Source organism: Idiomarina piscisalsi (assembly GCF_003987095.1).
GTDB lineage: Bacteria > Pseudomonadota > Gammaproteobacteria > Enterobacterales > Alteromonadaceae > Idiomarina > Idiomarina piscisalsi.
Window position 1 is genome coordinate 1 of the sequence record NZ_PIQA01000003.1, and the last position, 55,117, is coordinate 55,117.

The window sequence follows — 55,117 nt, forward strand, 5'->3', positions numbered from 1 at the left end:
CACAGTTTGCTTGGCTTGATAATATTGTTAAAGAGCGTCGCTTCTTCCGAAGCAGGGAGGCGTATTCTACACTTCCCGATGATTTCGTCAACCTCTTTTTCTGGACTTTTTGTCCGACTGACAAAACCGCCGTCGCCCGACTCAACTCAGTGAGTATCTCGTGACAACGGCGGCGAATTATAGAGATCTTTTTCCGCCTTTCAAGATCTTTTTTTGAGAACGGAGAAAAAAGATAAAAAAGGTGGTTTTTTAACCTTCCATGTTAAGTTAGTGTATCTTTACTTGAACTATCATTACACTTATTACTCAAACGTTAAGTGTGTAAGTGAATTAAAAGGGAATAACTAACTATGCGCCGTAACTACTATAATTATATTTTAGCGCTAAGTATATTGGGTATATCCCTAACAGGCTTGCCGTCAGTATCATTTGCGGAGCCCAATTCAAAGCAAATATCATCAACGAAAGAAGCAAAGCTTTTAAAGACTTATACCTCGATAATTGAAAATCACTTAAACAAAAACTTATCAATAATGCGAACCGTGCGAATACTTGTTAATAACTACCCAGAACACGCTAGTTATATTGTATCCGCTGCTTTCGATTTAACGCCGAATAAGAAGAAAGCCATTATAATGGCAGCTATCCAAGCTGAACCTGCTGTAACTTATACTGTCGTCGAAACTGCTTTAACCTACTTCCCTGGCAGGGCGGAAATGATAGTTCAAACAGCTATCGAAACTGAGCCAGCTTATATTGATGATATTTTATCTCTCGCTATCGCCCACTCACCGGGAAAGGCGGATAGCTTAATAACTGTTACCCTGCAAAACCATCCTTCATATTCTGAGTCAATAATGAGGACAGCCCATGAAAGTTCTTCCAGTAACTTATTATCGTCGGTAATAGGTACGTTGAAACTTATCCCTGAGTCGGCTGATTATGTCTTAAATGGTATAAAGGACTTTTTCACAAGTTTGGGGGGAACAGAATCTGAAGCTTACATTTCTAAAGAACAGTGGAAACTGCTAGCCGTTGAAGCTAAAAACTCTGGACTAGACAAAGATAGACTACAGTGGCTTGTTGATAAGGGGCATTTGGAACAAAAAGAGTTAGCCGCTGTTTATAACAAGTAATTGAAAAATGCATAATAAAAAGGCCAGCTTAAAGCTGGCCTTTTTAATTCGTTTACTCAGCAGTTTCTTCAACTACTTCTTCAACTTCTTCTACTTCTGGTCTATCAACTAATTCAATGTAAGCCATAGGTGCGTTATCACCTGCACGGAAGCCACACTTCATAATACGAGTGTAACCGCCTGCGCGCTCTTCATAACGCGGGCCTAATTCATTAAACAGTTTACCAACGACTTCTTTGTCACGCGTACGTGCGAAAGCTAATCGACGATTAGCAACGCTGTCTTGTTTAGCCAATGTAATCAATGGCTCCACCACGCGACGCAGCTCTTTAGCTTTTGGCAACGTCGTTTTGATAATCTCATGGCGAACTAGCGAACTTGCCATGTTACGGAACATCGCCTGACGATGGCTACTGTTTCGATTTAGTTGACGACCACTCTTACGATGGCGCATACCTATACCCTTCTCAGTAAATCTTTTACTAAGGTGACCTTAGTCGTTTTCAATTAAGCTAGCAGGTGGCCAGTTTTCCAGGCGCATACCCAGAGACAAACCACGTGATGCCAACACATCTTTAATTTCAGTCAACGACTTCTTACCTAAGTTAGGCGTTTTTAACAGCTCAACTTCGGTACGTTGTACTAAGTCACCAATGTACTGAATCGCTTCTGCCTTCAAGCAGTTCGCAGACCGAACAGTCAATTCCAAGTCGTCAACCGGACGAAGAAGAATCGGATCGAATTCCGGTTTCTCTTCTTTTTCTTCCGGCTCGCTGATATCACGAAGTTCAACGAAAGCATCTAGCTGTTCTGCCAAAATAGTAGCAGAACGTCTAATAGCTTCTTCTGGATCCAACGTACCATTGGTTTCCATTTCGATAACCAGCTTGTCTAAGTCAGTACGCTGTTCAACACGAGCCGCATCTACAGAATATGCGATGCGTTCTACTGGGCTGAACGAAGCGTCAACTAACAGACGACCGATTGGACGCTCATCATCGTCAGCTGACTGACGTGATGCTGCAGGAACGTATCCACGACCACGCTCGACCTTAACACGCATGTTAAGCTCGTAATCACCGGTAAGGTGACAAATAACGTGCTGTGGATTAACAATTTCTACATCACCATCGTGAGTGAAATCGCCTGCGGTTACAGGACCTGCTCCGGATTTATTCAAGGTCAACGTAGCTTCGTCTTTACCTTCGATGCTGACTGCCAGCCCTTTCAGGTTCAACAAAATTTCGATGACATCTTCTTGAACACCCTCTTTACTGCTGTATTCATGCAGCACGCCGTCGATTTCAACTTCAGTCACTGCGCAACCTGGCATTGACGATAGTAAAATGCGACGTAACGCATTACCCAGTGTATAACCAAAGCCGCGTTCTAGAGGCTCCAGTGTAACCTTGGCATGAGTCGGGCTAATTTGCTCGATGTCGACTAACCTCGGCTTTAGGAATTCGGTAACAGAACCCTGCATTGTGTCCTCTCTCTATGCTTAAGCCTTACTTAGAGTAAAGCTCTACGATCAACTGTTCGTTTATTTCAGCAGACAAGTCACTACGTTCTGGAAGACGCTTAAACTGACCTTCCATTTTGTTGTTGTCTACTTCTATCCAGACTGGTTTCTCACGTTGTTCCGCAAGTTCCAGTGCTGCTCCGATACGTGCCTGTTTTTTCGCTTTTTCGCGAACAGAAACGACATCTTCAGGACGAACCTTGAACGATGGAATATTCACTACTTGGCCATTCACAACAACTGCTTTGTGACTAACCAATTGACGAGCTTCAGCGCGTGTTGACGCAAAACCCATACGATACACTACGTTATCCAAGCGCTGTTCCAACAACTGCAACAGGTTCTCACCAGTATTGCCTTTCAGTCGAGCTGCTTCTTTGTAGTAGTTACGAAATTGCTTTTCCAGAACGCCGTACATACGACGAACTTTCTGTTTCTCGCGCAACTGAACACCGTAGTCTGACAAACGACCGCGACGCGCGCCGTGTTGTCCTGGTGCAGTTTCGATCTTACATTTAGAATCGATTGCGCGAACGCCGCTCTTAAGGAACAAATCCGTTCCTTCGCGACGGCTCAGCTTGAGCTTAGGACCCAAATATCTTGCCATGATCTTTCTCCAACTATCGATTCACGCCTTAAACGCGACGTTTCTTAGGCGGACGACAACCGTTGTGAGGAATCGGTGTCACATCGGTAATATTTGTGATTTTGTAACCAACGGCGTTCAGGGCACGAATCGATGATTCACGACCTGGGCCTGGACCATTCACAAATACTTCCAGGTTTTTCAGTCCGTATTCCTTCGCCATTTCACCTGCACGTTCTGCTGCAACCTGTGCTGCAAACGGCGTTGATTTCCGTGAACCACGGAAGCCTGATCCACCTGCGGTAGCCCACGCTAATGCGTTACCCTGGCGATCAGTAATGGTGATGATGGTGTTGTTGAAAGATGCATGCACGTGAGCCATGCCATCGGCGACTTGCTTTTTAACGCGCTTGCGAGAACGAGTCGGTGCTTTAGCCATTACTCAATCCCCCCTTACTTCTTAATTGGTTTGCGCGGTCCTTTACGGGTGCGCGCATTTGTTTTAGTGCGCTGTCCACGTAGAGGAAGGCTGCGACGATGACGAAGTCCACGGAAACACCCGAGGTCCATCAAACGTTTAATGTTCATAGATACTTCACGACGCAAGTCACCTTCGACTGCGAATTTTGACACTGCGTCACGAAGCGCGTCCAGTTTGTCTTCTGACAATGAACCAATCGTAGTATCTTCAGCAATACCCGTTGCAGCTAAAATTTGCTGCGAGCGAGTACGCCCAATACCATAGATAGCAGTTAAGGCAATAACTGCATGTTTATTGTCAGGAACGTTAATGCCAGCGATACGGGCCACTAACACGTCTCCTTTAGTTTGTAGGCATCAGTTGAAAAGCCCGTTAGGATACTCAACCGATTGCCGAATTGCAAATACTTCAAGGCGGCGACATAAAGCCGCCGACCTTTCCTTCGAATCAACCTTGTCGTTGTTTGTGTTTTGCATCAGAGCAAATAACGCGTACTACGCCATTACGCTTGATGATTTTACAGTTACGACAGATTTTCTTCACGGAAGCACGAACTTTCATTGCTACTCTCCGTTCTACCCAACCTTATCGACCGTAGCCTTTAAGGTTAGCTTTTTTAAGCACAGAGTCATATTGATTAGACATCATATGAGTCTGTACCTGTGCCATAAAGTCCATGATGACAACCACGATAATCAATAACGATGTACCGCCGAAGTAGAACTGAACGTTCCAAGCAATCATCATAAACTCAGGAACCAAACAGACAAAGGTAATGTACAGAGCACCTGCTAAAGTCAAGCGAGTCATTACTTTGTCAATATAACGCGACGTTTGTTCACCTGGCCGAATGCCCGGAATGAAAGCGCCGGATTTCTTCAAGTTATCAGCTGTCTCGCGCGGGTTAAATACCAACGCAGTGTAGAAGAAACAGAAGAAAATAATTGCAGCCGCATACAGTAACACATAAAGCGGCTGACCGGGAGACAATGTCATTGAGACTTGTTGTAAAAAGTCAGCAACAACTCCTTCGCCTGAACCAAACCAGGTAGCGATGGTTCCCGGAAACAAAATAATACTCGATGCAAAGATTGGAGGTATAACGCCAGCCATGTTTACTTTCAATGGCAAATGCGTACTTTGAGCTGCAAATACCTTACGCCCCTGTTGACGTTTTGCGTAGTTGACAACGATACGACGTTGACCACGCTCGACGAAAACAACAAAGTAAGTCACTGCAACAACAACAACACCAATCAATAACAGTAGTAACAAGTGTAAATCGCCTTGGCGTGCTTGTTCAAACGTTTGACCAATCGCCGATGGCAACCCTGCTACAATACCCACAAATATCAGGATAGAGATACCGTTACCAATACCTCGTTCAGTAATTTGCTCGCCTAGCCACATAAGGAACATTGTTCCAGTAACCAAGCTTACTACAGCTGTAAAGTAAAAGCCGAAACCAGGATCGATAACTAACCCTGGCATTAAGTTAGGTAAGCCAGTAGCTATACCTATCGACTGGAACGTAGCCAGTATTAAAGTACCCCAACGCGTATACTGGTTTATCTTGCGACGACCAGACTCACCTTCTTTCTTAATTTCAGCTAAGCGAGGATGAACCACACTTGCAAGCTGCATAATAATTGAAGCCGAGATATACGGCATGATACCTAATGCAAATACTGACGCGCGTTCTAAGGCACCACCGCTGAACATGTTAAACATGGCAACGATGGTATCTTTTTGCTGTTCGAATAACTGAGCGAGTACAGCGGCATCAATACCAGGAATAGGCACAAAGGAGCCCGCTCGGAAAACGATAATCGCTCCTAACACAAACAACAGGCGACGCTTAAGTTCCGACAAGCCACCTTGCGCTCGATTTGATTCCAATCCTGGTTTAGCCATTTGCTCTATCCTTCGATTTTTCCGCCAGCAGCTTCAATAGCTTCGCGAGCGCCTTTGGTGACTTTAAGACCTTTAACAGTCACTTTACGACTAATTTCGCCTGACTTAATGACTTTAGCAGCCAAAATGTTCTTACGAATTAGTCCCGCAGCTTTTAACGTTGCTAAATCTACAACATCACCTTCGACTTTCGCGATTTCTGCCAAGTTCAATTCCGCAGTGGTCATAGCCTTGCGAGAAGTGAAACCAAATTTAGGCAGACGACGCTGGATTGGCATTTGACCGCCTTCGAAACCTGGTTTCACGCTGCCACCAGAGCGAGACTTCTGCCCTTTGTGACCACGCCCACCGGTTTTACCCAGACCTGATCCAATACCGCGTCCAACGCGTTTTTTGCTGCTTTTTGCACCAGGTGCGGGAGAAAGATTATTTAATTCCATCGTTTATCCCTCCACCTTAATCATGTAATTTACTTGGTTCACCATACCGCGGACTGCAGCAGTGTCTTCCAACTCTACTGTGTGACCAATGCGGCGGAGACCCAAGCCACGTAGTGTAGCTTTATGCTTCGGTAAACGACCGATAGAGCTACGCGTCTGTGTTACTTTGATTGTCTTTTTCGCCATTGTTCACTACCCCAGTATCTCTTCAACGCGCAATCCACGCTTAGCCGCTACTTGTTCAGGCGACTTCATGTCGTTCAGAGCCTTAATAGTGGCACGAACAACGTTGATTGGGTTGGTTGAACCATATGCTTTTGACAGCACGTTATGAACACCTGCAACTTCAAGAACCGCACGCATAGCACCACCAGCGATGATACCCGTACCTTCTAATGCAGGCTGCATGTATACCTGTGAACCTGAGTGACGTCCTTTTACAGGATGCTGCAAAGTGTCGCCTTTCAGTTGAATGGTAACCATATTGCGGCGTGCTTTTTCCATTGCTTTTTGAATAGCAGCAGGAACTTCACGTGCTTTACCATAACCAAAACCGACTTTTCCTTTACCGTCGCCAACTACAGTCAGTGCAGTGAAGCTAAAGATACGACCACCTTTAACAACTTTCGCTACACGGTTAACTGTAATCAACTTTTCAATCAGTTCACCATTTTGAGCTTCTACATTTGCCATGTTCGTCTCCTAGAACTGAAGTCCGGCTTCACGAGCTGCGTCAGCCAAAGCTGCTACGCGACCGTGGTATTTGAAACCACTACGATCAAAAGAAACGCTTTTAACGCCTTTTTCAATCGCTCGTTCAGCGATAGTTTTGCCCACTACTTTGGCTGCGTCTACGTTACCCGTAGATTTAAGCCCTTCGCGAACACTTTTCTCTGCAGTCGATGCGGCTGCCAGCACTTCAGAACCGTTAGGTGCGATCAACTGTGCGTAAATGTGCCGTGGTGTACGGTGAACGACCAGGCGATTTGCACCCAACTCTTCAATTTGTTTACGTGCGCGAGTAGCACGACGTAAGCGAGCTGCTTTCTTGTCCATCGTATTACCCTACTTTTTCTTGGCTTCTTTACGGCGCACTTGCTCGTCAGCATAACGTACACCTTTACCTTTGTAAGGCTCTGGCTTACGGTATGCGCGAATGTTAGCGGCAACTTGACCGACTAACTGCTTATCTGCACCTTTAACGACGACTTCAGTCTGAGTCGGAGTTTCGATAGTAATTCCTTCAGGAATTTCGAACTCCACAGGATGCGAGAAGCCTAGCGTCAGGTTCAGTTTTTTACCTTGTGCTTGCGCACGGTAACCAACACCCATCAACTGTAACTTACGTTCGAATCCTTTAGTGACTCCGACCACCATGTTTTGCAACAATGCGCGAGCTGTACCTGCTTGAGCCGTTGAATTAGCAACACCCTCACGAGGGTTTGTACGTAATTCACTCTCTTCTTTAACCAGTTCAACTGCATCGTTAACAACACGACTCAATGAGCCTTGAGCACCTTTAATCGTGACTTCCTGGCCATTTAGCGTAACTTCAACGCCAGCAGGAATTTCAATAGGTGCTTTAGCAACACGTGACATTTCCTACCTCCTAATTACGCTACGTAACCAATGATTTCGCCACCAAGACCAGCTTGGCGAGCGGCACGATCGGTCATCAGGCCTTTAGACGTCGAAACAACTGCGATGCCAAGGCCACCCATTACGTTAGGCAGCTCGTTGCGCTTCTTATAGATGCGCAAACCAGGGCGACTAACGCGCTCGATTGATTCAATTACTGGCTTGCCTTCGAAATACTTCAGTTCGATTTCAAGCTCAGGTTTAGCAGTGCTCTCAGCGCTGTAACCTGTAATAAAACCTTCTTCTTTCAGAACTTGAGCAATCGCCACTTTCTGCTTAGAAGACGGCATTTTTACCGTTACTTTATTAGCACCTTGAGCGTTGCGAATGCGTGTGAACATATCCGCAATTGGATCTTGCATGCTCATATTTGCTTTCTCCCGTGATTCGTGGCTTACCAGCTAGCTTTTTTCAAGCCAGGAATTTCACCGCGCATCGCCATCTCACGGACCTTAATACGGCTCATGCCGAATTTACGAAGGAAACCATGAGGACGACCAGTTATACGACAACGGTTACGTTGACGTGACGGACTGGCATCACGTGGGAGCTTCTGCAATTTCAGAACTGCTTCCCAACGCTCTTCGTCTGATGCATTTACGTCATTAATGACCGCTTTCAGTGCGTTGCGTTTTTCTGCGTATTTTGAAGCGATTTTAGCTCGCTTCGCGTCACGCGCTTTCATTGACTGTTTTGCCATAACTCTACACCTTACTTTCTGAACGGGAAGTTAAAGGCAGCTAGCAAAGCACGAGCTTCGTCATCTGTGCCAGCATTAGTGGTAATGGTGATATCCAGACCACGTACCTTGTCGACTTTGTCATAGTCGATTTCCGGAAAGATGATCTGCTCACGAACACCCATGCTGTAGTTACCACGACCGTCAAACGATTTAGGGTTGAGGCCACGGAAGTCACGGATACGTGGGATTGCAATCGAGATTAAACGTTGCAAAAAGTCCCACATGCGCTCGCCGCGCAGAGTTACTTTACAGCCAATCGGGAAGCCTTCACGGATTTTGAAACCGGCGACAGACTTGCGTGCAACAGTACGCACAGGCTTTTGACCAGAAATGGCCTCTAAGTCTGCGACTGCATTGTCAAGTACTTTTTTGTCAGCCAGAGCTTCACCAACACCCATGTTAAGGGTGATTTTTTCAATCCGAGGGACTTGCATGACGCTGTTGTAGCTGAACTCTTTCATCAGTCCAGGAACTACCGATTCTCTATAAAAATCATGCAGTTTCGCCATCGTAAAACTCCAAGTTTGAATTAAATGATTGCGTTGTTCGATTTGAAGAAACGGACTTTTTTGCCGTCTTCAATACGAAAACCAACACGATCTGCTTTACCTGTCTCTGGATTAAAGATCGCAACGTTAGAAACATGAATTGGTGCTTCTTGTTCTACGATGCCGCCAGATTCACCTAAAGCCGGATTTGGCTTCTGGTGTTTCTTGACTACGTTAACGCCTTCGACGATAACGCGATCTTTATCAGTAAGAACTTTCAGGACTTTGCCTTGCTTGCCCTTGTCCTTACCTGCCAGGACGACTACTTCGTCATCACGTTTAATTTTTGCCGCCATAATTGACTCCTTATAGTACTTCTGGTGCCAGCGAGATAATCTTCATAAACTGCTCTGAACGCAGCTCACGAGTTACCGGACCGAAGATACGAGTGCCAATGGGCTGTTGGTTGCTGTTCAACAACACAGCCGCGTTGCGGTCAAAACGGATGACCGACCCGTCTTGACGACGGACGCCTTTTCTGGTGCGAACGACCACCGCATTCACAACATCACCTTTCTTCACCTTACCGCGCGGAATTGCTTCCTTAACAGTAACTTTGATGATATCGCCGATGTTTGCGTAGCGACGGTGCGAACCACCTAGAACCTTAATACATTGTACGCTGCGCGCGCCGGAGTTATCGGCAACGTCCAGGGTAGTTTGCATTTGGATCATTTCAGTGCCCCGCTTAGTTAAAAAAACAGACCCTCTCGGGTCGTGCTGCCTTTGGTTTTTCCCTTATAAAAAGGGCGGCGAATTGTAACAGATAAAAATTAGATGTGGTAGGGCAATCTCACTTTTTTTCGTAAGACTGGATGAACAACAGATTATAACCGACGAGATTATATTGGCAGTCATCCGTTAGAGTGATAAATTCGTACCTCGTTTACAGTTAATTTTCATTTGGTTAGTGGCTACAAAAGCGTTAGCAATGGGACAACGGATGAGCCTATGAATTTACTCATTATCATCATGGCGCCACTATTTGGTGCATTACTACCTTTATTACTAAAACAAACGCCACGACTGATAAAAACTGGCGTTACACTGCTTATACCACTAACTGGCATAGCTATATTACTCAGTTATGCGCCACAGACTTTATCCGGAGATACTCCTAAACACTTTATAGAGTGGCTGCCGTCTATTGGGCTCGACTTTGCTATTCGTCTTGACGGTCTCTCCCTTTTGTTCTGTTCATTGATACTGGGAATTGGCGTCCTTATTATTGGCTACGCCCACTATTACCTCTCCTACGAGGATGACGACTCAAGATTCTACGCCTGTCTCCTGCTTTTTATGGCCTCGATGCTTGGCATAGTTATGGCTGACAACATTCTGCTTATGTGGGCATTTTGGGAGCTTACCAGCATTTCATCATTCCTGCTTATTGGTTACTGGTTTCATAGCAGCGATGCCCGCCGTGGTGCCCGCATGGCACTTGCAACAACAGGGGCTGGTGGACTGGCTCTGCTAGCCGGCTTGCTAATTATTGGGAATATTGCAGGAAGCTACCAATTTGACGATATCGTTGCCTCAGCAGAGGCTATAAAAAATCACGAATACTATACCGCGGCTCTTGTTCTTTTATTGCTGGGTGCCTTCACTAAGTCAGCACAGTTTCCATTCCAGTTCTGGTTGCCACACGCAATGGCAGCGCCAACGCCAGTCAGTGCGTACTTACACTCTGCTACCATGGTAAAAGCGGGTATATTTCTATTGGCAAGGTTCCACCCGGTCATGGCAGGCACAGAACTTTGGCTGACCACTGTTACCGTTACCGGGCTAATCACCATGTTAGTAGGCGCTTACTTTGCGTTACTTAAACATGATTTAAAGGGTTTGCTTGCATTTTCGACAGTTAGTCACCTTGGGTTAATTTGTATGCTGCTGGGCATAGGCACCCAAGCAGCCGTTATTGCGGCAATGTTTCATATTATTAATCACGCCTGTTTTAAAGCTGCGTTATTTATGACAGCCGGTATTATCGATCATGAGTCTGGCACTCGTGATATGCGCAAACTCCAGGGGTTAATGGGTCTGATGCCCATTACGGCAACCCTAGCTATGGTTGTAGCGGCATCGATGGCCGGCATCCCGCCCTTTAACGGTTTTATGTCGAAAGAGCTATTCCTTGCTCAAGCGGCACAACAGCACTTATTCGGAGGGCTTTCCTGGTTCGTACCTGTATTGGCAACAGTGGGAGCGGCTCTGTCTGTAGCTTACTCAATTCGCTTTATTCACGATGTGTTTTTTAATGGTGAGTACAAAGAATTACCGAAAAAACCGCATGACCCACCTCGTATGATGTCAGCGCCGGTTGCATTACTTGCACTACTTTGCATCGCTATCGGCCTTGCACCCATGCCCATAGTGTCAGAGCTTTTAAACTCTGCTGTTACTGCCGTCACCCACTCACAAACAGAGGTTAAACTGTCACTGTGGCACGGATTTAACATTCCGTTATTGATGAGTGCGATAGCTGTCGTGGCGGGTATACTCATATATATTGCCCGCGACCAACTATTTACGTTTAACCGGCAGTTTGACGGTCAGGACGCCAAGCATAACTTTGAACGGCTGGTCCAAAAAGCCAGTGATACTTCATCACGATTGTTCGACAAGCTGGATACTGGCTCTTTGCAGCGCTATATGGCGTTTGTCTTAATAAGTGTCATTGTCATATTACTGCCTTCACTTATTGATATTAGTGCCATTACAGGAAGCTCTCCACAGCAATCCATTGATACCGTTTCAATGGTTGGAGCCATCGTGTTAATTGGAGCTGCTTTTGGCACTGCAACACTACACCGCAACCGTTTTGTAATGCTAATGATGCTTTCTGTTGTGGGCTTGATGGTCTCTTTAGCATTTGCTCATTTTTCTGCGCCCGATTTAGCCATGACTCAGTTAGTGGTCGAAGTTGTCAGCATTATTTTAATGATTCTGGCACTCTTTTTTATGCCACAGAAAACTAACCGGGCATCAAGTGGCCACCGGGTCTTTCGCGATATTATAATTGCGAGCTTTATTGGTGGAATTGTAGCAACCTTAAATTTCGCCATTCTAACCACACCCGCAGAATCAATTTCTGATTTCTTTATTGCTAACGCAAAAACCGGCGGTGGCGGCACCAATGTTGTAAACGTTATTCTGGTCGACTTTCGTGGCTTTGATACATTAGGCGAGATAACGGTTTTAGCCATTGCTGCGGCAGGGATACATAAGCTACTTAATAAGCTTAAACCCTTTATGCCATCCAGCGATGTCGACGGCCGTCCATGGCATAGAATAAAGCACCCGCTCATGCTCACTAACGTCGCTAATTTGGTCTTACCCATGGCGATGGTCGTTGCAGCTTATATTTTCCTGCGTGGTCACAACTTGCCGGGTGGTGGCTTTATTGCCGGGCTTATCGCAGCGTCAGCCATGATTCTTCAATATGTCGCAAACGGTGTTGACTGGGTTAAAGAGCGATTCAATGTAAATTACCAGTCGCTTATGTCTATCGGAGTCATGATTGCTGCCCTAACAGGTCTTGGAAGCTGGCTATTTAACAAGCCGTTCCTCACTAGCTGGTTTACTTATTTAGACTGGCCTGTCGTTGGTAAATGGGAGTTCGCAACGGCATTGCTATTTGACTTAGGCGTATTCCTCACCGTTATAGGTGCCACAATGATGATTCTCAGTAACTTCGGCAAAATGACGACACGCCATCGTCCAACTCACGAGGGCAACTAATGGAAACGTTATACTCAGTCACCGTCGGCATTCTTACAGCCTGTAGCGTCTTTCTTATTCTCAGAGGGCGCTCTTTTCCTGTCGTGGTAGGAATTACTATGCTGTCTTACGCCGTTAACTTATTTCTATTTTCCACCGGCCGTTTAACCATAGATGGCGCTCCTATATTAGGCACATCTGACTCTTACGCAGATCCGTTGCCACAAGCGCTTGTTTTGACGGCCATTGTAATAGGTTTCGCAATGACCGCTTATTCCATTATTTTAGCCGTAAGAACGCGGGGCGAAGTCGGTACAGACGAAGTCAGTGACAGTAACTCGGAGGATAACCGCTGATGTGGCAGCAACACCTAGCGATACTCCCAATTCTTATTCCGTTATTTACTGCGTTACTGCAGTTATTACCATGGGGTGACCGACCGCAACCTAAACGGCGTGCGATTGGTCTTGCAGCAAGTATACTGACGCTTGTGGCAAGTGCGTTCCTGCTCATTGAAGTAAATTCACAAGAAATGTTGGTTTACTTGCTGGGTAACTGGGAGGCGCCCTTTGGCATTGTTCTTATGGTCGATAAGCTCAGTGCCATGATGATGCTGCTTACTGCCATACTTGCACTTCCTGTGCTCGTTTACGGCTGCTACTCGGAAGATAATCTTGGCTCGCATTTCCATGCGCTGTTTCAGTTTCAAATTATGGGCATTATGGGGGCTTTCGCAACAGGCGACTTATTTAACCTGTTTGTTTTCTTCGAGGTGTTACTCATCTCCTCCTATGCCCTACTTATGCACGGCGGCGGTAAGTTTCGGGTCAGAGCAACCTTACACTACGTCTTATTGAACCTTTTAGGCTCTGCACTTTTCTTAATCGCTATTGGCACCTTATATGGTGTAACCGGCACTCTGAACATGGCCGACATGGCTGTTAAAATACAAGCGTTAAGTGGCGATCAGGCCATGCTCGCAAAAGCCGGTGCTCTTATGTTGCTTATTGTGTTTGGGTTAAAAGCCGCGTTGCTGCCACTTCACTTTTGGCTACCTCAGGCATACTCAACAACCAGCGGTGTCGTTGCAGCTTTGTTTGCAATAATGACAAAAGTCGGGGTTTACTCAATAATTCGTGTCTACACGTTGATATTTGGTGCTGATGCCAACGAGCTAGCCCTTGTTGCCCACGACTGGTTATGGGTGATGGGGCTACTGACAATGTTAGCGGGCGCCTTAGGAATTCTCGCTGCACGCGACTTGCGTTTAATGGTCGCTTATTTAGTCGTTATCTCTGTGGGCACCATCTTAACGGCTTATAGCCTATTCTCCACTCAAACAACTGGTGCTGCACTGTTTTACCTAGTGCACTCAACATTTGTCACTGGTGCACTGTTCTTGCTTGCTGATGTTATGGCATTTGAAAGAGGCAAAACCGCTTCTCGCATCGTGTCAGGCAAACAAATGGCGAACCATTCAACCTATGCCGTTATGTTTCTGGTTGCGGCCGTTGCCGTTATTGGGCTTCCGCCACTTTCTGGCTTTGTCAGTAAATTGATGATTCTGGAGTCCGCTAGTGCGAGCGGCCATAACTTTTGGTTATGGGGGGCTATTATAGGCGCAACATTTATTATGTTGGTGGCAGTTACCCGGGCAGGCAGCAAAATGATTTGGCACACTTTGTCGGGTAATCCGTCGGAACAGTCTGCGCCGCTAGGCAAACGCGCTGCGTTAGCCAGCCTGCTATTATTGTCGTTAATAATGACCGTATTCGCTCATCCAATACAGCAGTACACTCAGTCTGTTGCCGAGCAGCTTGAACGTACCGAAGACTATCCTAACTGGGTTTTAAAAGCACCGGAGGTGTCAGATGAATAAAATACTACCGGCACCTATGTTAAGCCTGTTTTTGCTGATTATTTGGCTTTTATTATTTAATTCGGTAAGTCCAGGAGTGACCTTACTAGGGATAGCCTTCGCTTTGTTGATTCCCATTTTATTCAAACCAGCTTGGCCAAACTTTGCAAAAGTGAAGAAGCCTCACCTTGCTGTTGTTTATTTCTTTATTCTGATCTACGACATTATTATTGCGAACTTTAAAGTCGCCGCACTAATTGTTGGCAAACGTCGCTCTATTACACCGGCATTTTTCGTTTTCCCGCTGGATATGAAAGAGGAGCTTCCGGTAACAATTTTGGCAAGCACCATAACACTGACGCCAGGTACAGTTTCTTGTGAAATCACTCGTGGGAGAAAAGGCATTTTAATACACGCTTTTTCAGAGGAAGACCCCAATGAGGTAATTGAAACTATCCGTCACCGCTACGAGCGCAGATTAAAGGAGATATTCCAATGTTAGGTACATTACTGCAAATTGCTTTTTTGCTGTTTAGCCTGGCTATACTGATGAATTTCTGGCGACTCGTAAAAGGACCTGATCTGCCGGATAGAATTCTTGCGCTAGACACGATTTACATAAATTCTCTGGCATTACTTTTATTGCTTGGGCTTTATCAGAATACTCAAACCTATTTCGAAGCCGCACTGCTCATTGCGATGTTTGGCTTTGTTGGCACTATTGCCGCAGGTAAATTTCTCCTGCGCGGCGACCTCATCGAATAAAGGGCTCACATTATGGATGCATTAAACGAATTACCCGTATGGAGTCAGTGGCTGGTTGGATTCTTTATCTTATTAGGCGCAATCTTTGCGTTTATCGGTTCTTTAGGACTCGCAGTCCTCCCAGACTTTTATACCCGCTTGCACGCACCCACAAAAAATACAACCTTGGGTATTGGTGGCATTGTTATCGCCGCCATTATTGTAATGAGCATGCAAAATGGACTTTCTTTGAGTGAGTTACTCATTGCAATTTTTCTCTTCTTAACGGCCCCTATTAGTGCCCATATAATGGCAAAAGCCGCCTTACACACTGAGCTTAAGATGTTCCACCGGACCAAAGACTTCCGCGAAGAGGGGGATGCTTACGAGCATGAAAAAACCGACTCTTGAGAGTCGGTTTTAATTTCTTAAACTCAATTTCTGTTAGAAGTAATAACCAAAGTTGATATTAAAGCGGTTATTGACGTCACCACCATCGGTCGCGATGTTACCACCAATAAAGGGTTGGTTTTTCGCTCTAACAAAATCAACATAGGTGTAAAAACCGCCACCAGCTGCTACTGCGACACCCAGAACATTCATCCAAGTATCATCTTGATAGCCTGCTTTGTCGGTAATAATGCTATGGTCATTGTAGAATGTCAGGCTGGTAATTGGCCCTATTTCTACCGGTAATGTGTATGCAACGTTACCTGTGTAGATTTTCGCTTCAGTTGGAATTGCGTCGTAGTAGGCATAAGCCCCCATATAAACGCCTGTATTCTCAACCTCTAAGTCATACTCGTAATCGGCATACTGGAGTTGCACATTCCAGGGACCGTTATTGTAGTTACCATGTGCGCCCCATGCGAAGCGGTTACCAACATTTTGGTTTTCAAATTGCTGTAGAGCAGAGAAACCGTCAGCAGCACTTCCAGAGTAATAATTGTTACCTTGAGCGGACAAACCGACTTCTAAATTATGATCGTCGCTGAAACTGAAAATATGCGCACCACGCAGCGCATAACTATTACTCTCGCCAATTGGTAGCGCCGGCGTATCATAAGCCCCCTGTCCCGGAGCTCGAACACCTACAGTGTCATAGTTATAGCGGGCTGTACGGTCACTGGTAGAGCCATCAACGCCACCTTGCTCATCTGACTTATGATAAGCAATATCGAAGTGCCAGTCGTCGCTACGGTAGCGCAAACGAATGCCGTTATCGTGCTCGTCTTCTAAGCCTACGTAGAATGTAGAGTTAAAGAAATAACTGTGCGAGTTATAAGGCATATTACCGAAAGGTACTTTAACTACACCAACCTGGCCTTGCCAATTGTCGGTAAAGTTATAACCAAACCAAGCATGCTTAACCACGTCCATATAATGGAACCAACGGTATTCTGCCGAGAGAATCACGTCACCAATTTCGCCGTCAAAGTTAAGGCGGAAAATATCAAAGTCTAAGTCACCGCCCCTGTTTTCATTACCTGAGTTGTAGTCGTTGTATTCATATTGAAAACGCACCGCACCATGAATTTTAATAGGCCAGTTTTCGTTCTCTTCAGTTTTCTTCTCTAATTTATCTAATCGTGCGTGAACACCTGTATCATAGGCAACGGTGCGAGTTTCAGTTTTTTCGTCAACCGTAGCGTCTTCTGAGACCTTTCGTTTCTCTACAACAACGACTTTTTCCTTTTCCTCTTGTTCTTTCTCGGCCAGGCGTTGTTCAAGCTCAGCCAGACGCTCTTTTAAAGCTTGAATTTCATCTTTAACAGACCCTCCGTCTTGCGGAGCCGCAAGCACCGGAGACGCAGCAAGCATGGTAGCTGCGAAAAAAAGACTTTTTGACATACATGTCTCCTTACAGGTAAGGCGTAATGACTACGCAAATTATCTTAAATAATTCTAGTTTAAATTCAGATATTTGTACTCATTAAGTAAAGGTTTAGATCAAAAAAAAGGCCTCCGCAAGGGAGGCCTTTGTATTTTTTACTTCGTTATCTGCGTTTAGACAACAGTTGCACGTTCTACGATTTCAACCAATGTCCAAGATTTATTCTTAGACAGAGGACGACATTCGCGAACAATCACGGTATCGCCCTGTTTAACTTGGTTGTCTTCGTCATGCGCGTGTACTTTAGTTGTACGCGTGATGTACTTCCCGTATATCGGGTGTTTTACACGACGTTCAACAGCTACAGTGATGGTTTTATCCATCTTATCGCTGACAACTTTGCCTTGCAGAGTACGAACACGTTTTTCTTCAGCCATTACGCACCTGCCTTCTCATTTAAGATGGTTTTAACACGTGCGATATTACGACGCACTTGTTTCATCATGTGAGTCTGATTCAGCTGACCAGTTGCCGCCTGCATGCGCAGATTAAACTGCTCACGACGTAGGTTCAGCAATTCTTCTTGCAGCTGCTCAACGGTTTTTTCTTTTAGTTCACTTGCTTTCATCACATTACCGTCCGAGTCACAAAGGTTGTTTTGAAAGGCAGTTTACGTGCCGCTAAGCGGAACGCTTCACGTGCCAACTCTTCAGGAACACCGTCCATTTCATACAGAACGCGACCTGGTTGAATCTGAGCAACCCAGTATTCAACGTTACCTTTACCTTTACCCATACGAACTTCTAAAGGCTTTTTGGTAATAGGTTTGTCTGGGAATACACGGATCCAGATTTTACCTTGACGCTTAACGTGACGAGTCATCGCACGACGGCCTGCTTCGATTTGACGTGCAGTCATACGACCGCGGTCAGTTGCTTTTAAACCGTATGAACCGAAGCTGACTTTGTTACCAGACTGCGCCAGACCACGGTTGCGGCCTGTGTGAACCTTACGGAATTTTGTACGCTTAGGTTGTAACATTTCGTCTCTCCTTACTTACGGTTTTTGCCGCGCTTAGGAGCTGGCTTTTCTTCTGTTGGCAGGCCACCTAAAACCTCGCCACGGAAAATCCAGACCTTCACACCGATGATACCGTAAGTGGTGTTCGCTTCTGAAGTCGAGTAATCAATATCCGCACGTAATGTGTGCAGAGGTACACGACCTTCACGATACCACTCAGTACGTGCGATTTCTGCGCCGCCTAAACGACCGCTAACTTCAACTTTGATACCTTTGGCACCTAAGCGAATAGCGTTCTGTACAGCACGCTTCATTGCACGACGGAACATAACACGACGCTCTAACTGACCAGCGATGTTGTCAGCAACAAGTTGTGAATCCAGTTCTGGCTTGCGTACTTCAGAAATATTGATTTGCGACGGTGCGCCAGTCAATTTCTGAACTTGCTTACGCAGCTTTTCTACGTCTTCACCTTTTTTACCGATAACAACGCCAGGGCGTGCAGTGTGAATAGTCACACGAACACTCTTAGCTGGGCGTTCAATTACGATACGAGATACTGATGCGTTACGCAGTTCTTTCGTCAGGAACTTACGTACCTGATGATCACTGTGTAGGTTATCAGCGAACTCATTTGTATTCGCATACCAGGTTGCATTCCATGGTCTGGAGATACCTAGGCGAATACCATTAGGATGTACTTTCTGACCCATAATTTATCTCCTAGCTATCCGACACGACCACAGTAATGTGGCTGGTGCGCTTAAAGATACGATCGGCACGGCCTTTCGCACGTGGCTTGATGCGCTTCATTGTAGGACCTTCGTCTAAGAAGATCTTAGCAACTTTCAGCTCATCGATGTCCGCACCTTCGTTGTGCTCCGCGTTCGCGATTGCTGACTCTAAAACTTTCTTAATTAAGCCAGCAGCTGCTTTTGGGCTGTATGCCAGGATATCCAGTGCTTTTTCTACTGGAAGTCCACGGATTTGGTCTGCGACCAAACGGCCCTTTTGAGCAGAAACGCGGGCAAATTGGTGTTTAGCAATTGCTTCCATCACTCTCTACCTCTTACCGTTTCTTCGCTTTCTTATCAGCAGCATGGCCGCGATAAGTACGGGTTGGTGCGAATTCGCCCAGCTTATGACCGATCATTTCGTCTGAAACGAATACAGGAACGTGTTGACGACCGTTGTGAACAGCGATAGTCAAACCGATCATATCAGGGATGATCATTGAACGACGGGACCAAGTTTTAATTGGCTTTTTATCCCCGGCTTCCAACGCTTTCTCCACCTTATTTAGCAGGTGAAGGTCTATAAATGGACCTTTTTTAAGAGAACGTGGCATGTTTAATCCTCAACTCTTATTTGTTGCGACGACGTACGATGAATTTATCAGTACGCTTGTTCTTACGGGTTTTGTAGCCCTTGGTCGGCGTGCCCCATGGACTTACTGGGTGACGACCACCAGAAGTACGGCCTTCACCACCACCGTGCGGGTGATCAACTGGGTTCATCGCCACACCACGTACGGTAGGACGAATACCACGCCAGCGGTTTGCACCAGCTTTACCCAGTCTGCGCAGCATATGCTCTGCGTTACCTACTTCACCAAGAGTAGCGCGGCCTTCAGCTTGAACGCGACGCATTTCACCAGAGCGTAAACGAATGGTCACATAAGTACCATCACGCGCAACGATTTGGCAATATGCCCCTGCTGAACGAGCCATTTGAGCACCTTTACCTGGTTGCAACTCAACAGCGTGCACAACACTACCCACTGGGATATTGCGCATAGGCAATGCGTTACCTGGTTTAATAGGTGCATCTGAACCAGATTGAATGCGGTCGCCCACTTTCAAGTTCTTAGGCGCTAAAATGTAACGGCGTTCACCGTCTGCATACAGAACCAAAGCAATGTTTGCTGAACGGTTCGGATCGTATTCAATACGCTCCACTTTTGCAGGAATGCCGTCTTTATTACGTTTAAAGTCGATAATACGGTAATGGTGCTTGTGACCACCGCCGATGTGACGAACCGTAATACGACCGTTATTGTTACGACCACCAGACTTGCTGTTCTTTTCCAGCAATGGTGCGTAAGGCTTGCCTTTATACAGATCCTGACCAACGACTTTTATCTTGTGGCGTTGACCCGGAGACGTAGGCTTACTTTTAACTACAGCCATGTTTATTCCTCCTGTTACTCAGCGCCGCCAGCGAAGTCAATGTCAGCACCTTCTTTCAAGGCAACATACGCTTTTTTCCAGTCGTTACGCTTTCCGAAACGGAAACCGGTACGCTTGGTTTTACCTTTAACTTTAACGGTACGTACGTTTTTGACTTCAACTTCAAAAAGTTTCTCGACAGCTGCTTTAATTTCGGCTTTTGTCGCATCAACAACAACTTTGAATACAACAGTGTTGTTGCCTTCAGCAGTCATTGTCGACTTTTCCGAAACGTGAGGTGCTACAATCACATTAAGCAAACGTTCTTCGCGCATCATGATAACACCTCCTCAAGCTGCTTGACGGCGTCTGCAGTCATCAATACTTTTTCGAAAGCAATCAGACTGACAGGGTCGATACCCTGAACGTCACGCACGTCGACTTTATGCAAGTTGCGAGACGCTAAGAATAGGTTCTCATCAACTTCTTTGGTCACGATTAAAACGTCATTCATATCCATTTCTTTAAGCTTCGCAGCCAGTTGCTTAGTTTTTGGCGCTTCAACACCAAACTTCTCGACAACGACCAAGCGCTCTTGGCGAATGAGCTCTGAAAGGATGCTTTTAATCGCACCACGGTACATTTTCTTGTTAACTTTCTGGGTGTGATTTTGCGGTTTAGCCGCAAACGTTGCACCACCAGAACGCCAGATTGGACTACGGATAGTACCCGCACGAGCACGACCAGTCCCTTTTTGACGCCAAGGTTTCTTACCGCCACCTGCTACTTCAGAACGAGTCTTCTGAGCTTTAGTGCCCTGACGAGCACCTGCAGCGTATGCTACAACTACTTGATGGACAAGGGCTTCATTAAACTCACGTCCAAAGGTAGCTTCGGAAACCTCAAGACCGCCTTTTGCGTCTTTCAATGTTAATTCCATCACTATTCTCCTCAGACGTTATGCCTTGACCGCAGGTTTAACGATAACATCACCACCGGTTGCTCCCGGTACCGCACCTTTTATTAATAAAAGATTGCGCTCTGCATCAACTCGAACGAGTTCAAGTGATTGCGTAGTGACTTGTTCATTACCCATTTGGCCAGCCATTTTTTTGCCTTTGAATACTTTACCAGGCGACTGGTTTTGACCGATTGAACCCGGCGCACGGTGAGCCAATGAGTTACCGTGAGTAGCGTCCTGGGTACGGAAGTTCCAGCGCTTAACAGTACCAGCAAAACCTTTACCTTTTGAAGTACCAGTAACGTCTACTTTCTTAACTTCTGCCAAAACTTCAACAGTCAGTTCTGCGCCAACTGCGTAGTCTTCGCCTTCGCCATTTTCCAGGCGGAATTCCCAAAGACCACGACCTGCCTCAGTACCAGCTTTAGCGAAGTGACCCGCTAAAGGCTTGGTTACACGGCTTGCTTTCTTCTCGCCTGTGGTCACTTGAAGGGCACGATAACCGTCTGTTTCCTCAGATTTAATCTGAGTCACACGGTTCGCCAGCACTTCGATCACAGTAACAGGAACAGAAGCGCCGTCTTCCTGGAAGACACGCGTCATTCCTACTTTACGACCGACTAGACCTATAGCCATTGTTAAAACCTCTCGTGTGTAATCCTATTACTGCCCACTTAACCCAAGCTGATTTGTACATCAACACCAGCTGCCAAATCTAAACGCATAAGCGCGTCTACGGTTTTGTCAGTTGGGTCCATGATGTCAATCAGACGCTTGTGGGTGCGGATTTCGTACTGGTCACGCGCGTCTTTATTCACGTGTGGGGAAGTCAGCACGGTGAAGCGTTCTTTCCGTGTTGGCAGTGGGATAGGACCACGTACCTGAGCACCAGTGCGTTTTGCAGTTTCTACGATCTCTGCAGTCGACTGGTCGATCAGACGGTGATCGAACGCTTTCAAACGAATCCGAATTCTTTGATTAGCCATAAATAAATCAAAGCCTCAATAAAAAAGAGCATTTAAAAAAGAGCACAGAAAACCGCAACCTCCCTGGCACATACCGGGGGTGCGATATTCTACGTCAACCGTTCAGTCCCCAATCGGGACTGTTGTCGAACCCCAATAAATAAAAAGCTTTCGCTAAAAATTCATGGAGTGGCCGCGAATTATACGGATTCGCGGCCTTGTGTCAAGGCTTAAAAGCTCTTAATTAGTGTGCTTCAGCGTAATCTTCGACCGCTTTCCAAACACGCATTAAGTTTTCGCCGAGAATCATTTGTATTTCTTTCTCAGAGTAACCACGATCAAGCAGTCCCTGAACCAGGTTTGGATAGTCTGAAACATCTTTTAATCCAACCGGGAGAGAGTCCCCTACTCCATCGTAATCAGAGCCCACCCCAATGTGTTCAACACCAATAAGCGCTTTTACATGGTCAATATGGTCTAGCACCGTTTCCAGTGTTGCGAACGGATACGGGTTATTTGCTTCAATGTCAGCGATGCGACGCTGCGCTTCTTCACTATCGGCTCCATACTGCTCTTTCACGGCGTTGATTCGCTTTTTCATCATGTCGCGGTAGCGGTTAGCCTGTTCCGCAAGAAATGACGAGCCAAAGTTAATTTGAATCACACCTTCATTTTCAGCCAAAGCTTTAAGCATGTCGTCGCTCATATTACGTTCAAAACCTGGCGTGTACTTACGCAACGATGAGTGAGAGGCAATGACAGGCACTTCACTAATTTCAACAGCCTGGTAAAACGCATCGTCTGAAATGTGAGAGACATCAACCATCACCCCCACTTTGTTCATTTCTTTGACGAGCTTCTTACCAAAAGGACTTAAACCATTCCATTGGCGGCGTATGTCGTACGATGAATCCGAAATGTGGTTTGACAGCGAGTGAGCTAACGTAATGTAGCGAATACCGCGCTCGTAGAACATGTGTAGGTTATCCAAGTCACCTTCTATGGGGGTTCCGTTTTCCATGCCCAGCGCTATCGACATTAAGCCTTTTTCTTTGTTTTCACGAATATCGTCAGTGCTATATGCCATCGCAAATTTATCAGGGGCACGCGCAACCAATGCTTCCATGCCATCGATTAGTTCATGTGCCAACTGAACACTGCCACCACTTTCTTCATAAGAGGCGGGTATATAAATGGACATAAATGGCGCATCGAGACCACCTTCGACCGCTCTTGGGTAATCGAAATCACCGTCCTTGGTTGCAACAGATACGTCGTCCCATTTGTCACGGATGCGATACGGAACATCAATATGAGTATCAATAAGCAAATACTCATGCGCCAAATTGATTGCTTTTTCAGAAGCTTGATATTGGGTTTCTTGTTCGTTCGATGATGATTGGCTGGCCGTTGCACAACCGGTTACAGCAACCAAAATGGATGCGGCAAGTAATGACTTTAACATGCGTATTCCTCATTATTGTTTTTAGAGATACACGCAGATTAGCAAAAGTCTAACCTTGTCGCATCATTGATGCGCTCAATCCCATTGCAGCTCCGATAATTAACGTACCTATTACCGGAGCTGCTAACCAGCCAACCCACCAGGGCTCAAAGATAATCATGCTTCACCCTACTGAATTTGCTTGGCTTTATTGTCTTCCGGAAGCTCTTCTTTAGATGACTCAGCAACCACAGTTGTCTCTAAAGAAAATGCTTCTGCCGCCCACTCTTGTAGTGACGCTACCGCTGAGTTTTTAATTAACTCTAAACTCTCTACTGTCATTTGAGTGACTTGCGTTTGTATCTCTTCCGACAGAGACATCTCCTGCTTGTCTGAAGCAAAAGCTGATGAACTGAACAACATAACACCACTGACTGCACCGATAATTAACGCTTTCATGAGGTTCTCCTTTGATTTAGTCATTGCGTTAGTTAAGTCGCTAAAACTAATTCAAAGGTTGTGCCAATTTCATAAGCTTTTGTTTTTAATTAGTTTATTTATATTTAGGCGCTTTAGAGATGAGAGGGGAGTGGTGAGAATCACCACTTATTAGTGATTTTCCAAATGAGGTTTAAGCTTTTATGTCATTAATTCGCTTATCGGTTTTTTGTGATCATTTTTAAAGTCCAGGGCGCCCTTTAAAAGGGACTCGCCGCTTTGTGCTTTGGGGCCTTTAATGCTCAAATACTGCCGCCAACGCTTGCCCCCGGGAAGCCCCTGAAAAAGCCCAAGCATATGCCTGACAACATGCCAAGCTCTACCGCCGCTGGCAATATGCTTGTTAACGTAAGGGATCATTGCTTCGACGACCTCCTCACGGGAAACTGAGTTCGCCACGCTACCGAGAGTTTCGTCAAAAGACGTTAATAGCCAAGGGTTTTGGTAAGCCGCTCTGCCAACCATCACGCCATGGACATTCCGTAAATGGTTAACAATGCTTTCCGTTGTTTTAATACCGCCATTTATTGCAACAGGAAAGCCTTTATAGCGCTCCTGGGCTTTATAAACCCGATCATACTGCAGCTCCGGAATATCTCTGTTTTCTTTCGGGCTAAGTCCCTGAAGCCAGGCTTTTCGAGCATGCAGGGTCAGTTGGTCAACTCCAGCGTCCACAACAGAGTCAGTGAACGCATAAAGGAAGTCATCGCTGTCATAGTCGTCAATACCCAACCGAGTTTTGACGGTTACCGGAATATCGACTGCTTTTTTCATGGCTTTTACACAGTCTGCGACAGCTGCGGGCTCTGCCATTAAACAAGCACCAAAGCTACCATTTTGAACACGGTCAGATGGACAGCCCACATTAATATTAACTTCGTTGTAGCCACGCTCTTGAGCTAAAGCTGCGCATCGAGCCATATCTTCAGGGTTACAGCCGCCAAGTTGCAGAGCCACAGGGTGTTCTTCTTCGTTATACGCTAAGAAGTCCTGTTTTCCGTGTATAATTGCGCCTGTTGTCACCATTTCAGTATAAAGCAGGGTTTCTTTCGTGAGTAAACGATGAAAGTAACGGCAATGGCGATCGGTCCAATCCAGCATCGGGGCCACGGATAATCGGTAATTGTAAGCTGTTGCCACTGCCTGTGTTCCTTATTTACGACGGCTAAACTGAGCACCCTATTCTACCCTAAACTATGGTTTATATCAGCATGGAAATTGACGAGGGTGAGTCGTGTCCCGACTTAAGGTAAAAGCCTTTCACTTAACCACAAAACTCACTACAATGGCGTTAACTTTTTTTAAATATTCAGGCTAATGACTCGTCAAGAAGCGCAACGACTAATTCGAAAAGCTGAAGTTCTTTGTCAAAAACGAGGAGCAAGGCTAACCACCGCCCGACGTGAGGTTTTCACTATTTTAGCCGAACAGTCCGGAGCTATTGGTGCCTATGACTTACTCGACCAACTTCGGGAAGTAATGCCCAACGCCAAACCTCCAACTATTTACAGAGCGTTAGACTTTCTTCAGGAACAAGGTTTTGTTCACAAAATAACCTCGTCTAACAGCTTTGTTCTCTGTACGCACTTCGATCATCAACACCCAGTGCAAATGCTTATTTGTGACTCTTGCGGTGATGTTCAGGAAATTCAATCTGAAGGGGTCTACGACGAGCTAAAGCACCAGGCCGAAGCTCAAGGGTTTAAGGTTGAACAGCAAACGATAGAAGCACATGGCTTGTGCACTAAATGCCATTAAAATAAAAACTAAACAGGTCTTTACTATGAAGTTATATCAATATGCGCTAACGGCGACGGTTTTATTGGCGACTAGCCAAGCAAGCCATGCTCAGGCATTTGAAGATAAGTTCCGTCAGCTAAATGACGATAAATTTCGCAGTCCGAACGTTTATCGCACTGCTTCTGGAGCTCCTGGGCACGAATATTGGCAGCAAGAAGCTGACTATCATATAAAAGTACAGTTGAATGATGAGAATCAGAGCATTACTGCTCAAAGTACCATCACCTACACCAATAACTCACCTGATACTTTACGCTATTTGTGGGTTCAGCTTGACCAGAACCGGTTCCGCAAAGACTCCATAGGCCCCCAGTCAAACAGCACCAGCAAGCCTGAGCGAATTAGCTTTTCCCGTATGGAAAGCATGATGACCCAGGAAAGTTTTCCAGCAGGGTACGAGCTGACAGAAATTAGCTATGACAACGGTGAACCACTTTCTCACTATGTCAACGACACAATGCTGCGGTTGGACTTAGACGAGCCGTTAGAAAGTGGTGAAAGCGTCACTTTTAATATCAACTGGGCTTTTAACATCATCGAAGCCGACGTGCTCGGTGGTCGTGGTGGTTATGAGTATTTCGAAGACGATGGTAACTACCTGTATGAAATGGCACAGTGGTTCCCTCGCATGGCCGCTTACTACGATGTTGAAGGCTGGCAGAATAAGCAATTTGTTGGTAACGGTGAGTTTGCTTTAGAGTTTGGTGACTACCGTGTTGAAATTACCGTTCCTGCCGACCATATTGTCGCATCAACCGGCGTTCTGCAAAATCCGAATGAGGTGCTAACTTCGACCCAGCGTCAGCGGTTAGAGCTAGCCCGTAATTCAGATGAGCCTGTCAAAATAGTTACTCAAGAAGAAGCTTTAGAGAACGAAAAGGAAGGCACAGACGACACCAAAACCTGGATTTTCGAAGCCGACAAAGTGCGCGACTTTGCCTGGGCTTCTTCTCGCAAATTTATCTGGGATGCACAGGGTTATAAAAAGAATGACACTGATGTCATGGCAATGTCATTTTATCCTGAAGAAGGGAACCCGCTTTGGGAGCGCTATTCGACAGCATCGATTATTCATACCATTGAACATTACAATGATTACAGCTTTGACTACCCATACCCGGTCGCAATTTCAGTTAATGGACCTGTCGGTGGTATGGAGTATCCAATGATAACCTTCAACGGGCCTCGTCCTTACGTCGATGAAGAATCCGGAGAGAAATACTATTCAGCGCGCACTAAGTACGGGCTTATTTCAGTTATCATTCATGAAATTGGTCATATTTATTTCCCAATGATAGTGAATACCGACGAACGTCAGTGGACTTGGATGGACGAAGGTATCAATACGTACTTACAGTTCCTGGCTGAACAAAAATGGGAAAAAGACTACCCGTCCTGGCGGGGTGAGCCGCGCAATATTACCAGCTATATGGCAAGCGCTAACCAAATGCCAATAATGACCAACTCAGAGTCAATACTCCAATTCGGCAATAACGCCTACGGTAAGCCTGCAACTGCTCTCAATATTTTGCGTGAAACCATTGTCGGCCGCGAGTTGTTTGATTTCGCATTCCGTGAGTACGCTCACCGTTGGAAGTTCAAACGCCCAACCCCAGAGGATTTATTCAGAACATTAGAAGATGCATCCGGCGTTGATTTAGATTGGTTCTGGCGGGGCTGGTTTTATTCTACCGACCATGTAGATATTTCGTTGGATAAAGTACATTTACTGACAATTAACACGCAAGATCCTGAAGTAGAAAAAGCGTGGCAGCGTGAGCAAAAAGAACAAGAGCCAACTTCTTTGACGACTAAGCGTAATGCCGATGTCAATTATAAAATTCATCAACAGCCCCACTTGGCCGATTTCTATAACGAGAATGACGAGTTTACCGTCTCGAATACCGATAGAAACGAATACCAGGAACTGTTAAAAGGACTGAACGAAGAGCAAAAAGCAATGCTCAAAAATGGCAGTAACTTCTATGTGCTGGACTTTTCGAACAAAGGCGGCCTGGTTATGCCTATTTTGCTCGACTTGCACTATGAAGATGGCAGTAAAGAACATGTTCGTATTCCAGCGGAGATATGGCGCCGCTCTCCAGAGCAGGTTAGTAAGCTATTAATACGCGATAAAACCTTAACTCAGGTAGTCGTTGACCCGAACTGGGAAACTGCCGACGTCGATACGACCAATAACTACTGGCCGGCACGCGCCGTTCCATCAAGAATTGAACTGTTCAAGCGCGATGATCGTAAAGACAGTTTAATGGAACGTTATGATGAAAAGTTGAAGTCAGACGATGAAAGTTAAAGTTTTCGCCCTAGTAATCTGTGTTGTGCTGACGCTTCCTGCGTTAGCGCATCGCTATTTTTTTGGACTAACAGAGATAAGCAGTAACCAAAACACCGGAGCCGTTGAGTTTGTTCATCAGTATACGTTACATGACGTTCAGCATGTGCTTAGCAAGTTAACAGGCAAGCGGTTTAGCCTAGATCAAAAAAACGCAGAGGCTGTGTTACAGCAATGGGTCACGGATAACTTCTCAGTCAAAAATACGAAAGGCGAAGAAGCGAGCCTGAAGTGGGTTGGTTTTGAAGCCGACTATCAGAAAATATGGGTCTACCAAGAGCTACCTAAGCAAAAAAATCTGTGCGGATGGGAAGTCTCTAATACCCTGTTATTCGACAGTTTTTCCGCGCAAGTGAATACTGTGAACGTTGTTGATAGGTACGGTAACCGTAGCCTGATATTAACGGATGAAAACAGAACTGATATCATTAACTGCCAGAAAGACAGTAAGGAATAAATAATGAATGCCGAGTTTGTAAACCCATTTCTTCAAGCGTTGCAAAATGTCTTGTCGATGATGGCTCAAATGGAGTTGAAACCGGGGAAAGCTCAACTGAAAAAAGATGAGTACGCCCGCGGTGATGTATCGGGAATTATCGGCATGGTCGGTCCTCAGGTTAAGGGCTCTTTTTCCATCTCTTTTGAAGAGAACCTTGCTTGCGAAATCATGAATAAGATGCTTGGCGAACTGCCAGACAGCATTAATGAAGACGTTTGCGACATGGTAGGTGAAATTACCAATATGGTGACTGGAGGCGCTAAAAAAACTCTTGGGGAAAACGGTTATGACTTTGACATGGCCACACCAATAGTTGTCTCAGGAAAAGACCACACAATTTCACACAAGTCGGAAGGCTCTAAACTCATAATGCCGTTCAACCACGTTGCCGGCAAAGCCTATATCGAAATTTGCTTCGACAAAATAAAGTAACGCAGAACGACGACTAATATCGGTCGTCGTCTGCAGCATGGGCATAATTGTCGAATCTCGATAAGTGCCCGTGGAATTTCAAGTCGACCTTCCCGATAGGTCCGTTACGCTGCTTACCAATAATAATTTCGGCCATACCTTTTTCAGCAGAATCAGGGTGATACACCTCATCTCGGTAAATAAACATAATAACGTCCGCATCCTGCTCTATTGAGCCGGACTCACGCAAGTCCGAATTAACCGGACGCTTATCTGAGCGTTGTTCTAGTGAGCGGTTTAGCTGTGACAATGCAACTACCGGTACCTCTAACTCTTTCGCTAAAGACTTTAATGACCTCGATATTTCCGCAATTTCAAGCGTTCGGTTTTCAGACATACCCGGGACAGTCATAAGTTGAAGGTAATCGACCATGATCATAGAAAGCCCTTTATGCTCCCTATGAACACGGCGCGCACGAGACCTGACTTCCGTCGGCGTTAATCCCGATGAGTCATCAATATAGATATTATTTCTATCGTTAAGCATATTCATGACCGACGCTATTCTGGCCCAGTCATCATCTTCCAGTTTACCCGTTCTCACTTTGTTCTGATCAACTCGGCTTAACGACGCTAACATACGCATCATGAGCTGCTCTGCAGGCATTTCTAAGCTGAATACCAATACTGGCTTATCGTCATTAAGCGCAATGTTCTCGGCCAAGTTCATTGCAAAGGTCGTTTTACCCATCGACGGGCGGGCAGCAACGATAACCAAGTCAGACGGCTGTAAACCTGCCGTCATTTGGTCCAAATCTGTAAAGCCAGTCGAAACACCGGTCACACCATTGTTGTTCTTGAGCTTACTGAGTTGCTCTATTTTTCCTACAGTACGCTCAAGAATCTGATTAATACCTTGTGGCCCTTCGCTTGAGCTCACTCGTTTTTCCGCAATTTTAAACACTTTGGATTCGGCGAGATCCAATAACTCGGCACTGCTTCTGCCCTGGGTGTCATAACCCGACTCGGCAATGTCGTTCGCCGCCCCTATCATTTCGCGCAGAATTGCTCGCTCTCTGACAATATTGGCATAGGCGAGTATGTTCGCAGCACTCGGGGTGTTCTTGGCGATTTCCCCAAGATAGGCGAACCCACCAATCTGCTCTAGCTCACCGGCTGTTTCTAAAGACTCAGAGACCGTTACAAGATCCATAGGCTGGCTGCGCTGCGCCAGTTCATTCATTGCTTTGAATATTAAGCGATGCGCGCGATGGTAGAAATCTTCCGAAATGACGCTGCCGGCAACACTGTCCCATGCGTCGTTATCAAGCATAAGGCCGCCTAAAACCGACTGTTCGGCCTCTATGGAATGAGGCGCAGAGCGCAGTGCTTCCACCGATGCATCACGTTTTCTTGCTGTTTCTGCCATCCGAAAAACCTAAGATAGGAAATAAAAAAGAGGGGAGTACTATACAAAATCCCCTCTTAATTAGAAAGCAAGTTTGCCGATGAAACTAGTCTTTGCTTAACGTTATTTCACCGCTGACTGTTGTGGCAGAGACATCCGCCGTTGCATCGCCGAGTTTAAATTCTAATGTCGATGATGGACCCCATTCAGCTTTTTCTACTTTGTCATCGGTTAAACGATTAGTGATTTTTCCACCAGCGTTTGATTTGATGGAGAAATTAGCATGTAAGTCACCTCGCCATTCAAAGTCTAAGTCGCCACTGACTGACTTGGCTTCGACTCGAGCAGACTCTGCCAGTCCAGAGGTCAACTGTGCATCGCCGCTCACGGTTGTCATTTTAGCGTGACTTAAAATGCCAAGTATTGCGTTAATATCACCCGAGACAGACTGCATAGTAATGTCTGACAGACTATCAGATTCGACAATGATATCGCCGCTAACCGCCTGATAGGAGCCTTCAGCAGACGTATTTTCCGTATCCGTTATGTCTCCGCTGACTGTCTCGAAACTGCCGTTACCACTCGCTCGCATTGAATTAATATTGCCACTCACAGTTTTCAGATGTATTAACCCACTAATGTCACTAACACTGATATTTCCACTCACCAGACGCACATCGAAATCGTTGGTAAAACCAGCAGCCGATACATCCATAGATACACCTTTAACATCGATATCCATTGACTCTGGTGCATACACTTTTAAATCTGATCCGTCTGAATCAGACGAAGAGAAACTAAAGCCTTTATTTTGAGGGGTTTTAACCTCTACATATAGGGTGTTACCCCGTTTCTCAAAGATAAACTCTTCAGCTTCTTCATCAAGTGTTCCTACAACTCTTACACTGTCAGTTTCAGAGGTAATGAGCTCCAGCTTTCCTCGCATATTATCAATAGAGAGTTTACTGGTTGGCGAGACATCAAGTTCCTTATCGACTTTCTCATGCGCCAAAGCTGATGAAGTCGCCAAAAGCAAAGCACTGCTTAATAACGTGATAAATATTTTCATGGCATTCTCCCAGACTCAGTCAATTCGGTTCCTATCGGAAAACTTTAAACAAAGGTATACCGAAAGCAAAAAAAAAGCTGCCTTATGGCAGCTTTTTTAATCGGTTAGTTGCCGAAATTACTCAGCAGCAACAACTTTCAAAGTGATGTTCGCAAATACATCTGCATGCAGGTGCAATTCAATGTCAAATTCACCAACTTCACGGATAGTTCCGTGAGGCATTAACACTTCGCTCTTCTTCACTTCAACGCCTGCTGCAGTTACTGCATCAGCGATGTCGCGAGTACCGATAGAGCCGAATAGTTTGCCTTCATCACCAGCTTTAGATTCGATAACAACCGCATCTAACGCATTAACTTTTTCAGCACGCGCTTCAGCTTCTGCTAAGTGCTCAGCTAATTTGGCTTCGTACTCAGCACGGCGCTGTTCGAACAGCTCGATGTTGCTTTTAGTTGCAGGTACAGCTTTTCCTTGTGGGAAAAGGAAGTTACGTGCATAACCAGATTTTACGCTTACTTGATCGCCAAGGCTTCCCAAGTTAGCAATTTTGTCTAATAAAATGATATTCATTTTCTCGCTACCTCTACTTTTGGTAATCGAACCGCGCTAGCTTACTGATGTGAATCAGTATAAGGCAGCAGTGACAAATAACGAGCACGCTTGATAGCGCGCGCTAACTGACGCTGATACTTAGCAGATGTTCCAGTAATACGGCTAGGAACGATTTTACCGGTTTCGGTAATGTAGTTCTTAAGCGTAGCGATGTCTTTGTAATCAATTTCTTTTACGCCGTCTGCTTTAAAGCGGCAGAACTTACGGCGACGGAAAAAACGAGCCATGATGGTCTCCTTAAATCAATTCTAGATGCTGAGCGTGAAGTACGAGACGCGGGGTACCGCTATTGTCTTCGTGCCTGTGCAGAAAACCTTCTGCTAAGACTTCACAACCCACCGTCAATTTTTGTAACCAGTGTTGTAACCCTTCACCACTTAAAACGACTTGAATTCGCACATAAGACTGGCGACTCATACCCGCTTCGGGTTGCATCGACCGATGCTCAATAACTAACTGCAAATGTTCTATGCCCGATGGGCTAGTTTCCAGCTTTGCAGCTTTGCTTAAAGTTCCGGTTAAATGCAGTCGATTCATAGTGAATAGTCAGCTTGCTTTACGCAGCTTCACTGTCACCTTTGCGATCTTCCTTCGGCTTGGTCAGCGGCGAAGGTTCAGTAATCGCTTCTTTCTTACGCATGATCATGTTGCGTAATACTGCATCGTTAAAACGGAATGCAGTTTCAAGCTCTTCCACAACCTCTGCAGACGCTTCAACGTTCAAAAGAACATAGTGCGCTTTGTGCAGTTTGTTGATTGGGTAAGCCAATTGACGACGGCCCCAGTCTTCTAAACGATGGATTTGACCACCACCTTGCTTGATCGTTTCGCTATAGCGCTCGATCATGCCAGGTACTTGCTCGCTTTGGTCCGGGTGGACCATAAATACGATTTCGTAATGACGCATTACAGTTTCCTTTTGGTTCGTATAGCCTCGGTTCAGCTCAGCCGCACTGACATAGAAGCAAGGAACTCAACTAGTAGTTAATACAATGGCTGATTTAAGCCGCGCGATACTATCAAAAAAAAGCGCTGACCGCAACTTAGTCAGCGTCTTTATGAGCTTTTTCAATACGCGAACTCAGGAGGGAGACGAGGCGGTCCGCTAATTCATTTGCAACGGCTTTCTCACCGCGAACGATTAAATGATCAACCGCGCTGCCTTCTTTAAATACCGAGGCATCCAATTGAATACTGGTGTCGTCTTCTGTGACTTTCGTTTGAACTTGCCACTGCGACTCTTTCTCTTTAACAACATGCCATTCGTGCCTTACCTTTAAGCGGTTTTTAATGTCGATAACCAACTCTTCTGCAGCACGACTGTCTGCCTGTTCTACATTAAATGAGAACGACACAAAAGGTTTTGTTGAGCGCATCCACTCAGGACTGTCCCAGTTTGGCGTCCAACTGATAAACAACACGGCAATCATTGCCAGAGCAATACCTACAGGTATCAGTTTTCGCTTAAGCTCCACTGCGCTGCCTCACCACTTCGAACAGGCAAACACCACTAGCCACTGAAACATTTAAGCTGCTGACACTACCACTTAACGGTATTGAAACAAGCTCGTCACAAGTTTCGCGAGTCATGCGTCGCATGCCTTTTCCCTCGGCTCCCATCACTAAAGCTACGGGGCCTCTGTAATCAATATCATATAAAGACTGGGTGGCTTCGCCAGCGGTGCCGTAAACCCAAACACCTTTTTCCTGAAGGTCCCGCAGAGTTCTCGCCAAGTTAGTAACAACCACTAAAGGAACCTGCTCCGCAGCACCAGAGGCGACTTTTCTTACTGTTGGTGTAATTTGCGCTGATTTGTCCTTAGGCACAATCACCCCAGTAACACCTGCAGCATCAGCAGTTCTCAGGCACGCCCCTAAATTATGAGGATCTGTCACACCGTCCAGCACTAAAAATAGCGCTGGTGCTTCCGAGCCGTCCAGAAGCTGAGCCAGGTCATGCTCTGTTAATGTCGGTGGCGAATGTACCGTTGCAACAACACCTTGATGATTCCCACCTTCGGCACGCTTTTCCAACGCTTGCTTCGGCACCCATTGCGGTCGAATTCCAGCGGTATAACACTCATTAACAATTTCTTTAACCGACTCGTCCTGACGTTCTTTCGACACGTAAAGCTCGACTAATCGGTCGGGGTGGTTTTTCAAAATTGCCTTAACGGCATGCAAACCAAAAACAGTAACTTTCTGACTCATTGTTTATTTCCGGTTTTTATTGCGAGAGCCCTTTTTACGCTGGCCTCCGCGCTTATTTTTTGAAGGCCGACTGCCCTTAGGTTTACCAGCCCCTTTCTTAGGCATATCACGTTTTTTACCGCTTGGGCTTGTCGCTTCCAGTAAGCTCAAGTCAATTTTTCGATCGTCCAGATTCACGTCTTTCACTTTGACTTTAACACTGTCCCCCAAACGGAACACGCTATGACTATTTTCCCCTATCAGCATGCCTTTTTGCTGATCGAAGTGATAATAATCGTTGTCTAAGTTGCTTATGTGAACAAGACCATCAATTTGATAGTCGCTCAACCTAATAAACAGGCCAAAATTTGTGACTGAGGATATTACGCCTTCAAACTCCATGTCTATGTGATCAAGCATGAACTCACACTTCAGCCACTCATCAACTTGACGCGTCGCATCATCAGCACGACGCTCGGTCATGGAAGTGTGAACGCCCAGTTCATCTAACTGTGTTTCTGAATACGACCAAGCACCAACCAAGCCTTTATCACTGCCATTTTGCTTGCGAACTATCGACTTAATGGCTCGATGCAAAATTAGATCAGGGTAACGGCGAATTGGCGATGTAAAGTGCGCGTATGATTTCAGTGCTAAACCGAAGTGCCCTTTGTTTTCCGGTTGATACACCGCTTGCTGCATTGAGCGCAGTAGCATGGTTTCTATCAACTCGTGGTCCTGACGGTCTTTCACTTCTTCCAGCAGCTTCGCATAGTCTCTTGGGGTAGGCTCTTCTCCGCCCCCTAAGTTGAGACCGAGTTCACCAAGAAATGCTCGAAAGCTGGTTAGACGCTCGTCGCTCGGTGTCTCGTGAACACGGAATAAGGCGCCCACTTCCTTGTCAGATTCAATCAATTGAGCCGCAGCAACGTTCGCCATAATCATGCACTCTTCAATAATTTTATGTGCAACATGGCGCTTAACAGGCTCAATACGCTCAATTTTACGTTGAGCGTTGAATATGAAGCGCGTTTCCTGGGTATCAAACTCAATAGCAGAACGACGCTTACGTGCAGCGCTTAACGCGTTATAGAGTTTTCTAAGTTCCTCTATGTTTTCAAGAACCGGTTCATACTGCTCTCGTAATGCTTTGTCGCCATCGAGAATGTCTTTCACTTTGTCATAAGTGAGTCGCGCATGGCTTTTCATAACGGCGGGGTAAAACTTCGACGTTTTTAACTTACCACGCGGCCCAAGCTCCATTTCAGCGACCATGCATAAACGATCAACGTCAGGGTTTAAAGAGCACAGGCCATTTGACAGCTTCTCCGGCAGCATCGGAATAACGTTATTCGGGAAGTAAACAGAATTGCCACGTTCTGTCGCAGATTTATCGAGTACCGTATCCGGACGAACATAATAAGAAACGTCAGCAATGGCGACCCACAAGCGCCAGCCTTTTTCTTCAGGTATACAGCAAACCGCGTCATCAAAGTCACGAGAGTCTGCGCCATCGATAGTAATTAATGGCAATTCACGTAAATCGACACGCCCTTCATAGGCTTCTTTCGGCACTTCTTCACTGTACTTAGACAGTTCACTGTCTATTCCCTGGGGCCACTCATTCGGGATATCGTGCTCACGTATGGCAACTTCAATTTCCATACCCGGTGCCATATGCTCGCCCAACACTTCGGTAACATGGCCAATAGGGCTGGTACGACGACTGGGACGTCGGGTGATTTCAACAACCACTAACTGGCCATGGCGAGCGCCATTTTTATCGGCATCTGGAATTAAAATATCCTGGCTAATGCGGTTATCGTCGGGAACAACTATGCCCAGATCATGCTCAATAAAGTAACGACCAACGATATTGCGATCCCTTGGTTCCGTTACCCGAACAATGCGTCCTTCTGTTTTCCCTCGGTTGTCTTTACCACTTTTTTTAACTAAAACCCGGTCACCATGCAGGACTGAATACATTTGATGGTGCGGTATAAATAAATCCGGCCCGCCTTCATCAGGCTGACAAAAGCCAAAACCATCTTTGTGGCCAATAATACGGCCTTTAATTAAGTCCATGCGCTCGGGTATTCCGTAGGCATTGGCCTTACTGTATATCAGCTGCCCATCGCGCTCCATAGCACGCAAGCGTCGCTTTAAGCCAACCGCCTGACGTTCGTCATCGAGTTTGAAAACACGGATAAACTCGTCAAAAGGAACGGGTTTGAGATTATCTTTCACTAGCTGAAGTAGCTGCTCGCGGCTAGGAATTTCAACTTCGTATTCGGGCACTGTTTTATTATCTGACATAGAATCCTATTTAATTTTGTTCGGTTCAATTACCGATGCACAACAGTATACGTGCTGTAGAAAGGATTGTCAGTGTTTGCTTGTATTTTGAACAAGAGACGCCATATAACGATAGTTGGATAAATTTATTGTTGAACGACTCAATATGTTTTAACTTGATCTGAGTCAGATGAAAGTTGTCGAAATAAAACATGAAATTGTGCGCACTGAATAATCACAAATGGGAAGCTTCGACCGGTTTTATTAGGGAAGCCTGCGCATGTTTTATTATTGCCGTTTTGGCGTTTTTAACTTATCAACTTCCCTCTACACAGAACTCTCCTCATCTAGCTTCAAATACTGAAAGTGCAACGATTGCCGCTGACCTCTTAACGTTTGAAACAGACTTAACGGAAGACAGTGATGAGTCAGACAAAACTCTAGCAAGCAAAACACAAGGGTATATTGAAAAGCTTTCCAGAACCTTAATAAACTTTGTACAGTGTTTGCCCGAAACACGACTACCTCTATGGCACAGACCTCGTGAGCCTCCTTACTTCCTTTAAAAACAAACACACATTTTTTTAAAGGAGTTTTACAATGAGTAATTTCAAAGAAATTCAATGGTCTTCAAAAGAAGACTCAGCGTTAATCCATCACCGTTTCGAAGACTTGAAAAAGCTTAGCTGGCATGACTGCGCTCTTCATGTCATGGATAATTTTGATATGTCCGTACCTGTAGAGCTGTCCGAAAATACATTTATCAGTGATGCAGAACTCGCACTGAAACAGCGTTCAAGCCGTTATGCCTGTATTCAAAATAATGATAAACGTATGACAGGTTTATTAGCACTTAGAGATTTACATGGGCGAAAAGCGACCCAATTAGTAACCAGTACTCAAACTCACTGGGGAGAGCTTACTTCAAAAGATTTGATGACCCCCCTATCATCTCTACCACAAGTGCAATTGAGCGATGTGCAAAAATCTAAGATAGGTGATGCTGCTGCAACCCTGAAGTCTTCCGGTAAAGATTTTCTTGTCGTGGTCAACAACAATGAGGTTTATGGTGTCATTTCATCCCTTAAAATAGCTGAGCTTACAGGCGAGTCCATAAACGTTTTTCATTTACCCTCGACATTTGCTGAGATTATTTCAGTAGTCAACCACAAAGAGATGATCGACTAACACTTTAAATTAAAAATGCCCCGATATAACGCATTATATTGGGGCATCTGTTTCAATATGAACTATCTGCATTAAAGTGAATCTAGCTCTTTTTCTAACTCTTTCATGGCCTTTTGGGTACGAAACTCTTCATAGAGCGCCGCCTTAGATTGTGGATCAAGCTGACGGTTTGATTTATCAACCAAGGTGTCAAAAGTTTCGCGAATGTCTTCTTTCACGACTAAAGCACACAGATACTTTTTACCATCAATTTGCGCTAACGAAATTTCTTCCGGCGTTGAGCCTTCTAAAGTCTCGCTGGAAACTTGTTTAGTGACCTGCTCAAATGTCGAACCAACATCACTTTTGCCTTCAGCCTGAAGCTTGCGGTTATATAACTTATCTAACACACTCGCCTTTATGCTGATTTGTTGCGCCATATCCGCTCGTGCAGCAGCCACAGCTTGTGGTCTATCTACGGCCATATTTCCTGACCAGTCGACACACGCTGATGAAGCTAGCCCTTTGTCCGATTTAGGAAGAAACACCCAAGCAGGCGCTGAGTCTTGAGGATTTCCGGTCACAGACTGCATCTGCTGATTTGCCTGTGCCGACGACTTTTGCTCTTCTGTTTGTTCCGGTTGAGAGGCACAAGCAGCTAATGCAAAGCACACCCCTATGGTAATCAAATGTTTTTTCATAATTATAAACCCAATGTTTTTTGATAATGAGCTTCACGCTCAGTGACTTTTGTTAAATAATTCTTGGTTTCCGATGCCGGCAAATAAGTCATTAAATGCTCGTACACTTGCTTCGGTGACATTTGGTTCGCAACTCTACTCGCTCTCGTCAATGAAGTGGTATTCGTCATTGCCCGCGCCACATTTCCCGGTCCAGTATTATAAGCCGCAATTGCCATATAAAAGCGAGACTGAGTATTGCGAACATCTTTAAAATAGCGGTTTATCAACAAATGAAAATAAACGCTGCCAGCCTGTATATTTCTATTCGGATCAAACAGGTATTCAGGCGTTAGCAAGCGTTGTTGACCATGCAAAAAGCCAGTGATGTCTTTTCCTGCTGACGTAGGAACTATCTGCATTAAGCCAAAAGCAGGAATGTGAGAACGGGCCAGCGGGTTAAAACTAGATTCAGTATGGATAACAGCTATAACTAACTCGGTTGGGAGTCCCCATTGACGCGCGTAAGTCTCTGCTGCCGGTAGTACTCGTTTTACGCGATCTGATACCGCAGCGTCTGGCATCTTGATAGTCACTGAGGCTCGTCTACCGGAGCGCTGTACTTTTTGCTGAGATAAGTCCTGCGCCTCGACCTTTCTGCCTAGCAAAGACTCAGATCTTTGTGGTTGCTTTTGAGAGCGACTATTAACACTCATGCCCGCATTGATTAAGACAGGATCGGACTCAACAGCTTCTTGCGCAGAGGTCTCATTCAACCGTTTAACTTCAGCTTTCGCAGTATTTAATACATCCGCGTCGTCAGAGTCATCCAAAACTTCCACTGTAATAGTATTGTTTTCATAATCGACGATGGTTCGACGACTTTTGTCGTCCGAATATTCAACCCAGCGTTTTTTATCAGGGAGCTTAGCGTCATCCCACTTTTCAGCAACTTCCTTACGATACGCTTGCTCGGCTTCCCGCCAACGCTCAACAAACGCCTGAAATTCCTGCTCACGTTTATCCTGGAACTCCTGAAACTCAGTCTGCTGCTCTTTAAGGTACTGCTCAAATTCAGCATCGTCCTGTGCAACCGTACTAAAAACGCTGAGACTAAAAATAGCTAGATAAATCGTCGGCTTTTTCAGCATCTTCCCGCTCCTTCTGTTCTTCAGCATTCAGTTTTAATTGACGGCACTCCACTGAGTCGCAGCTACTGGTTAAGTCAATCACTGATTGCCAACGGCCATCAGAAAACCAAATTGAGGACACTGCATATTTCGCAGCATTCATAGTCAGCGCCTTGCCATTAAGGTTAGCGTCTAAATAGTTTAGACGTTGCTGCTCGGGTGCCAGCTTGGCAATTAACGCTACCGCGTCGGCAGAAGAATACGAGTGTGATAAAGCTTCTTTAAGAAAAGGCTTTATCTGTTTAAGCTCGCCCTGTTCGACCAAAAACCATGCTGCTCTTACCGATAAGCCGGCGATATTCAATGACCAATCACTGACTTGTGACTCCCCCGTACAATGCAGCCACCCGGACTCATTCCATGAGTTAAACTTCTCAATGTCTGCTCGAAGAAATGAAACCTCACCAGGCACGCTAAGGCCAACACGTTCACTCAGACGTTCTCTAACTTCGGCTCTAAGAGGTAAAGTCAATGCTGACCGACAAGCTTTTTGCCAGGCCTGGCTTGGTAATTTCGAGTCAGTTCGCACTCTAGCTTCGCCGTCTGAAATCTCTTTTTCAAACCGACTCAGCTCTGGTGGCTCTGAAGCTATAGCAAGCTGGGACAAAAGCCCCAGCGATGCAATAAACCACTTCATTATAGGTTATCTTCGTCAGACACCTTACCTGACGCCCCTTGAGGGTTCGCCGCTTCGTCGTTTTGGCCACCATAAACTCGAATATTCCGACCTGAACTGCTTGGATTAGCTGTACCGCCGGCTTCCATTTCGCGTTTAGCTTCGCGAGACACCGCTTCTAAAGAAGGAGAATAAACGGATACGGTATACATCCAATGACCATCTTCGCTCGCAAAGCTCCGGTTACTGACGCCCGGAGGCAGTTGACCTTTAGTGACAGCGCCATATTCATCAGACATTTTCAATTGATTAAGGAAGACAGTACGTTCGCTATCCAGTTTTTTTGCAGTTGTCGGATCTTCTAAGCGCGGATCGCCGCCGTATTCAAACTGCTGATTTGACTCCACTTGATCTTCGCTGAAGCTGCCTTTCCAATAAACTTCATCGCCCTGCATAGTGCCAATAAGCGCGCTGTTTGCTCGGCTTTGTGACTGGCGTTTAGCCGCATCTTTCAGGCGTCTTGCAACACGCGGGTTATCGTTATCGCGAATAATTGCAGAGCCATAACCCATTAAAATAATTTCGCCGGTGTCAGCGTGGGTTAGGATTTTCGCTCCCATTGGCGGCAAAACACCACTGTTAATATCTGCAACTACTTGCTTAAATACTTCATTCGGGTTTGTCGTTACGGCAACAGCGCCATGGTTGTCACGAATTTGCGCGCGTGTTTTAGGTGTTGAAATTAAGCTAACTCGAACTGTCTTTTCATCAACGTTGTCATAAACATCGAAAGTGACATAGCCAGATAAAGAACCAGATACAGAGTCAATGCAATTCTCTTGCATAGTCGTTGATTCATTAGTAACCGAGTCAGAACCCGTTTGGATATCATCCAATACCGTTTGAACAGCGTTCTCACATTCCTGTTGAATGCCATTCATATTTTCAATAAGCTGCTTCTTCGCAATTAGCGCGGCTTGGTTGTATGCGCCACGCTTCGATAACAGCGTCGCATTCATATTGTCGTAGGTGTTATAACTAGAACTACCGATAGACAAAATCCCGGTTCCGCTGCCAACCTGAACTAAACGAATACCATCCTGGTTTTCATCTACAAGCTGTTGGTGAGCTGCTTTTACAGCCGTTTTCTCGTCTTTACCGACAACCACATTACCTTTAGTAACGACGTCGGCAGACTCCACATTTTCGCCAGGTCGGGCCGGAGTCATATCTGTTAAGTCAAAGTCTTGTGCAAATGTTGGCAACGCAGCCAATAACGCTAAAGTTAAGAGTGAACGTTTCATTATTTATTTTCCTTAATCAAACCGAATAGTAAATTCATTGTTTATTTGAGCTTTGGGCAGGCTTTGTGCTGCTATTGGTCGTACCGACTGATGCAGAGCAGCAACAAGTTCACCGGTTGCTCCGGCATATCGCAAACTGGCTTTGTAATAGTCCCCCTGACTATTCACAACTACGTCTTTCACACCGCCCAGTGTCGACAAAATAGAAGACAGTTTATCGGGCTGAGACAAGTAACGCGTATGTATAAAAATATCGCGAACCATGCCACCTTGTGCGACCACCTGATTAAACGACTTTTTCAGCGTTTTGCGCAGTGACTGCTGCTGTTCGGGAGTAGCGAGGTGCACATCAATAAGGTCGTGTTCGACCTGAGCACTTGTTGGCAAAGACAATAAGCTTGGTTCATTTCGCCAAAGCCCGTATTGCTGTCCCGATAAGTCTTCTACCGTTACATTGAGCTGCAGCCGACTGTTGGCGCCCCTTGCTCGAAGAACCGAGTCAGCTTTAATCACTAAATTAGCGTGAGAGCTATATTCAATACCCTGCTCTGCAAGCCAATCTTTCAGCAGGCTACTCAGTGGTTCCGGTGCTTGAACATTCACTCGCGGCGAACCAATAGCCATCAACACATCATTCGCAGCCTGAGCAATAGGTTGCTTTTCCACCACAGCTTTAATTGTGACCTCAACGCCGTTATTAGGCAGTTCTCGACTGTTGAGTAAAGACCACTCTTTAACGAGCCCTTGCGACCTTGTATGCAATTGTTGAGAAATAACTTCGTTCACCGAGAACTCATCACCGCTCTCGCTCGAAGACTCCTCGGTCGTTGAAAACTGAGTATTTTGCTGAGTCAGCCACATACCAACGACTTGTGAAACCGCACGTTTCAAGGCATCCATTTCAGCTTGAGTACGTGCTGTGCGGCCGTTCTCGTTGTCAGGCCACCCTTCGCCTATAACCGTCACTAACACATTCTCGGCTGCAGCATTCCAGTCACCGCCAGCCGATTGACCGTTCGATTTTGGCAAACTACCTGTTTTTAAACGAACAGTGACACAAGTATCGCTGCCCTGAAGACGAGGAGCCGAAATATCAACAGGCATTTGCTGAATACTCATACCCTGCTGCTGCATGTCGCTCAACTTACGAGCCCAGGATGACGTCTCCGTGTCGATATCTTCGCTTGAGGTTTGTTGCGCCAGCAACTTAGGGGACGATAAGAATTGCGCAACCTGCGACAAGGCATCCATTTTTGCCGACTCTATCGCAGGCGTTCCGCGCCCATAGGCGCAGGCTTCTGCTTCGATGCCGCGCATTGAGCTCAGAGAAACCTGAGCTAATGCGCTGAATGAAGCTACACTGGCTAGCACACCAAAACTAAGTGCTAGTTTCCTCATGTGCGAGACTCCAGGAATCCGGCCGGAGTACCAACTGAAACAGCGAAAATCTTAGTGCCATTTGACGGGCGGTAGATTCCGTTCGCCGCTGAACGTTCCACTTGTTCAGCCAAGTCGCTATTCTTCCATACCGCTATTTCGCCCACTGCGCTGTTGCGAGAAGGGTTCACATTGGCCACGCCAATTGGCTCAACAAAGCCAGCTTCGTATTGAAAAATAATCATTGTCTCGTTGGGTAGTACACCGGCGTTCTGACCGCGGTCCAAACTCACCTGATTTCCTTTAATACCAAGAACCTGGGCCGTTGCTGGCATTTCAGAAAGCATACGTGTCAGCAAAATATCAATGCCACGAGACGTCATATCGTTAATCACCGCATTAACGTGCGCAGGGTCGTGGTAACGAAAGCCTGTTTCATAACGGTTATTCACCATGACGTATTTCAGCTCGTTACGCTCACGCACATCTTCCGATTTAACACGAATCTTCCCTAAATTAGGGTAAGACATTAGCTCTCGTGTGAACGGGTTCAAAACAGCGGTTGTTAGCTCTAATGTGTAGTCCATCCAGCCGGTAATTGAGCCTTCACTTTTTACTGTGCGAAGAGTATCTAATTTGACAATAAAGTCAGGCTTTAGCACTTTCTGGCTGCCAGCTCTTTCTGCTAAGGCCCTGGCTCCCTGCTGCTCCATGAAAATTTGTTTTTCTTGAGAAATAACATCGTCGTCACGCGTAATGATTCTGAAGCGGTTAATGCCCGCGAACTGATTCTCCAGCATAAATAGCAACTGCTTATCATCATACTCTCGCAGAGCCTCTACGCCTTGACCTTCACCGCCCACATCGGTACCCGCAAAATACATACGAACGGTTGGTTTCTTAAGTGGACAGGCATCAGACTCAGTCGCTGGGTTAAACGTGCAGTTCTGCAGGCCTTGAGTATCGAAATACGCCGGTACTTTAATGTCTTCGCTATCAAAGTTATAAGCGCTACGTGCAACACTGGCATTTGACGCTCGGTTTGATACTTTCGCGGTTTGTGTTTGATCAGCTTGACGAGTCTGACAAGCACTTAGAGATAAAACAGCCAATGCTGTGATAGTGAGTTTCGTCACTAACTTCATAGTTCACTTCCTTTTTCAAAAAGCCAGTTTTGTATAGGGGTATCTAAAATAGCTCGCATTTGCTCCAGGGCATGGTTACGAGCTTGCTGGGTAGATGTTCCATTACCGACAACAGTAATATGCTCTTGCCGAAATACCCTAAAAGGTGAATGTGGTTGCGTTAATTCAACCATTAAGTCCAGTTTATGCTGGTGATTATTTTCTGATTGTCTTGTTCTGTGAGCAGGCTTCAGCTGCAACCATAAAACGGTTTCTGTCGCAGACGGTATTTGCTGATTAATAATTCCAACAAGGCTTTGCAAAGAGCTGTCAGCAATAACGCGAACACCATAGCGTTGCCATACCTTTGCAACAGCACTTAAATTCTCACGAAGTTTATTTTTAAGCGTGTCATTGGTAGCGCCTAAACCGGCCAAAGCTCTTTCAATCCTTAACCCGTAGGCATTCGCCTCCCGGTACTTTAATGCCCAAAGCACCTTATCAACAGCAGGTGACTGAGCAGGAAAACTAAGCGTCGCTATCGGTGTAAGCTCATCCTCAAGAAAGCGAATCAGTTGCCTTTTACTGATAGTTGCCTGTACGTAGGTTACGCCTGATTTTTTATCAACAAACTGCTCAATGACGTTAACTTTATTTACATCGATTGAGAGTGTGTTACTGACAACTGACTGTTTAAAGTATTGGGATGTTCCTGCTTGTGTTTTTTCAAGAACAGAAACGTTTTCAGCAGACATCGACTGACTAACCTGAGCAATAATTTCTGCTATTGCTGCGCGTTTTGCTTCAGAACTCGACGGACCGCTGCCAACAGCTGTCAGTTGCTCACTGGTATTTTCTGATTTGAAAATCCAGTCCGGCAGCTCTTGCGCGGTGATAGAAAAACTGAAGGTGGCCATAATTATGACCACCCAATAACGAATAGGCATTACCCTTTAGCTTCTAACTCGTCTTGAAGCGCATTAATGGCTTCAATGGTTTCTTGCTCTAGCGTAATAATTTCGTTGGCATCCGATGCTAAATCGATTTGATCTTTTGCGCGTAGAATAGCCAAGCCTAGGTTATTATCAGCGTTCTGTTCGTTATCGCTCATCCACCCTGACACCATACCTAAGCTGCCAGCTTTAGCGACAGTGGTAGAGTGCTCACTTAAAATGATAGCTGCTTGCGCTAATTGCACGGTGATGTCAGTCGCTAATTTAGCATTTTGCTCAGACACACCTTCGATTGCTGAGTTGTAGGCTGCGAGCTTTGGACCAATTTTGTCATCTTCAGTTTCTGCTTTGTCGTCAAACGCAATAATTGCCGCTCTCAACTCTTCTTCAGACTTACCCTGATGAGCCGTCAAAAATGCTTGTACATCAACGTAGTTTTCCGTCTGAGTACGATACTCACCCATCACGTTGTATTGGCGCTCCAGGATAGAAGCACAGATATTTAAGAACTCATCGACACCCGGCTGAATTTCAACACGGTTAAACCCGAGCTCTTCCATTTGCACAGAAAGATCAGCAACGGCCTGGTTTCTGTCTAAAGTCGCGGCGTTTTCATTTGAAGTAGACATACACGCACTCAGTACAACAGCGGCTAGTGGTGCAACGATCCATTTTTTCATAACACTTTCCCTCAGAGGCTTTGAGCCAAATCAACATTTTTATTACATAGGCTTAGTTTAGCCATAATGGTGAATGTAAAGAAAGCGTTAAGAAGGATCAATCAGTTTTTAAATTTTTTTAAGCAAGATCGAGAAATCGACTCTCAAATGACTGAAAGCGTGTGAAAAACAATAGGGTATTTATTATGGTGGCGCTGGACGGACTTGAACCGTCACTCCCGAAGGAACCTGATTTTGAATCAGGCGTGTCTACCAATTCCACCACAGCGCCATTTATTGCGAGGTGAAGTTACCAAGGAAGGCAACGGGTCGGGATTATACCCGCGATACTTAGCTAATCAAGCGAAAATTATCGAAAAGTGGTTTTCACCGCACTGACTGATGATTCATTAACCATATTGCTTGTAATAGGGAGTTAATGTCAGCCGGTATCCTCCGTGTTAATATAACGCCATCGACAACAGATAACTCTCTACAATGACATTGAACGCTCAAGAATTACACGCCAGTTTTCCAAGCGCTGGTTTTCTCCGCCGCTTAGCGGCCTGGGTATACGATTTTTTAGTGGCTGTCGCTATTATCATGCTTTCTTCAGCGCTGGCGTTGGGTTTTGCGGCAACCTTAACAGCGCTCAATTGGGTGCAGCTAAGTGAGGGTATGGATCATGCCGGATGGCTTGCTCAGGGGCCCTGGTACAGCATCTATTTAATCGGTGTATTAGCTATCTTCTTTGGCTGGTTCTGGAAACGCTCGGGTCAAACCATTGGTATGAGAGCATGGCGTCTAAAGTTACAAAATCGCGATGGCAGCCGCTTAACATTAAGGCAAACCATTATTCGTTTGCTGACATGCTGTGCTGGGTTAGGAAACTTGTGGGTTTTAGTCGACTTTAAAAATCGCCGAGCCTGGCATGACTATGCAGCAGGCACTGAAGTTGTGACCTTATCGAAAGAAGCTAATCAGCTATTTTACTGGAACGAGCTCTAGAGCCCGTTCCAGTGCCTTTATTACCCTGCTTTTTTCTGCATAAAGTAAACAGCAAGGGCTGCGAATACAATACTGGGTAACAGCGCACCAAAGAAAGCGGGAACTTGATACACCTGCGCTAAGGGTCCGAATATCTCATTACTGACATGAAAGCCGAAACCGGTAATGACTCCCATCAAAATACGAGCCCCCATAGTTGTTGAGCGAAGCGGTCCAAAAATAAAGGACAATGCAACCAACAACATAACCGCAACCGTTACTGGGGCAAGCAGCTTACGCCATAAAGCGAGCTCATAGCGCTTGGCAGATTGCTGATTAAGCTCCAGGTAATTCAGATAGTCCAATAAACCAGAAACCGACAAAGATTCAGGCTTTATGGTTACCACACCTAACTTATCAGGCGTTAACGTCGACTGCCATTGAACACTACTTTTTCGTGACGAATTAACACGGCTTTCACCAAGTTCGGTAATGACAACATCCTGCATACGCCATGCCCCGTTAGTAAACAGAGCAGTTTGGGCGTAAGTTGCTTTTTGCAGCTCTCTATTTTCATCAAAGTCGTAAATAATGACATTGTTGAGGCGGCCGGTGTCTTCTACTTCACCAATGTTGATAAAGTCGGAGCCATCCTTTGCCCAAACACCCTGCTGAGCCGAAATTAAGCTACCACCAGAAATCTCCTGCGAGCGAATTGCACGACCTTTAGACTCCATAGGAGGGGCAACCCATTCGCCAATCGCCATTACCGCAACCATCATAATAATGGCCACTTTCATAACGGCGGCAATAATGTCCAGTCGTGAACGGCCGGCAGCAAGCATAACAACGAGCTCAGAATTGCTCGCAAGCATACCCACACCAATCAAGCCGCCAAGTAGCGCGGCCATAGGGAAAAATAACTCCACGTCTCGCGGCAAACTGTAAAAAACAAATAACGCCGCATCCAGGGTATCGTAATTTCCCCGACCAACGGCCTTTAACTGTTCAACAAAACGGATCAGCGCTGACAATCCCGTCAGTACGGTCAGACTCATTAACGACGTTTTTAGCACCGTCAGGCCAATGTATTTATCCAGAATACTTAACATCGTTAACCCCGCTTATTCCGGACACTAAAACGTGACAAGAGCTTCAAACCTAACGGCCGACCTTTGCCGATTAAAATAAAGCCGAATATCAGCAAAATAAAATGAATCCACCAAAGGCCTATCACCGACGGTATTACGCCATCCCGAACTGCCGCCTTAGCAGCCATTAACACCAGAAAATAACCAAGATAAATCAAGAAAGCCGGAGCCATTCGCGCAAACTTTCCCTGCCTTGGGTTTACACGACTAAGCGGCACCGCAATTAACGTTAATAACGGCATAGCCAAAGGAATAGCAATACGCCACTGGAACTCTGCTACGGCCGCATTGCCCGGGGTTTCTAATAACTCCAGCGTAGAGTAATTTTCCAATTTTCGTGCCTGACCGTCGGCTTCCTGCTCTTTTATTTGTAGGCGATAATTATCGAAGGTCATCGTCTGATAGCTACTTTGGTCACCGGCATAGCGGTTTCCCTCTCCCAGTTCCAGCCACTGAGAACCGCTGTCTTCGCTAATAACACGTCCAGTCTTCGCCATAACGACACTGCCCGCACGTAGCTCATTGCCTTCGTGACTATGTTGCGCAACAAAAACTTCTTGCAACTCGCCTTCTTCATTTACGTCTTGAACAAAGATAACCGCCTTTTGGTTACTGGCTTGCTGGAAGCGCCCCGGCATTAATGCCGTCAAGCCGCTATCAGAGCGCGCTTTTTCTTCAACTTGCTGCTCTTGCTCAAGCGCCCAGGGCACCGCCCATAAAGTCAGCGCCCCAGTCACTAATGCCAATACCAACGACAAGACCAAAGTCACCCTAGTAACATACCACTCGCTGACACCGCAGGCGTGCAAAATAGTCATTTCGTTGTCAGCGTAGATACGCCCGTGGGCCAGCAAAATCCCTAAAAATAAACTCAAAGGAAGAATTAAAGCGAGTAGTGCCGGTAAATTCAGCGACAACAATTGAAAAATAACACTGCCGGGAATATCTCCCTCAGAGGCATCGGACAACACACGTACAAATTTCTGACTGACGAATATAGCCATCAGAATAAAGAGCACAGCAAGCTGCGACTTTAGTGTTTCACTGATTAAATACCGAAATATGCGCACTAATGTTCACTCATGTAACTTAGGTTTTTACTGGAATAGCTGCGATTTTTAAGTAAACTTGTTATTTTAACAACAAAATGTCTTAAGAGCTAAACTATAGCAGGCATTAAAGCCACCTGAAACAGGAGCACTGTCATGGAGTTCAGCGTCAAAAGTGGTAATCCGGAAAAACAACGTTCTGCGTGTATTGTCGTAGGTGTCTTTGAACCCCGCCGATTATCAGGTGTGGCTGAACAGCTGGACAAAGTCAGTGATGGCTATTTAAGCAATTTATTGCGCCGTGGTGATTTAGAAGGTAAGTCTGGACAAGTTCTTTTATTACATCATGTCCCAAACATTTTAGCTGAGCGGGTATTACTGGTTGGTTGCGGTAAAGAGCGTGAACTTGACGAGCGACAGTACCGCCAAATTATTGCGCGTACTATTAACACGTTAAATGAAACCGGCTCGATGGAAGCGGTATGCTTTCTAAGCGAGCTACACGTAAAAGGTCGTGATACCTACTGGAAAGTTAGACAAGCAGTTGAGGCTGCCCGGGCAGCGCTATATAACTTTAACGAGCTCAAAAGTAAGAAAGAAGAGCCCCGCCGCCCGCTTCGTAAGTTAGTCTTTAACGTTCCGAGTCGCAAAGAACTTACTTTGGGTGAACAAGCGGTTCAACATGGGCTGGCAGTGTCAGCAGGAATGGATGTGTGCCGAAATGTGGCAAATATGCCACCGAACATTTGTACACCTCGTTACCTGGCCGAACAGGCCGCAAAAATGGCAGAAGGCTACGATAACCTAAGCGTCACGACGGTTGAAGAAGCCGAAATGGAAAAGCTCGGTATGAATGCCTATTTAGCCGTTGGTCGAGGCTCTGAACATGAGTCAGTACTGACTCTAATGCATTATAAAGGTGCGCCCGATGACCAAGCACCCATTGTTCTTGTTGGTAAAGGCCTGACATTCGATTCCGGTGGTATTTCAATTAAGCCGTCCGCCAACATGGACGAAATGAAATACGATATGGGCGGTGCAGCCGGCGTACTGGGTGCTATGCAAGCTTTGGCGGAACTCCAACTGCCTATTAACGTTATTGGCGCAGTCGCTGGTTGTGAAAACATGCCGGACGGCAAGGCCTATCGCCCCGGCGATATTCTTACGACCATGAGCGGGCAAACCGTAGAAGTCCTCAATACTGACGCGGAAGGCCGACTGGTGTTGTGCGATACACTAACTTACGTTGAGCGTTTTGAGCCAGATTCTGTTATCGACTTGGCAACACTCACAGGCGCCTGCGTTATCGCTCTGGGCAGTCACGCTTCTGCGGTACTCAGTCAGCACAACCCACTGGCACACGAAGTGTTAAACGCGGCCCAGCAAAGCGGCGATAAAGCCTGGCGTATGCCTTTATGGGACGAGTACCAATCGATGTTGGACAGTCCTTTTGCGGACATGGCGAACATAGGCGGCCGCGAAGCTGGCACTATCACTGCGGCTTGCTTCCTGTCGCGCTTCACCAAAAAGTACAACTGGGCTCACATGGATATCGCCGGCACAGCTTGGCAAGGAGGTAAAGAAAAAGGTTCAACGGGACGGCCGGTGCCTTTATTGACTCAGTTCTTAATTAACCGATGCTCGAGCGAGGCAACCGAATAATATGCCCTCAGCTACGTTTTTTCTGATGCCCGAAGCATCAGAGGATGAGCAAAATGCGTTAATTTGCGATAAGATCGCTGAACTGTACAGAAAACATAAGCGATTGCGTGTCTGGGCTCAAAATCAAGCTCAGGCAGAAGCTCTGGATGAACTGCTATGGCAGCGTCCTGCTGATGCTTTCATTCCGCACAACTTAGTCGGCGAAGGCGCCTCTACCGGTGCTCCGGTTGAAATTGGTTGGCCTCAAACGGAGCCTGGTTCAAGTAGACCGGGGTATGCGCTATTCAATTTAGCCAATGATGTACCCGTACAGGCGCAACAAAGTCAGCAACTGTACGACATTGTGCCAGTGTCAAGTGAAGGCAAAGCAATTGCCAGAGAACGTTACAAACATTACCGGGCGCGCGGTTGCCAAATGCATACCGTACCCCTGATATCCGAACAGAAGTAAGGTCATTATGGATAAAACATATTCCCCTGCAGATATAGAGCAAAACCTTTACCAACAATGGGAAGAAAAAGGGTACTTCAAGCCTAGCGGCCAAGGTGACTCTTACTCCATTATGATCCCGCCACCCAATGTGACCGGCAGTCTGCATATGGGCCACGCTTTTCAACACACCATTATGGATACGCTTATTCGTTATCAGCGTATGGATGGTAAAAATACCTTGTGGCAGGTCGGCTCAGACCATGCGGGCATTGCTACACAAATGGTGGTGGAGCGCCAACTGGCGGCTCAAAATCAAACACGGCAAGAGCTAGGTCGAGAAGCCTTCATTGATAAAATTTGGGAATGGAAACACCAGTCCGGCGGTACTATTACTCAGCAAATGCGTCGTTTAGGCGATTCTGTAGACTGGGATCGCGAGCGTTTTACCATGGACGAAGGCCTGTCCGACGCCGTTCGCGAAGTGTTTGTGAAGCTACATGAAGAAAACTTAATTTATCGCGGCAAACGACTGGTCAACTGGGATCCGGCATTGCAAACCGCCATTTCAGACCTGGAAGTCGAAAACAAAGAACAACAGGGCTCTATTTGGTACTTACGCTACCCGCTTGCTGACGGTGAAAAGACCGAAGACGGTAAAGATCATTTAGTCGTCGCTACTACCCGACCGGAAACCATGTTAGGTGATGTTTGCGTGGCTGTTCACCCGGACGATGAGCGCTTTGGACACTTAGTCGGTAAATACATTAACTTGCCTATTGTGAACCGTCGTATTCCTATCGTCGCCGACCATCATGTTGACAGCGAGTTTGGTACTGGCTGCGTAAAAATTACGCCAGCTCACGACTTTAACGACTATGAAATTGGCAAGCGCCACCAAACCGGCATGATATCGATTTTCGATGACACGGCTCACGTTATGGAAAAAGCCGGGTTATACACCAGCACTGGCGAAGCACTGAGTGAACTTGACGGATTTGACGGAACATTACCGAGCCAATACGCAGACAAAGAGCGTTTTGAAGCCCGCAAACAACTGATTGCTGAATTTGACGAGCTGGGGTTATTGGAAAAAATAGAAAAACATACCAACAAAGTCCCTTATGGTGACCGTGGCGGTGTGCCTATTGAGCCTCATCTAACTGACCAATGGTATGTTCGTGTTGAGCCGTTGGCGAAACAGGCGACCGAAGCGGTAGAAGACGGCCGCATCGAGTTCGTTCCCAAGCAATATGAGAATATGTACTTCAGCTGGATGCGCGACATTCAGGACTGGTGTATCTCTCGTCAACTTTGGTGGGGACATCGCATACCGGCTTGGTATGACGAAAGCGGCAATGTTTATGTAGGCCGTACCGAAGAAGAAGTCCGTGAAAAGTATAACTTAGGTGACACAGCCCTTCAGCAGGATGAGGATGTTTTAGACACCTGGTTCTCGTCAGCACTTTGGACATTCTCTACGCTGGGCTGGCCGAAGAACACCGATGACTTAAAAACTTTCCACCCTACCGATGTGTTGGTGACTGGTTTTGACATTATTTTCTTCTGGGTTGCCCGCATGATAATGATGACCATGCACTTCATGAAAGACGATGAGGGTAAACCTCAAGTGCCTTTCAAAAAGGTGTATGTCACGGGTCTTATTCGCGACGAAGAAGGTCAAAAAATGTCTAAGTCCAAGGGGAATGTGTTGGATCCTCTGGACATGATTGACGGCATTAGCGCTGACGAATTAGTCGCCAAGCGTACTGCTAATATGATGCAACCGAAAATGCGCGAGAAAATTGAAAAGCGTACTCGTGCGGAATTCCCGGACGGCATTACAGCGCATGGCACCGATGCACTACGCTTTACGCTAACGGCACTGGCCTCAACCGGCCGTGATATCAACTGGGACATGAAACGCCTGGAAGGTTATCGTAACTTCTGCAACAAACTATGGAATGCCAGCCGCTTTGTGCTTATGAATACTGAAGAGCACGACTGCGGTCAAAGCGGCGATGAAATGACATTATCACTGGCTGACGAATGGATTATCGCGCGCTTTAACAGTACGGTGAAAGAATTCCGTCAGGCGTTGGAGAGCTACCGTTTTGACCAGGCCGCAGCCATTGCTTATGAGTTTACCTGGAACCAGTTCTGCGACTGGTACTTAGAGCTCACCAAACCGGTTCTGCAGAATGGTACAGAGGTTCAGCAGCGCGGTACCCGCCATACTTTGATCAGCATTTTGGAACAGCTTCTGCGTTTGCTTCATCCAATTATGCCATACATCACTGAAACCATTTGGCAAAGGGTCAAGCCGCTAGCGAGCGTTGAAGGCGATACTATTATGCTGCAACCGTTCCCGCAGGTACAAAGCTCGGTCAATGAGCAAGCCATGCTGGATATGGAATGGTTAAAGCGTGTTATTCTGGCTATCCGTAATATTCGTGGTGAAATGGACTTATCGCCAAATAAACCATTGCCGTTATTGTTGTCGAACGCCGACGCTATGGCGAAGGGACGTATAGAGAATAACGAAAGCTTCCTGAGTAGTCTGGCCAAGCTTGAATCTATTGAGTTTATTGATAGCGATGATGACGCACCTGCCAGCATGACGGCCCTGGTCGATAGCTTGAAGTTGCACATTCCAATGGCCGGCTTAATTGACAAGGACGCTGAGCTACAGCGCTTGCAGAAGGCTATTGAAAAGGCTGAGAAAGAATGGCAGCGCCTTAATGGTAAACTCAGCAACGAAAACTTCGTTAATAAAGCGCCTGAAGCTGTTATAGCAAAAGAGCGTGAAAAACTTGCCGAAGCTGAGGCAACGCTAAGCCAGCTGAAAGAGCAGCAGGAAAAAATTAGCGCACTTTAATCAATTATGAGCGGAGAGGATTATTCCTCTCCGTCGTCATAATCTTCGTCGAGCTCGTCGTCATCCAGCATAGTTCCCCAGCCGTCATACTCGACGTCACACTCGTCAGCGACAGCCGCTATTTCTCTCACCTGACGGGCTAGCACATTGTTATCTAGCTCGGCATCGGTTGCAGCAATAAATGCGAACCAGCGTTTCCCCTGCTCGTCTTCAAATTCGTCAGCGTCATCGACATGATAACCTAGCTTCACCAGCTCCACCGCAGCTTTCTCTAATTTAGTGAAGTCAGTCGCAGCAAGGTGATGCTCAATTTCATAGAGCGTGTCAGGCTCGGCACCGTCACTGATTAGCGCATTAATAGTTTGCTTGCTTTGCTCAAGCAGCTCATTCAGAGGCTGACTCATTCGCTTTCCTTCTTCACTTGTTCGTTTAACTGATTAATTTTACTGTCCATAATGTCATGGCAGTGACGATTTAAATCGCGCAAATTCTCTTTTTGATAATTGGCAATTCGTATCGGCTCAAGAAATGCCACTTTTAGAACACCGTTATTCCAGCGGTTCATCTTAATTTTACCGTGTAGCTCTGACACGCACACGGGAACAATATCCACCTGAGCCCGAAACGACGTATGAAAAGCCCCATTTTTAAAAGGCAGCAGCCCACGCCCGTAACTACGTGTACCTTCAGGGAACATCCACACGGAAATATCACGCTGGTTTATCGCATTCGCAGTCTGAGCAATTGTACCGTGTGCTTTGCCAGCGTTTTTCCGGTCGATGAGAATGTTTCCCGCCAACCAGTACAGCCAGCCAAAAAACGGAATCCAGCGTAGGCTCTTCTTACCCAAAGTCACCGTATTCTTCGGCAACATAGCCGCGATAGTGAATATTTCCCAGCTATTCTGATGGTTACAAACAAACACATAAGGTCCGCCACGTTCAATATCCGGGTGGCGTGTAACTTCAATCTTCAACCCAAGTACTCGAGTCGCCCAACCAAAGATATGGGCGAACCGATACGTGTTGTTTCGG

69 protein-coding genes and 1 tRNA gene (1 of these 70 cut by a window edge) are annotated in these 55,117 nt (G+C 46.0%); 16 read left to right on the plus strand and 54 right to left on the minus strand.

All coding sequences use genetic code 11. From position 1 onward, the window contains the following. Positions 1-350 precede the first annotated feature (350 nt). Entirely contained in the window at positions 351-1,136 is a 786-nt protein-coding gene (locus tag CWI73_RS04830) for a hypothetical protein (protein WP_126751799.1), read from the plus strand. 52 nt (positions 1,137-1,188) lie between these two features. On the opposite strand, the gene rplQ is transcribed toward CWI73_RS04830, so the two are convergent. The 17 genes from rplQ to rplN form a co-directional block, all read right to left on the minus strand. Beyond that, positions 1,189-1,590, minus strand: a complete 402-nt coding sequence (rplQ, locus tag CWI73_RS04835) for a 50S ribosomal protein L17 (protein ID WP_053954229.1) — start codon at positions 1,588-1,590, stop codon at positions 1,189-1,191. Between the two features lie 39 nt (positions 1,591-1,629). After that, positions 1,630-2,619 carry a DNA-directed RNA polymerase subunit alpha gene (locus tag CWI73_RS04840; RefSeq protein WP_126751800.1) on the minus strand — a complete coding sequence of 330 codons (990 nt, stop codon included), beginning with the start codon at positions 2,617-2,619 and terminating at the stop codon, positions 1,630-1,632. Positions 2,620-2,644: 25 nt separating this feature from the next. Beyond that, a complete protein-coding gene (rpsD, locus tag CWI73_RS04845; RefSeq protein WP_053954227.1) occupies positions 2,645-3,265 on the minus strand; it encodes a 30S ribosomal protein S4 in 621 nt (206 codons plus the stop codon). A 28-nt stretch (positions 3,266-3,293) separates the two neighbouring features. Then, complete coding sequence (gene rpsK, locus CWI73_RS04850) at positions 3,294-3,683, minus strand: 30S ribosomal protein S11 (RefSeq protein WP_053954226.1); 390 nt, start codon at positions 3,681-3,683, stop codon at positions 3,294-3,296. 14 nt (positions 3,684-3,697) lie between these two features. Further along, complete coding sequence (gene rpsM / locus CWI73_RS04855; protein ID WP_053954225.1) at positions 3,698-4,054, minus strand: 30S ribosomal protein S13; 357 nt, start codon at positions 4,052-4,054, stop codon at positions 3,698-3,700. A 118-nt stretch (positions 4,055-4,172) separates the two neighbouring features. Then, on the minus strand, positions 4,173-4,286 hold the full coding sequence (gene rpmJ / locus CWI73_RS04860; RefSeq protein WP_074668972.1) for a 50S ribosomal protein L36: 114 nt from the start codon (positions 4,284-4,286) through the stop codon (positions 4,173-4,175). A 24-nt stretch (positions 4,287-4,310) separates the two neighbouring features. Beyond that, positions 4,311-5,639 (minus strand): preprotein translocase subunit SecY, encoded by a 1,329-nt coding sequence (gene secY, locus CWI73_RS04865; RefSeq protein ID WP_053954224.1) that lies wholly within the window; start codon positions 5,637-5,639, stop codon positions 4,311-4,313. Between the two features lie 5 nt (positions 5,640-5,644). After that, positions 5,645-6,079, minus strand: coding sequence for a 50S ribosomal protein L15 (rplO, locus tag CWI73_RS04870; protein WP_053954223.1), 435 nt, complete (start codon positions 6,077-6,079; stop codon positions 5,645-5,647). Positions 6,080-6,082: 3 nt separating this feature from the next. Further along, entirely contained in the window at positions 6,083-6,265 is a 183-nt protein-coding gene (gene rpmD / locus CWI73_RS04875; RefSeq protein WP_053954222.1) for a 50S ribosomal protein L30, read from the minus strand. 6 nt (positions 6,266-6,271) lie between these two features. Beyond that, on the minus strand, positions 6,272-6,772 hold the full coding sequence (rpsE, locus tag CWI73_RS04880; protein WP_126751801.1) for a 30S ribosomal protein S5: 501 nt from the start codon (positions 6,770-6,772) through the stop codon (positions 6,272-6,274). Between the two features lie 9 nt (positions 6,773-6,781). After that, positions 6,782-7,135: a 50S ribosomal protein L18 gene (rplR, locus tag CWI73_RS04885; RefSeq protein WP_053954220.1), complete on the minus strand. Its 354-nt coding sequence runs from the start codon at positions 7,133-7,135 to the stop codon at positions 6,782-6,784. A 9-nt stretch (positions 7,136-7,144) separates the two neighbouring features. Further along, positions 7,145-7,678 (minus strand): 50S ribosomal protein L6, encoded by a 534-nt coding sequence (gene rplF / locus CWI73_RS04890; RefSeq protein WP_053954219.1) that lies wholly within the window; start codon positions 7,676-7,678, stop codon positions 7,145-7,147. 14 nt (positions 7,679-7,692) lie between these two features. Next, a complete protein-coding gene (gene rpsH, locus CWI73_RS04895; protein ID WP_053954218.1) occupies positions 7,693-8,085 on the minus strand; it encodes a 30S ribosomal protein S8 in 393 nt (130 codons plus the stop codon). A gap of 26 nt (positions 8,086-8,111) precedes the next feature. Next, positions 8,112-8,417, minus strand: a complete 306-nt coding sequence (gene rpsN, locus CWI73_RS04900; RefSeq protein WP_126751802.1) for a 30S ribosomal protein S14 — start codon at positions 8,415-8,417, stop codon at positions 8,112-8,114. A gap of 11 nt (positions 8,418-8,428) precedes the next feature. Then, the gene (rplE, locus tag CWI73_RS04905) at positions 8,429-8,968 is read right to left on the minus strand and encodes a 50S ribosomal protein L5 (protein ID WP_088767705.1); all 540 of its coding nucleotides are present in this window, start codon (positions 8,966-8,968) and stop codon (positions 8,429-8,431) included. A 20-nt stretch (positions 8,969-8,988) separates the two neighbouring features. Then, positions 8,989-9,303, minus strand: a complete 315-nt coding sequence (rplX, locus tag CWI73_RS04910; protein ID WP_126751803.1) for a 50S ribosomal protein L24 — start codon at positions 9,301-9,303, stop codon at positions 8,989-8,991. 10 nt (positions 9,304-9,313) lie between these two features. Next, on the minus strand, positions 9,314-9,682 hold the full coding sequence (gene rplN, locus CWI73_RS04915) for a 50S ribosomal protein L14 (protein ID WP_053954214.1): 369 nt from the start codon (positions 9,680-9,682) through the stop codon (positions 9,314-9,316). A 276-nt stretch (positions 9,683-9,958) separates the two neighbouring features. Between rplN and CWI73_RS04920 the strand changes: the two genes are divergently transcribed. The 6 genes from CWI73_RS04920 to CWI73_RS04945 are packed head-to-tail and all read left to right on the plus strand — an operon-like array spanning position 9,959 to position 15,740. Further along, positions 9,959-12,748 carry a monovalent cation/H+ antiporter subunit A gene (locus CWI73_RS04920; protein ID WP_126751804.1) on the plus strand — a complete coding sequence of 930 codons (2,790 nt, stop codon included), beginning with the start codon at positions 9,959-9,961 and terminating at the stop codon, positions 12,746-12,748. Next, positions 12,748-13,083 carry a Na+/H+ antiporter subunit C gene (locus tag CWI73_RS04925; RefSeq protein ID WP_058576147.1) on the plus strand — a complete coding sequence of 112 codons (336 nt, stop codon included), beginning with the start codon at positions 12,748-12,750 and terminating at the stop codon, positions 13,081-13,083. The genes CWI73_RS04920 and CWI73_RS04925 overlap by 1 nt, the downstream gene beginning before the upstream one ends. Further along, positions 13,083-14,606: a monovalent cation/H+ antiporter subunit D gene (locus CWI73_RS04930; RefSeq protein WP_126751805.1), complete on the plus strand. Its 1,524-nt coding sequence runs from the start codon at positions 13,083-13,085 to the stop codon at positions 14,604-14,606. Before CWI73_RS04925 ends, CWI73_RS04930 begins: the two co-directional genes overlap by 1 nt. Then, positions 14,599-15,087, plus strand: a complete 489-nt coding sequence (locus tag CWI73_RS04935; RefSeq protein WP_126751806.1) for a Na+/H+ antiporter subunit E — start codon at positions 14,599-14,601, stop codon at positions 15,085-15,087. Before CWI73_RS04930 ends, CWI73_RS04935 begins: the two co-directional genes overlap by 8 nt. Then, positions 15,081-15,350, plus strand: coding sequence for a K+/H+ antiporter subunit F (locus tag CWI73_RS04940; protein ID WP_058576144.1), 270 nt, complete (start codon positions 15,081-15,083; stop codon positions 15,348-15,350). The genes CWI73_RS04935 and CWI73_RS04940 overlap by 7 nt, the downstream gene beginning before the upstream one ends. 12 nt (positions 15,351-15,362) lie before the next feature. After that, entirely contained in the window at positions 15,363-15,740 is a 378-nt protein-coding gene (locus CWI73_RS04945) for a Na+/H+ antiporter subunit G (RefSeq protein WP_126751807.1), read from the plus strand. 33 nt (positions 15,741-15,773) lie between these two features. Here CWI73_RS04945 and CWI73_RS04950 read toward each other — a convergent pair whose 3' ends face one another. The 15 genes from CWI73_RS04950 to dusA form a co-directional block, all read right to left on the minus strand. Next, entirely contained in the window at positions 15,774-17,180 is a 1,407-nt protein-coding gene (locus CWI73_RS04950; RefSeq protein ID WP_126751808.1) for a carbohydrate porin, read from the minus strand. Between the two features lie 156 nt (positions 17,181-17,336). Beyond that, positions 17,337-17,600 (minus strand): 30S ribosomal protein S17, encoded by a 264-nt coding sequence (rpsQ, locus tag CWI73_RS04955; protein ID WP_126751809.1) that lies wholly within the window; start codon positions 17,598-17,600, stop codon positions 17,337-17,339. Then, positions 17,600-17,791 (minus strand): 50S ribosomal protein L29, encoded by a 192-nt coding sequence (gene rpmC / locus CWI73_RS04960; RefSeq protein ID WP_053954206.1) that lies wholly within the window; start codon positions 17,789-17,791, stop codon positions 17,600-17,602. The genes rpsQ and rpmC overlap by 1 nt, the downstream gene beginning before the upstream one ends. Then, on the minus strand, positions 17,791-18,204 hold the full coding sequence (gene rplP / locus CWI73_RS04965; RefSeq protein ID WP_053954205.1) for a 50S ribosomal protein L16: 414 nt from the start codon (positions 18,202-18,204) through the stop codon (positions 17,791-17,793). The genes rpmC and rplP overlap by 1 nt, the downstream gene beginning before the upstream one ends. A gap of 11 nt (positions 18,205-18,215) precedes the next feature. Further along, positions 18,216-18,896: a 30S ribosomal protein S3 gene (gene rpsC / locus CWI73_RS04970; protein WP_105306959.1), complete on the minus strand. Its 681-nt coding sequence runs from the start codon at positions 18,894-18,896 to the stop codon at positions 18,216-18,218. A gap of 10 nt (positions 18,897-18,906) precedes the next feature. Further along, the gene (rplV, locus tag CWI73_RS04975; protein WP_053954203.1) at positions 18,907-19,239 is read right to left on the minus strand and encodes a 50S ribosomal protein L22; all 333 of its coding nucleotides are present in this window, start codon (positions 19,237-19,239) and stop codon (positions 18,907-18,909) included. 13 nt (positions 19,240-19,252) lie between these two features. Then, positions 19,253-19,531 carry a 30S ribosomal protein S19 gene (gene rpsS / locus CWI73_RS04980; protein WP_026860408.1) on the minus strand — a complete coding sequence of 93 codons (279 nt, stop codon included), beginning with the start codon at positions 19,529-19,531 and terminating at the stop codon, positions 19,253-19,255. Positions 19,532-19,547: 16 nt separating this feature from the next. Then, positions 19,548-20,372 (minus strand): 50S ribosomal protein L2, encoded by an 825-nt coding sequence (gene rplB / locus CWI73_RS04985; protein WP_126751810.1) that lies wholly within the window; start codon positions 20,370-20,372, stop codon positions 19,548-19,550. Between the two features lie 14 nt (positions 20,373-20,386). Further along, positions 20,387-20,689, minus strand: coding sequence for a 50S ribosomal protein L23 (gene rplW, locus CWI73_RS04990; protein ID WP_126751811.1), 303 nt, complete (start codon positions 20,687-20,689; stop codon positions 20,387-20,389). Next, a complete protein-coding gene (gene rplD, locus CWI73_RS04995) occupies positions 20,686-21,291 on the minus strand; it encodes a 50S ribosomal protein L4 (protein ID WP_053954200.1) in 606 nt (201 codons plus the stop codon). The genes rplW and rplD overlap by 4 nt, the downstream gene beginning before the upstream one ends. A gap of 18 nt (positions 21,292-21,309) precedes the next feature. Next, positions 21,310-21,948, minus strand: a complete 639-nt coding sequence (gene rplC, locus CWI73_RS05000; protein WP_126751812.1) for a 50S ribosomal protein L3 — start codon at positions 21,946-21,948, stop codon at positions 21,310-21,312. A 38-nt stretch (positions 21,949-21,986) separates the two neighbouring features. Next, positions 21,987-22,298, minus strand: coding sequence for a 30S ribosomal protein S10 (rpsJ, locus tag CWI73_RS05005; RefSeq protein ID WP_053954198.1), 312 nt, complete (start codon positions 22,296-22,298; stop codon positions 21,987-21,989). 223 nt (positions 22,299-22,521) lie between these two features. Next, complete coding sequence (locus tag CWI73_RS05010) at positions 22,522-23,742, minus strand: dipeptidase (protein WP_126751813.1); 1,221 nt, start codon at positions 23,740-23,742, stop codon at positions 22,522-22,524. 168 nt (positions 23,743-23,910) lie between these two features. Beyond that, complete coding sequence (locus CWI73_RS05015) at positions 23,911-24,180, minus strand: hypothetical protein (protein ID WP_126751814.1); 270 nt, start codon at positions 24,178-24,180, stop codon at positions 23,911-23,913. Between the two features lie 180 nt (positions 24,181-24,360). Then, the gene (dusA, locus tag CWI73_RS05020; protein ID WP_126751815.1) at positions 24,361-25,359 is read right to left on the minus strand and encodes a tRNA dihydrouridine(20/20a) synthase DusA; all 999 of its coding nucleotides are present in this window, start codon (positions 25,357-25,359) and stop codon (positions 24,361-24,363) included. Between the two features lie 177 nt (positions 25,360-25,536). On the opposite strand from dusA, the gene zur reads away from it, so the two are divergent. From zur to CWI73_RS05040, 4 genes are read left to right on the plus strand one after another with little or no spacing between them, the layout of a single operon-like run. Further along, a complete protein-coding gene (gene zur / locus CWI73_RS05025; RefSeq protein WP_058576139.1) occupies positions 25,537-25,977 on the plus strand; it encodes a zinc uptake transcriptional repressor Zur in 441 nt (146 codons plus the stop codon). Between the two features lie 25 nt (positions 25,978-26,002). Continuing rightward, positions 26,003-28,333 (plus strand): M1 family metallopeptidase, encoded by a 2,331-nt coding sequence (locus CWI73_RS05030; protein ID WP_126751816.1) that lies wholly within the window; start codon positions 26,003-26,005, stop codon positions 28,331-28,333. After that, positions 28,323-28,829 carry a DUF6702 family protein gene (locus tag CWI73_RS05035; protein WP_126751817.1) on the plus strand — a complete coding sequence of 169 codons (507 nt, stop codon included), beginning with the start codon at positions 28,323-28,325 and terminating at the stop codon, positions 28,827-28,829. The genes CWI73_RS05030 and CWI73_RS05035 overlap by 11 nt, the downstream gene beginning before the upstream one ends. A gap of 3 nt (positions 28,830-28,832) precedes the next feature. Beyond that, complete coding sequence (locus CWI73_RS05040; RefSeq protein ID WP_053954193.1) at positions 28,833-29,303, plus strand: chemotaxis protein CheX; 471 nt, start codon at positions 28,833-28,835, stop codon at positions 29,301-29,303. Between the two features lie 13 nt (positions 29,304-29,316). Here the strand turns inward: CWI73_RS05040 and dnaB are convergent, their stop codons facing one another. The 9 genes from dnaB to rnr form a co-directional block, all read right to left on the minus strand. Further along, positions 29,317-30,711: a replicative DNA helicase gene (dnaB, locus tag CWI73_RS05045; RefSeq protein ID WP_126751818.1), complete on the minus strand. Its 1,395-nt coding sequence runs from the start codon at positions 30,709-30,711 to the stop codon at positions 29,317-29,319. A gap of 85 nt (positions 30,712-30,796) precedes the next feature. After that, entirely contained in the window at positions 30,797-31,759 is a 963-nt protein-coding gene (locus CWI73_RS05050; protein ID WP_126751819.1) for a DUF4097 family beta strand repeat-containing protein, read from the minus strand. A gap of 117 nt (positions 31,760-31,876) precedes the next feature. Next, positions 31,877-32,329 carry a 50S ribosomal protein L9 gene (gene rplI / locus CWI73_RS05055; protein WP_053954190.1) on the minus strand — a complete coding sequence of 151 codons (453 nt, stop codon included), beginning with the start codon at positions 32,327-32,329 and terminating at the stop codon, positions 31,877-31,879. Between the two features lie 41 nt (positions 32,330-32,370). Continuing rightward, positions 32,371-32,598: a 30S ribosomal protein S18 gene (gene rpsR, locus CWI73_RS05060; protein ID WP_011235166.1), complete on the minus strand. Its 228-nt coding sequence runs from the start codon at positions 32,596-32,598 to the stop codon at positions 32,371-32,373. Positions 32,599-32,608: 10 nt separating this feature from the next. Beyond that, on the minus strand, positions 32,609-32,908 hold the full coding sequence (gene priB, locus CWI73_RS05065; RefSeq protein WP_053954189.1) for a primosomal replication protein N: 300 nt from the start codon (positions 32,906-32,908) through the stop codon (positions 32,609-32,611). 19 nt (positions 32,909-32,927) lie between these two features. Then, positions 32,928-33,278 carry a 30S ribosomal protein S6 gene (gene rpsF, locus CWI73_RS05070; RefSeq protein ID WP_053954188.1) on the minus strand — a complete coding sequence of 117 codons (351 nt, stop codon included), beginning with the start codon at positions 33,276-33,278 and terminating at the stop codon, positions 32,928-32,930. A gap of 136 nt (positions 33,279-33,414) precedes the next feature. Continuing rightward, the gene (locus CWI73_RS05075; RefSeq protein WP_053954187.1) at positions 33,415-33,846 is read right to left on the minus strand and encodes a hypothetical protein; all 432 of its coding nucleotides are present in this window, start codon (positions 33,844-33,846) and stop codon (positions 33,415-33,417) included. Next, the gene (gene rlmB / locus CWI73_RS05080) at positions 33,836-34,582 is read right to left on the minus strand and encodes a 23S rRNA (guanosine(2251)-2'-O)-methyltransferase RlmB (RefSeq protein ID WP_053954186.1); all 747 of its coding nucleotides are present in this window, start codon (positions 34,580-34,582) and stop codon (positions 33,836-33,838) included. Before rlmB ends, CWI73_RS05075 begins: the two co-directional genes overlap by 11 nt. A gap of 3 nt (positions 34,583-34,585) precedes the next feature. Next, the gene (rnr, locus tag CWI73_RS05085) at positions 34,586-36,877 is read right to left on the minus strand and encodes a ribonuclease R (RefSeq protein ID WP_126751820.1); all 2,292 of its coding nucleotides are present in this window, start codon (positions 36,875-36,877) and stop codon (positions 34,586-34,588) included. A 579-nt stretch (positions 36,878-37,456) separates the two neighbouring features. Here rnr and CWI73_RS05090 point away from each other — a divergent pair. Beyond that, on the plus strand, positions 37,457-38,044 hold the full coding sequence (locus CWI73_RS05090; RefSeq protein WP_126751821.1) for a CBS domain-containing protein: 588 nt from the start codon (positions 37,457-37,459) through the stop codon (positions 38,042-38,044). Positions 38,045-38,115: 71 nt separating this feature from the next. Here the strand turns inward: CWI73_RS05090 and CWI73_RS05095 are convergent, their stop codons facing one another. From CWI73_RS05095 to CWI73_RS05135, 9 genes are all read right to left on the minus strand, one after another. Next, the gene (locus CWI73_RS05095) at positions 38,116-38,724 is read right to left on the minus strand and encodes a hypothetical protein (protein ID WP_126751822.1); all 609 of its coding nucleotides are present in this window, start codon (positions 38,722-38,724) and stop codon (positions 38,116-38,118) included. A 2-nt stretch (positions 38,725-38,726) separates the two neighbouring features. Then, positions 38,727-39,854, minus strand: a complete 1,128-nt coding sequence (locus tag CWI73_RS05100; protein ID WP_198675154.1) for a murein transglycosylase domain-containing protein — start codon at positions 39,852-39,854, stop codon at positions 38,727-38,729. Next, on the minus strand, positions 39,817-40,530 hold the full coding sequence (locus tag CWI73_RS05105; protein WP_126751824.1) for a hypothetical protein: 714 nt from the start codon (positions 40,528-40,530) through the stop codon (positions 39,817-39,819). Before CWI73_RS05105 ends, CWI73_RS05100 begins: the two co-directional genes overlap by 38 nt. Then, a complete protein-coding gene (locus CWI73_RS05110; RefSeq protein WP_126751825.1) occupies positions 40,530-41,813 on the minus strand; it encodes a hypothetical protein in 1,284 nt (427 codons plus the stop codon). Before CWI73_RS05110 ends, CWI73_RS05105 begins: the two co-directional genes overlap by 1 nt. 12 nt (positions 41,814-41,825) lie before the next feature. Continuing rightward, positions 41,826-43,211: a hypothetical protein gene (locus tag CWI73_RS05115; protein WP_126751826.1), complete on the minus strand. Its 1,386-nt coding sequence runs from the start codon at positions 43,209-43,211 to the stop codon at positions 41,826-41,828. Further along, positions 43,208-44,335, minus strand: coding sequence for a hypothetical protein (locus CWI73_RS05120; protein ID WP_126751827.1), 1,128 nt, complete (start codon positions 44,333-44,335; stop codon positions 43,208-43,210). The genes CWI73_RS05115 and CWI73_RS05120 overlap by 4 nt, the downstream gene beginning before the upstream one ends. Beyond that, entirely contained in the window at positions 44,332-45,231 is a 900-nt protein-coding gene (locus CWI73_RS05125; protein ID WP_157980627.1) for an LPP20 family lipoprotein, read from the minus strand. The genes CWI73_RS05120 and CWI73_RS05125 overlap by 4 nt, the downstream gene beginning before the upstream one ends. Before the next feature lie 29 nt (positions 45,232-45,260). Further along, the gene (locus CWI73_RS05130; protein WP_126751829.1) at positions 45,261-45,947 is read right to left on the minus strand and encodes a hypothetical protein; all 687 of its coding nucleotides are present in this window, start codon (positions 45,945-45,947) and stop codon (positions 45,261-45,263) included. A 186-nt stretch (positions 45,948-46,133) separates the two neighbouring features. After that, a tRNA-Leu gene (locus CWI73_RS05135) sits at positions 46,134-46,218 on the minus strand. Positions 46,219-46,424: 206 nt separating this feature from the next. Here CWI73_RS05135 and CWI73_RS05140 point away from each other — a divergent pair. Beyond that, positions 46,425-46,934, plus strand: coding sequence for an RDD family protein (locus tag CWI73_RS05140; protein ID WP_126751830.1), 510 nt, complete (start codon positions 46,425-46,427; stop codon positions 46,932-46,934). Positions 46,935-46,954: 20 nt separating this feature from the next. Here CWI73_RS05140 and lptG read toward each other — a convergent pair whose 3' ends face one another. Together lptG and lptF are read right to left on the minus strand one after the other, a co-directional pair. Beyond that, on the minus strand, positions 46,955-48,025 hold the full coding sequence (gene lptG, locus CWI73_RS05145) for an LPS export ABC transporter permease LptG (RefSeq protein WP_126751831.1): 1,071 nt from the start codon (positions 48,023-48,025) through the stop codon (positions 46,955-46,957). 2 nt (positions 48,026-48,027) lie between these two features. Further along, complete coding sequence (lptF, locus tag CWI73_RS05150; protein ID WP_053954172.1) at positions 48,028-49,134, minus strand: LPS export ABC transporter permease LptF; 1,107 nt, start codon at positions 49,132-49,134, stop codon at positions 48,028-48,030. A gap of 135 nt (positions 49,135-49,269) precedes the next feature. On the opposite strand from lptF, the gene pepA reads away from it, so the two are divergent. The 3 genes from pepA to CWI73_RS05165 are packed head-to-tail and all read left to right on the plus strand — an operon-like array spanning position 49,270 to position 54,083. Then, positions 49,270-50,775 carry a leucyl aminopeptidase gene (pepA, locus tag CWI73_RS05155; protein ID WP_126751832.1) on the plus strand — a complete coding sequence of 502 codons (1,506 nt, stop codon included), beginning with the start codon at positions 49,270-49,272 and terminating at the stop codon, positions 50,773-50,775. A gap of 1 nt (position 50,776) precedes the next feature. Beyond that, the gene (locus tag CWI73_RS05160) at positions 50,777-51,226 is read left to right on the plus strand and encodes a DNA polymerase III subunit chi (protein WP_126751833.1); all 450 of its coding nucleotides are present in this window, start codon (positions 50,777-50,779) and stop codon (positions 51,224-51,226) included. Positions 51,227-51,233: 7 nt separating this feature from the next. Further along, positions 51,234-54,083: a valine--tRNA ligase gene (locus tag CWI73_RS05165; protein ID WP_126751834.1), complete on the plus strand. Its 2,850-nt coding sequence runs from the start codon at positions 51,234-51,236 to the stop codon at positions 54,081-54,083. Between the two features lie 20 nt (positions 54,084-54,103). Here the strand turns inward: CWI73_RS05165 and rraB are convergent, their stop codons facing one another. Both rraB and CWI73_RS05175 read right to left on the minus strand, forming a co-directional pair. Beyond that, the gene (gene rraB, locus CWI73_RS05170; protein WP_126751835.1) at positions 54,104-54,487 is read right to left on the minus strand and encodes a ribonuclease E inhibitor RraB; all 384 of its coding nucleotides are present in this window, start codon (positions 54,485-54,487) and stop codon (positions 54,104-54,106) included. Further along, positions 54,484-55,117, minus strand: partial view of a 1-acylglycerol-3-phosphate O-acyltransferase gene (locus CWI73_RS05175; protein WP_126751836.1) — the 3' portion only. The gene runs 92 nt beyond the window's last position; only the last 634 of its 726 coding nucleotides appear in the window; its start codon lies off the right edge, out of view; the stop codon is at positions 54,484-54,486. The genes rraB and CWI73_RS05175 overlap by 4 nt, the downstream gene beginning before the upstream one ends.

Bases quoted from the DNA above. Each gene is read 5' to 3' on its own strand.
- CWI73_RS04830 (WP_126751799.1), top strand. From the start codon at position 351: ATGCGCCGTAACTACTATAATTATATTTTAGCGCTAAGTATATTGGGT.
- rplQ (WP_053954229.1), bottom strand. From the start codon at position 1,590: ATGCGCCATCGTAAGAGTGGTCGTCAACTAAATCGAAACAGTAGCCAT.
- CWI73_RS04840 (WP_126751800.1), bottom strand. From the start codon at position 2,619: ATGCAGGGTTCTGTTACCGAATTCCTAAAGCCGAGGTTAGTCGACATC.
- rpsD (WP_053954227.1), bottom strand. From the start codon at position 3,265: ATGGCAAGATATTTGGGTCCTAAGCTCAAGCTGAGCCGTCGCGAAGGA.
- rpsK (WP_053954226.1), bottom strand. From the start codon at position 3,683: ATGGCTAAAGCACCGACTCGTTCTCGCAAGCGCGTTAAAAAGCAAGTC.
- rpmJ (WP_074668972.1), bottom strand. From the start codon at position 4,286: ATGAAAGTTCGTGCTTCCGTGAAGAAAATCTGTCGTAACTGTAAAATC.
- secY (WP_053954224.1), bottom strand. From the start codon at position 5,639: ATGGCTAAACCAGGATTGGAATCAAATCGAGCGCAAGGTGGCTTGTCG.
- rplO (WP_053954223.1), bottom strand. From the start codon at position 6,079: ATGGAATTAAATAATCTTTCTCCCGCACCTGGTGCAAAAAGCAGCAAA.
- rpmD (WP_053954222.1), bottom strand. From the start codon at position 6,265: ATGGCGAAAAAGACAATCAAAGTAACACAGACGCGTAGCTCTATCGGT.
- rpsE (WP_126751801.1), bottom strand. From the start codon at position 6,772: ATGGCAAATGTAGAAGCTCAAAATGGTGAACTGATTGAAAAGTTGATT.
- rplR (WP_053954220.1), bottom strand. From the start codon at position 7,135: ATGGACAAGAAAGCAGCTCGCTTACGTCGTGCTACTCGCGCACGTAAA.
- rplF (WP_053954219.1), bottom strand. From the start codon at position 7,678: ATGTCACGTGTTGCTAAAGCACCTATTGAAATTCCTGCTGGCGTTGAA.
- rpsH (WP_053954218.1), bottom strand. From the start codon at position 8,085: ATGAGCATGCAAGATCCAATTGCGGATATGTTCACACGCATTCGCAAC.
- rpsN (WP_126751802.1), bottom strand. From the start codon at position 8,417: ATGGCAAAACAGTCAATGAAAGCGCGTGACGCGAAGCGAGCTAAAATC.
- rplE (WP_088767705.1), bottom strand. From the start codon at position 8,968: ATGGCGAAACTGCATGATTTTTATAGAGAATCGGTAGTTCCTGGACTG.
- rplX (WP_126751803.1), bottom strand. From the start codon at position 9,303: ATGGCGGCAAAAATTAAACGTGATGACGAAGTAGTCGTCCTGGCAGGT.
- rplN (WP_053954214.1), bottom strand. From the start codon at position 9,682: ATGATCCAAATGCAAACTACCCTGGACGTTGCCGATAACTCCGGCGCG.
- CWI73_RS04920 (WP_126751804.1), top strand. From the start codon at position 9,959: ATGAATTTACTCATTATCATCATGGCGCCACTATTTGGTGCATTACTA.
- CWI73_RS04925 (WP_058576147.1), top strand. From the start codon at position 12,748: ATGGAAACGTTATACTCAGTCACCGTCGGCATTCTTACAGCCTGTAGC.
- CWI73_RS04930 (WP_126751805.1), top strand. From the start codon at position 13,083: ATGTGGCAGCAACACCTAGCGATACTCCCAATTCTTATTCCGTTATTT.
- CWI73_RS04935 (WP_126751806.1), top strand. From the start codon at position 14,599: ATGAATAAAATACTACCGGCACCTATGTTAAGCCTGTTTTTGCTGATT.
- CWI73_RS04940 (WP_058576144.1), top strand. From the start codon at position 15,081: ATGTTAGGTACATTACTGCAAATTGCTTTTTTGCTGTTTAGCCTGGCT.
- CWI73_RS04945 (WP_126751807.1), top strand. From the start codon at position 15,363: ATGGATGCATTAAACGAATTACCCGTATGGAGTCAGTGGCTGGTTGGA.
- CWI73_RS04950 (WP_126751808.1), bottom strand. From the start codon at position 17,180: ATGTCAAAAAGTCTTTTTTTCGCAGCTACCATGCTTGCTGCGTCTCCG.
- rpsQ (WP_126751809.1), bottom strand. From the start codon at position 17,600: ATGGCTGAAGAAAAACGTGTTCGTACTCTGCAAGGCAAAGTTGTCAGC.
- rpmC (WP_053954206.1), bottom strand. From the start codon at position 17,791: ATGAAAGCAAGTGAACTAAAAGAAAAAACCGTTGAGCAGCTGCAAGAA.
- rplP (WP_053954205.1), bottom strand. From the start codon at position 18,204: ATGTTACAACCTAAGCGTACAAAATTCCGTAAGGTTCACACAGGCCGC.
- rpsC (WP_105306959.1), bottom strand. From the start codon at position 18,896: ATGGGTCAGAAAGTACATCCTAATGGTATTCGCCTAGGTATCTCCAGA.
- rplV (WP_053954203.1), bottom strand. From the start codon at position 19,239: ATGGAAGCAATTGCTAAACACCAATTTGCCCGCGTTTCTGCTCAAAAG.
- rpsS (WP_026860408.1), bottom strand. From the start codon at position 19,531: ATGCCACGTTCTCTTAAAAAAGGTCCATTTATAGACCTTCACCTGCTA.
- rplB (WP_126751810.1), bottom strand. From the start codon at position 20,372: ATGGCTGTAGTTAAAAGTAAGCCTACGTCTCCGGGTCAACGCCACAAG.
- rplW (WP_126751811.1), bottom strand. From the start codon at position 20,689: ATGATGCGCGAAGAACGTTTGCTTAATGTGATTGTAGCACCTCACGTT.
- rplD (WP_053954200.1), bottom strand. From the start codon at position 21,291: ATGGAATTAACATTGAAAGACGCAAAAGGCGGTCTTGAGGTTTCCGAA.
- rplC (WP_126751812.1), bottom strand. From the start codon at position 21,948: ATGGCTATAGGTCTAGTCGGTCGTAAAGTAGGAATGACGCGTGTCTTC.
- rpsJ (WP_053954198.1), bottom strand. From the start codon at position 22,298: ATGGCTAATCAAAGAATTCGGATTCGTTTGAAAGCGTTCGATCACCGT.
- CWI73_RS05010 (WP_126751813.1), bottom strand. From the start codon at position 23,742: ATGTTAAAGTCATTACTTGCCGCATCCATTTTGGTTGCTGTAACCGGT.
- CWI73_RS05015 (WP_126751814.1), bottom strand. From the start codon at position 24,180: ATGAAAGCGTTAATTATCGGTGCAGTCAGTGGTGTTATGTTGTTCAGT.
- zur (WP_058576139.1), top strand. From the start codon at position 25,537: ATGACTCGTCAAGAAGCGCAACGACTAATTCGAAAAGCTGAAGTTCTT.
- CWI73_RS05030 (WP_126751816.1), top strand. From the start codon at position 26,003: ATGAAGTTATATCAATATGCGCTAACGGCGACGGTTTTATTGGCGACT.
- CWI73_RS05035 (WP_126751817.1), top strand. From the start codon at position 28,323: ATGAAAGTTAAAGTTTTCGCCCTAGTAATCTGTGTTGTGCTGACGCTT.
- CWI73_RS05040 (WP_053954193.1), top strand. From the start codon at position 28,833: ATGAATGCCGAGTTTGTAAACCCATTTCTTCAAGCGTTGCAAAATGTC.
- dnaB (WP_126751818.1), bottom strand. From the start codon at position 30,711: ATGGCAGAAACAGCAAGAAAACGTGATGCATCGGTGGAAGCACTGCGC.
- CWI73_RS05050 (WP_126751819.1), bottom strand. From the start codon at position 31,759: ATGAAAATATTTATCACGTTATTAAGCAGTGCTTTGCTTTTGGCGACT.
- rplI (WP_053954190.1), bottom strand. From the start codon at position 32,329: ATGAATATCATTTTATTAGACAAAATTGCTAACTTGGGAAGCCTTGGC.
- rpsR (WP_011235166.1), bottom strand. From the start codon at position 32,598: ATGGCTCGTTTTTTCCGTCGCCGTAAGTTCTGCCGCTTTAAAGCAGAC.
- priB (WP_053954189.1), bottom strand. From the start codon at position 32,908: ATGAATCGACTGCATTTAACCGGAACTTTAAGCAAAGCTGCAAAGCTG.
- rpsF (WP_053954188.1), bottom strand. From the start codon at position 33,278: ATGCGTCATTACGAAATCGTATTTATGGTCCACCCGGACCAAAGCGAG.
- rlmB (WP_053954186.1), bottom strand. From the start codon at position 34,582: ATGAGTCAGAAAGTTACTGTTTTTGGTTTGCATGCCGTTAAGGCAATT.
- rnr (WP_126751820.1), bottom strand. From the start codon at position 36,877: ATGTCAGATAATAAAACAGTGCCCGAATACGAAGTTGAAATTCCTAGC.
- CWI73_RS05090 (WP_126751821.1), top strand. From the start codon at position 37,457: ATGAGTAATTTCAAAGAAATTCAATGGTCTTCAAAAGAAGACTCAGCG.
- CWI73_RS05095 (WP_126751822.1), bottom strand. From the start codon at position 38,724: ATGAAAAAACATTTGATTACCATAGGGGTGTGCTTTGCATTAGCTGCT.
- CWI73_RS05100 (WP_198675154.1), bottom strand. From the start codon at position 39,854: ATGCTGAAAAAGCCGACGATTTATCTAGCTATTTTTAGTCTCAGCGTT.
- CWI73_RS05105 (WP_126751824.1), bottom strand. From the start codon at position 40,530: ATGAAGTGGTTTATTGCATCGCTGGGGCTTTTGTCCCAGCTTGCTATA.
- CWI73_RS05110 (WP_126751825.1), bottom strand. From the start codon at position 41,813: ATGAAACGTTCACTCTTAACTTTAGCGTTATTGGCTGCGTTGCCAACA.
- CWI73_RS05115 (WP_126751826.1), bottom strand. From the start codon at position 43,211: ATGAGGAAACTAGCACTTAGTTTTGGTGTGCTAGCCAGTGTAGCTTCA.
- CWI73_RS05120 (WP_126751827.1), bottom strand. From the start codon at position 44,335: ATGAAGTTAGTGACGAAACTCACTATCACAGCATTGGCTGTTTTATCT.
- CWI73_RS05125 (WP_157980627.1), bottom strand. From the start codon at position 45,231: ATGGCCACCTTCAGTTTTTCTATCACCGCGCAAGAGCTGCCGGACTGG.
- CWI73_RS05130 (WP_126751829.1), bottom strand. From the start codon at position 45,947: ATGAAAAAATGGATCGTTGCACCACTAGCCGCTGTTGTACTGAGTGCG.
- CWI73_RS05140 (WP_126751830.1), top strand. From the start codon at position 46,425: ATGACATTGAACGCTCAAGAATTACACGCCAGTTTTCCAAGCGCTGGT.
- lptG (WP_126751831.1), bottom strand. From the start codon at position 48,025: ATGTTAAGTATTCTGGATAAATACATTGGCCTGACGGTGCTAAAAACG.
- pepA (WP_126751832.1), top strand. From the start codon at position 49,270: ATGGAGTTCAGCGTCAAAAGTGGTAATCCGGAAAAACAACGTTCTGCG.
- CWI73_RS05160 (WP_126751833.1), top strand. From the start codon at position 50,777: ATGCCCTCAGCTACGTTTTTTCTGATGCCCGAAGCATCAGAGGATGAG.
- CWI73_RS05165 (WP_126751834.1), top strand. From the start codon at position 51,234: ATGGATAAAACATATTCCCCTGCAGATATAGAGCAAAACCTTTACCAA.
- rraB (WP_126751835.1), bottom strand. From the start codon at position 54,487: ATGAGTCAGCCTCTGAATGAGCTGCTTGAGCAAAGCAAGCAAACTATT.